Source organism: Frigoribacterium sp. Leaf172, from assembly GCF_001424285.1.
Classification (GTDB): domain Bacteria; phylum Actinomycetota; class Actinomycetes; order Actinomycetales; family Microbacteriaceae; genus Frigoribacterium.
Window position 1 is genome coordinate 1088097 of sequence record NZ_LMPB01000002.1, and the last position, 55092, is coordinate 1143188.

59 protein-coding genes, 1 pseudogene and 1 riboswitch (2 of these 61 running past the window's edge) are annotated in these 55092 nt (G+C 71.9%); of the genes and pseudogenes, 24 read left to right on the top strand and 36 right to left on the bottom strand.

Annotated elements, in window-relative coordinates; translation table 11 throughout:
• Both menD and ASF89_RS11315 read right to left on the bottom strand, forming a co-directional pair.
• A protein-coding gene (gene menD / locus ASF89_RS11310; protein WP_055814584.1) for a 2-succinyl-5-enolpyruvyl-6-hydroxy-3-cyclohexene-1-carboxylic-acid synthase crosses the window boundary here: on the bottom strand, window positions 1–188 show its beginning. Its footprint begins 1630 nt before the window's first position; 188 of the gene's 1818 nt are visible here — the first part of the coding sequence; it begins with the start codon at window positions 186–188; its stop codon lies beyond the left edge, outside the window.
• A 6-nt stretch (window positions 189–194) separates the two neighbouring features.
• On the bottom strand, window positions 195–554 hold the full coding sequence (locus ASF89_RS11315; RefSeq protein ID WP_055795756.1) for a PLD nuclease N-terminal domain-containing protein: 360 nt from the start codon (window positions 552–554) through the stop codon (window positions 195–197).
• Between the two features lie 109 nt (window positions 555–663).
• Between ASF89_RS11315 and ASF89_RS11320 the strand changes: the two genes are divergently transcribed.
• Window positions 664–948 (top strand): DUF4229 domain-containing protein, encoded by a 285-nt coding sequence (locus ASF89_RS11320; protein ID WP_055814587.1) that lies wholly within the window; start codon window positions 664–666, stop codon window positions 946–948.
• Here the strand turns inward: ASF89_RS11320 and ASF89_RS11325 are convergent.
• Genes ASF89_RS11325 through ASF89_RS11340 form a run of 4 tightly spaced genes read right to left on the bottom strand, consistent with a single transcriptional unit; the run spans window position 945 to window position 4479 of the window.
• Window positions 945–1889 carry a 1,4-dihydroxy-2-naphthoate polyprenyltransferase gene (locus ASF89_RS11325; protein WP_235476367.1) on the bottom strand — a complete coding sequence of 315 codons (945 nt, stop codon included), beginning with the start codon at window positions 1887–1889 and terminating at the stop codon, window positions 945–947. The two genes, ASF89_RS11320 and ASF89_RS11325, sit on opposite strands and share 4 nt — an antisense overlap.
• Before the next feature lie 10 nt (window positions 1890–1899).
• Window positions 1900–3105, bottom strand: a complete 1206-nt coding sequence (locus ASF89_RS11330; protein WP_055814589.1) for an AMP-binding protein — start codon at window positions 3103–3105, stop codon at window positions 1900–1902.
• Between the two features lie 49 nt (window positions 3106–3154).
• On the bottom strand, window positions 3155–4063 hold the full coding sequence (locus tag ASF89_RS11335) for a 1,4-dihydroxy-2-naphthoyl-CoA synthase (RefSeq protein ID WP_055814594.1): 909 nt from the start codon (window positions 4061–4063) through the stop codon (window positions 3155–3157).
• 41 nt (window positions 4064–4104) lie between these two features.
• Window positions 4105–4479 carry a hypothetical protein gene (locus tag ASF89_RS11340; protein ID WP_055814597.1) on the bottom strand — a complete coding sequence of 125 codons (375 nt, stop codon included), beginning with the start codon at window positions 4477–4479 and terminating at the stop codon, window positions 4105–4107.
• An 87-nt stretch (window positions 4480–4566) separates the two neighbouring features.
• Here ASF89_RS11340 and ASF89_RS11345 point away from each other — a divergent pair, with 87 nt between their 5' ends.
• Window positions 4567–5598, top strand: coding sequence for an o-succinylbenzoate synthase (locus ASF89_RS11345; RefSeq protein WP_235484083.1), 1032 nt, complete (start codon window positions 4567–4569; stop codon window positions 5596–5598).
• A gap of 26 nt (window positions 5599–5624) precedes the next feature.
• Here ASF89_RS11345 and ccsB read toward each other — a convergent pair whose 3' ends face one another.
• Genes ccsB through ASF89_RS11370 form a run of 5 tightly spaced genes read right to left on the bottom strand, consistent with a single transcriptional unit; the run spans window position 5625 to window position 10477 of the window.
• On the bottom strand, window positions 5625–6635 hold the full coding sequence (gene ccsB, locus ASF89_RS11350) for a c-type cytochrome biogenesis protein CcsB (protein ID WP_369814552.1): 1011 nt from the start codon (window positions 6633–6635) through the stop codon (window positions 5625–5627).
• Complete coding sequence (locus ASF89_RS11355) at window positions 6632–8413, bottom strand: cytochrome c biogenesis protein ResB (RefSeq protein ID WP_082489940.1); 1782 nt, start codon at window positions 8411–8413, stop codon at window positions 6632–6634. Before ASF89_RS11355 ends, ccsB begins: the two co-directional genes overlap by 4 nt.
• Window positions 8397–9200, bottom strand: a complete 804-nt coding sequence (locus tag ASF89_RS11360) for a cytochrome c biogenesis CcdA family protein (protein ID WP_055814600.1) — start codon at window positions 9198–9200, stop codon at window positions 8397–8399. The genes ASF89_RS11355 and ASF89_RS11360 overlap by 17 nt, the downstream gene beginning before the upstream one ends.
• A complete protein-coding gene (locus ASF89_RS11365; RefSeq protein WP_326934167.1) occupies window positions 9201–9833 on the bottom strand; it encodes a TlpA disulfide reductase family protein in 633 nt (210 codons plus the stop codon).
• A complete protein-coding gene (locus tag ASF89_RS11370; RefSeq protein WP_055795739.1) occupies window positions 9830–10477 on the bottom strand; it encodes a histidine phosphatase family protein in 648 nt (215 codons plus the stop codon). The genes ASF89_RS11365 and ASF89_RS11370 overlap by 4 nt, the downstream gene beginning before the upstream one ends.
• 82 nt (window positions 10478–10559) lie before the next feature.
• Here ASF89_RS11370 and aspS point away from each other — a divergent pair, with 82 nt between their 5' ends.
• From aspS to ASF89_RS11390, 4 genes are all read left to right on the top strand, one after another.
• On the top strand, window positions 10560–11894 hold the full coding sequence (gene aspS, locus ASF89_RS11375) for an aspartate--tRNA(Asn) ligase (protein WP_055814602.1): 1335 nt from the start codon (window positions 10560–10562) through the stop codon (window positions 11892–11894).
• Between the two features lie 192 nt (window positions 11895–12086).
• Window positions 12087–12551 carry a DUF4383 domain-containing protein gene (locus tag ASF89_RS11380; RefSeq protein WP_055814606.1) on the top strand — a complete coding sequence of 155 codons (465 nt, stop codon included), beginning with the start codon at window positions 12087–12089 and terminating at the stop codon, window positions 12549–12551.
• Between the two features lie 138 nt (window positions 12552–12689).
• Window positions 12690–13250, top strand: a complete 561-nt coding sequence (locus ASF89_RS11385) for a TetR/AcrR family transcriptional regulator (protein ID WP_055814608.1) — start codon at window positions 12690–12692, stop codon at window positions 13248–13250.
• A 60-nt stretch (window positions 13251–13310) separates the two neighbouring features.
• Complete coding sequence (locus tag ASF89_RS11390; protein WP_162240693.1) at window positions 13311–14264, top strand: helix-turn-helix transcriptional regulator; 954 nt, start codon at window positions 13311–13313, stop codon at window positions 14262–14264.
• Between the two features lie 32 nt (window positions 14265–14296).
• Here ASF89_RS11390 and ASF89_RS11395 read toward each other — a convergent pair whose 3' ends face one another.
• The 4 genes from ASF89_RS11395 to ASF89_RS11405 all read right to left on the bottom strand — a co-directional run bounded on the left by ASF89_RS11395 (window position 14297) and on the right by ASF89_RS11405 (window position 15682).
• Window positions 14297–14578 carry a glutaredoxin family protein gene (locus ASF89_RS11395; RefSeq protein WP_055795731.1) on the bottom strand — a complete coding sequence of 94 codons (282 nt, stop codon included), beginning with the start codon at window positions 14576–14578 and terminating at the stop codon, window positions 14297–14299.
• Window positions 14579–14656: 78 nt separating this feature from the next.
• On the bottom strand, window positions 14657–14755 hold the full coding sequence (locus tag ASF89_RS15425; protein ID WP_003792170.1) for a 30S ribosomal protein bS22: 99 nt from the start codon (window positions 14753–14755) through the stop codon (window positions 14657–14659).
• A 105-nt stretch (window positions 14756–14860) separates the two neighbouring features.
• A complete protein-coding gene (locus tag ASF89_RS11400; RefSeq protein WP_055795730.1) occupies window positions 14861–15055 on the bottom strand; it encodes a helix-turn-helix domain-containing protein in 195 nt (64 codons plus the stop codon).
• Window positions 15056–15160: 105 nt separating this feature from the next.
• Window positions 15161–15682 (bottom strand): helix-turn-helix transcriptional regulator, encoded by a 522-nt coding sequence (locus ASF89_RS11405; protein ID WP_082475057.1) that lies wholly within the window; start codon window positions 15680–15682, stop codon window positions 15161–15163.
• Window positions 15683–15814: 132 nt separating this feature from the next.
• Between ASF89_RS11405 and ASF89_RS11410 the strand changes: the two genes are divergently transcribed.
• Window positions 15815–17197, top strand: coding sequence for a TrkH family potassium uptake protein (locus ASF89_RS11410; RefSeq protein ID WP_055798139.1), 1383 nt, complete (start codon window positions 15815–15817; stop codon window positions 17195–17197).
• Window positions 17190–17861 (top strand): TrkA family potassium uptake protein, encoded by a 672-nt coding sequence (locus ASF89_RS11415; protein WP_055795729.1) that lies wholly within the window; start codon window positions 17190–17192, stop codon window positions 17859–17861. The genes ASF89_RS11410 and ASF89_RS11415 overlap by 8 nt, the downstream gene beginning before the upstream one ends.
• An 82-nt stretch (window positions 17862–17943) precedes the next feature.
• Here the strand turns inward: ASF89_RS11415 and proC are convergent, their stop codons facing one another.
• A complete protein-coding gene (gene proC / locus ASF89_RS11420) occupies window positions 17944–18795 on the bottom strand; it encodes a pyrroline-5-carboxylate reductase (RefSeq protein ID WP_055814611.1) in 852 nt (283 codons plus the stop codon).
• Window positions 18796–18840: 45 nt separating this feature from the next.
• Between proC and ASF89_RS11425 the strand changes: the two genes are divergently transcribed.
• Window positions 18841–19803 (top strand): cation diffusion facilitator family transporter, encoded by a 963-nt coding sequence (locus tag ASF89_RS11425; protein ID WP_055814614.1) that lies wholly within the window; start codon window positions 18841–18843, stop codon window positions 19801–19803.
• A gap of 42 nt (window positions 19804–19845) precedes the next feature.
• Here ASF89_RS11425 and ASF89_RS11430 read toward each other — a convergent pair whose 3' ends face one another.
• On the bottom strand, window positions 19846–20277 hold the full coding sequence (locus tag ASF89_RS11430) for a nucleoside deaminase (protein WP_055798136.1): 432 nt from the start codon (window positions 20275–20277) through the stop codon (window positions 19846–19848).
• A gap of 91 nt (window positions 20278–20368) precedes the next feature.
• On the opposite strand from ASF89_RS11430, the gene upp reads away from it, so the two are divergent.
• From upp to ASF89_RS11455, 5 genes are all read left to right on the top strand, one after another.
• On the top strand, window positions 20369–21001 hold the full coding sequence (gene upp, locus ASF89_RS11435) for a uracil phosphoribosyltransferase (protein WP_055814617.1): 633 nt from the start codon (window positions 20369–20371) through the stop codon (window positions 20999–21001).
• A gap of 501 nt (window positions 21002–21502) precedes the next feature.
• Complete coding sequence (locus tag ASF89_RS11440; protein ID WP_082489942.1) at window positions 21503–22255, top strand: winged helix-turn-helix domain-containing protein; 753 nt, start codon at window positions 21503–21505, stop codon at window positions 22253–22255.
• Between the two features lie 292 nt (window positions 22256–22547).
• Window positions 22548–23018, top strand: a complete 471-nt coding sequence (locus ASF89_RS11445) for a MarR family winged helix-turn-helix transcriptional regulator (protein WP_055798130.1) — start codon at window positions 22548–22550, stop codon at window positions 23016–23018.
• Entirely contained in the window at window positions 23015–24397 is a 1383-nt protein-coding gene (locus ASF89_RS11450; RefSeq protein ID WP_055814620.1) for a deoxyribodipyrimidine photo-lyase, read from the top strand. The genes ASF89_RS11445 and ASF89_RS11450 overlap by 4 nt, the downstream gene beginning before the upstream one ends.
• Window positions 24394–25848 (top strand): serine hydrolase, encoded by a 1455-nt coding sequence (locus ASF89_RS11455; RefSeq protein ID WP_055814624.1) that lies wholly within the window; start codon window positions 24394–24396, stop codon window positions 25846–25848. Before ASF89_RS11450 ends, ASF89_RS11455 begins: the two co-directional genes overlap by 4 nt.
• 44 nt (window positions 25849–25892) lie before the next feature.
• Here ASF89_RS11455 and ASF89_RS11460 read toward each other — a convergent pair whose 3' ends face one another.
• Window positions 25893–26945: a carbohydrate kinase family protein gene (locus ASF89_RS11460; RefSeq protein ID WP_082489944.1), complete on the bottom strand. Its 1053-nt coding sequence runs from the start codon at window positions 26943–26945 to the stop codon at window positions 25893–25895.
• A gap of 196 nt (window positions 26946–27141) precedes the next feature.
• Here ASF89_RS11460 and ASF89_RS11465 point away from each other — a divergent pair, with 196 nt between their 5' ends.
• The 3 genes from ASF89_RS11465 to ASF89_RS11475 all read left to right on the top strand — a co-directional run bounded on the left by ASF89_RS11465 (window position 27142) and on the right by ASF89_RS11475 (window position 29083).
• Window positions 27142–27597, top strand: a complete 456-nt coding sequence (locus ASF89_RS11465; RefSeq protein WP_235484086.1) for a GNAT family N-acetyltransferase — start codon at window positions 27142–27144, stop codon at window positions 27595–27597.
• Window positions 27598–27685: 88 nt separating this feature from the next.
• Window positions 27686–28243 (top strand): TetR family transcriptional regulator, encoded by a 558-nt coding sequence (locus tag ASF89_RS11470; RefSeq protein WP_055795719.1) that lies wholly within the window; start codon window positions 27686–27688, stop codon window positions 28241–28243.
• A gap of 21 nt (window positions 28244–28264) precedes the next feature.
• Window positions 28265–29083 (top strand): dienelactone hydrolase family protein, encoded by an 819-nt coding sequence (locus ASF89_RS11475; RefSeq protein WP_055795717.1) that lies wholly within the window; start codon window positions 28265–28267, stop codon window positions 29081–29083.
• An 88-nt stretch (window positions 29084–29171) separates the two neighbouring features.
• Here the strand turns inward: ASF89_RS11475 and ribH are convergent, their stop codons facing one another.
• The 7 genes and pseudogenes from ribH to ASF89_RS11505 all read right to left on the bottom strand — a co-directional run bounded on the left by ribH (window position 29172) and on the right by ASF89_RS11505 (window position 34277).
• Window positions 29172–29654, bottom strand: coding sequence for a 6,7-dimethyl-8-ribityllumazine synthase (gene ribH, locus ASF89_RS11480; RefSeq protein ID WP_055814627.1), 483 nt, complete (start codon window positions 29652–29654; stop codon window positions 29172–29174).
• Between the two features lie 86 nt (window positions 29655–29740).
• Window positions 29741–30382: pseudogene (gene ribB / locus ASF89_RS11485) on the bottom strand (3,4-dihydroxy-2-butanone-4-phosphate synthase); the annotation flags it as partial.
• A 47-nt stretch (window positions 30383–30429) separates the two neighbouring features.
• Window positions 30430–31059, bottom strand: coding sequence for a riboflavin synthase (locus ASF89_RS11490; RefSeq protein WP_055814630.1), 630 nt, complete (start codon window positions 31057–31059; stop codon window positions 30430–30432).
• Between the two features lies 1 nt (window position 31060).
• Window positions 31061–31189, bottom strand: a complete 129-nt coding sequence (locus ASF89_RS16195) for a hypothetical protein (RefSeq protein WP_255354987.1) — start codon at window positions 31187–31189, stop codon at window positions 31061–31063.
• A gap of 82 nt (window positions 31190–31271) precedes the next feature.
• Window positions 31272–31409: riboswitch (FMN riboswitch) on the bottom strand.
• Between the two features lie 86 nt (window positions 31410–31495).
• Window positions 31496–32191, bottom strand: a complete 696-nt coding sequence (locus ASF89_RS11495) for a pentapeptide repeat-containing protein (protein ID WP_082489945.1) — start codon at window positions 32189–32191, stop codon at window positions 31496–31498.
• 59 nt (window positions 32192–32250) lie between these two features.
• Window positions 32251–33678 carry an L-serine ammonia-lyase gene (locus ASF89_RS11500; protein ID WP_055814633.1) on the bottom strand — a complete coding sequence of 476 codons (1428 nt, stop codon included), beginning with the start codon at window positions 33676–33678 and terminating at the stop codon, window positions 32251–32253.
• A 65-nt stretch (window positions 33679–33743) separates the two neighbouring features.
• Complete coding sequence (locus tag ASF89_RS11505; protein ID WP_055814635.1) at window positions 33744–34277, bottom strand: MarR family winged helix-turn-helix transcriptional regulator; 534 nt, start codon at window positions 34275–34277, stop codon at window positions 33744–33746.
• Window positions 34278–34366: 89 nt separating this feature from the next.
• Between ASF89_RS11505 and ASF89_RS11510 the strand changes: the two genes are divergently transcribed.
• The gene (locus ASF89_RS11510) at window positions 34367–36526 is read left to right on the top strand and encodes an MMPL family transporter (RefSeq protein WP_055814637.1); all 2160 of its coding nucleotides are present in this window, start codon (window positions 34367–34369) and stop codon (window positions 36524–36526) included.
• A 33-nt stretch (window positions 36527–36559) separates the two neighbouring features.
• Here the strand turns inward: ASF89_RS11510 and ASF89_RS11515 are convergent, their stop codons facing one another.
• Together ASF89_RS11515 and ASF89_RS11520 are read right to left on the bottom strand one after the other, a co-directional pair.
• On the bottom strand, window positions 36560–37150 hold the full coding sequence (locus ASF89_RS11515) for a thermonuclease family protein (protein WP_055814640.1): 591 nt from the start codon (window positions 37148–37150) through the stop codon (window positions 36560–36562).
• On the bottom strand, window positions 37147–38529 hold the full coding sequence (locus ASF89_RS11520; protein WP_055814965.1) for an MFS transporter: 1383 nt from the start codon (window positions 38527–38529) through the stop codon (window positions 37147–37149). The genes ASF89_RS11515 and ASF89_RS11520 overlap by 4 nt, the downstream gene beginning before the upstream one ends.
• Before the next feature lie 191 nt (window positions 38530–38720).
• Here ASF89_RS11520 and ASF89_RS15965 point away from each other — a divergent pair, with 191 nt between their 5' ends.
• Entirely contained in the window at window positions 38721–38858 is a 138-nt protein-coding gene (locus ASF89_RS15965) for a hypothetical protein (RefSeq protein ID WP_200913432.1), read from the top strand.
• A gap of 138 nt (window positions 38859–38996) precedes the next feature.
• On the opposite strand, the gene ASF89_RS11530 is transcribed toward ASF89_RS15965, so the two are convergent.
• Window positions 38997–40196 (bottom strand): GAF domain-containing protein, encoded by a 1200-nt coding sequence (locus ASF89_RS11530; protein WP_156463374.1) that lies wholly within the window; start codon window positions 40194–40196, stop codon window positions 38997–38999.
• Between the two features lie 226 nt (window positions 40197–40422).
• Window positions 40423–41046 carry a DUF6518 family protein gene (locus ASF89_RS11535; RefSeq protein ID WP_156463375.1) on the bottom strand — a complete coding sequence of 208 codons (624 nt, stop codon included), beginning with the start codon at window positions 41044–41046 and terminating at the stop codon, window positions 40423–40425.
• A 168-nt stretch (window positions 41047–41214) separates the two neighbouring features.
• Between ASF89_RS11535 and ASF89_RS11540 the strand changes: the two genes are divergently transcribed.
• The 3 genes from ASF89_RS11540 to ASF89_RS11550 all read left to right on the top strand — a co-directional run bounded on the left by ASF89_RS11540 (window position 41215) and on the right by ASF89_RS11550 (window position 45128).
• Window positions 41215–43185, top strand: coding sequence for a BCCT family transporter (locus ASF89_RS11540; protein WP_055814651.1), 1971 nt, complete (start codon window positions 41215–41217; stop codon window positions 43183–43185).
• Between the two features lie 129 nt (window positions 43186–43314).
• Window positions 43315–43836: a helix-turn-helix domain-containing protein gene (locus tag ASF89_RS11545; RefSeq protein ID WP_055795695.1), complete on the top strand. Its 522-nt coding sequence runs from the start codon at window positions 43315–43317 to the stop codon at window positions 43834–43836.
• The gene (locus ASF89_RS11550; protein ID WP_055814656.1) at window positions 43833–45128 is read left to right on the top strand and encodes an MFS transporter; all 1296 of its coding nucleotides are present in this window, start codon (window positions 43833–43835) and stop codon (window positions 45126–45128) included. The genes ASF89_RS11545 and ASF89_RS11550 overlap by 4 nt, the downstream gene beginning before the upstream one ends.
• A 195-nt stretch (window positions 45129–45323) precedes the next feature.
• Here the strand turns inward: ASF89_RS11550 and ASF89_RS11555 are convergent, their stop codons facing one another.
• From ASF89_RS11555 to ASF89_RS11565, 3 genes are all read right to left on the bottom strand, one after another.
• Window positions 45324–46355 carry an SDR family oxidoreductase gene (locus ASF89_RS11555; RefSeq protein WP_055814659.1) on the bottom strand — a complete coding sequence of 344 codons (1032 nt, stop codon included), beginning with the start codon at window positions 46353–46355 and terminating at the stop codon, window positions 45324–45326.
• 71 nt (window positions 46356–46426) lie between these two features.
• Window positions 46427–48328: an ABC transporter ATP-binding protein gene (locus ASF89_RS11560; RefSeq protein WP_055814662.1), complete on the bottom strand. Its 1902-nt coding sequence runs from the start codon at window positions 48326–48328 to the stop codon at window positions 46427–46429.
• A gap of 89 nt (window positions 48329–48417) precedes the next feature.
• Window positions 48418–48801, bottom strand: a complete 384-nt coding sequence (locus tag ASF89_RS11565) for a MerR family transcriptional regulator (RefSeq protein WP_055795686.1) — start codon at window positions 48799–48801, stop codon at window positions 48418–48420.
• A gap of 203 nt (window positions 48802–49004) precedes the next feature.
• Between ASF89_RS11565 and ASF89_RS11570 the strand changes: the two genes are divergently transcribed.
• Window positions 49005–50528: a SulP family inorganic anion transporter gene (locus ASF89_RS11570; protein WP_055814665.1), complete on the top strand. Its 1524-nt coding sequence runs from the start codon at window positions 49005–49007 to the stop codon at window positions 50526–50528.
• A 77-nt stretch (window positions 50529–50605) separates the two neighbouring features.
• Here ASF89_RS11570 and ASF89_RS11575 read toward each other — a convergent pair whose 3' ends face one another.
• Window positions 50606–51019, bottom strand: a complete 414-nt coding sequence (locus ASF89_RS11575; protein WP_055814667.1) for a hypothetical protein — start codon at window positions 51017–51019, stop codon at window positions 50606–50608.
• A gap of 662 nt (window positions 51020–51681) precedes the next feature.
• Between ASF89_RS11575 and ASF89_RS11585 the strand changes: the two genes are divergently transcribed.
• Entirely contained in the window at window positions 51682–52068 is a 387-nt protein-coding gene (locus tag ASF89_RS11585) for a hypothetical protein (protein WP_156357304.1), read from the top strand.
• Between the two features lie 501 nt (window positions 52069–52569).
• Here the strand turns inward: ASF89_RS11585 and ASF89_RS11590 are convergent.
• The 3 genes from ASF89_RS11590 to ASF89_RS11600 form a co-directional block, all read right to left on the bottom strand.
• Window positions 52570–53133, bottom strand: coding sequence for a hypothetical protein (locus ASF89_RS11590; protein ID WP_055814675.1), 564 nt, complete (start codon window positions 53131–53133; stop codon window positions 52570–52572).
• A 50-nt stretch (window positions 53134–53183) separates the two neighbouring features.
• Window positions 53184–53891: a DUF4232 domain-containing protein gene (locus tag ASF89_RS11595; protein WP_055814677.1), complete on the bottom strand. Its 708-nt coding sequence runs from the start codon at window positions 53889–53891 to the stop codon at window positions 53184–53186.
• A gap of 179 nt (window positions 53892–54070) precedes the next feature.
• Window positions 54071–55092, bottom strand: partial view of an RtcB family protein gene (locus ASF89_RS11600; RefSeq protein ID WP_055814680.1) — the 3' portion only. The gene runs 145 nt beyond the window's last position; the window shows 1022 of its 1167 coding nt (coding positions 146–1167); the start codon falls outside the window, past its right edge; the stop codon is at window positions 54071–54073.

A 55092-nucleotide genomic window follows, 5' to 3' on the forward strand; every position in this document is an offset into this window, starting at 1 on the left:
ATGCGCACGCGCAGGCGGACCCTGCCGGCGCGCTCGAGGTCGGCGGCGACCAGCGCGAGGGCCTGCGAACGGGACCCGGGGCTGAGCACGATCTCGCGCACGCCAGCGTCGATCAGCGCCGACAGCAGCTCGACGGCGTAGTCGGTGGCCGGACTGCCGCTCGTGGGATCGTCGGTTCCGTACGACACGGCCGGTTACGCCGTGCCGGTCTTGCCGTCGTCGTCGAGCTCGGAGAGCTCCTGCTCGAGGCGCCGGATGCGCTCGTCGGTCGTCTCGCGGTCGAGATCGCTGATCGTCGACGCCGAGCGACCCGAGAACTCGGGATCGTCGTCGGGTGCCACGAAGCGGCGGCGCTCGGGCTGCCCGTTCTTGCGGGTCTTGCCGAGCAGGAACCACAGCACCGCGCCGATGACCGGCAGCACCACGATGATGACGGCCCAGAGGGGCTTGTTCAGCGCCCGGAATCGCGAGGCGTCGGCGAACAGGCAGTCGACCAGCGCGTAGATGATGAAGGCAGCGGCGATCACGATGCCGACGACGTACAACCTCACCATGCGTCGACTATATGCGTCGTCCCGGTGGGGTTCCTGACCGTCGGCCGTTCCGTGTCCGACCTGTGATGCGCCCGGCGATCGCACGGCTCGGCCTGCGTAGAATCGCCGCGTGAATCCCTGGGTCAAGTACACGTTCATCCGTCTGGGCATCTTCGCGGTGGCGTTGGCCGTGCTGCTCGTGATCCGCATCGACCCCTTCATCGCGACCGTCGTCGCGGCGGTCGTCGGCCTCTGCGTCTCGTACATCTTCTTCGCGCCGCTCCGTCGCCGTGTCGCCCTCGATCTGGCCGCGCGACGGGCGAAGCCCGAGACCCGGCACGGCGACGACATCGCCGAGGACGAGGAGATCCGCCGGTCCGGCTCGGACCCCGACGGCGATCAGACCGTCCGCTAGAAGTACAGGACCGCCGAGAGGGCCAGGGCCCACAGCAGCGACGTCAGCGACGACAGCTGCAGCGCGAGGATGAGCTCGCGCGGCGTGCGCCCGGTGACGCCGATGATCGCGGCGGGGATGGCGGCCAGCAGGGTGAAGTAGACGTACGGGGCGTCGAAGTACAGGAAGCCGAAGTACGCCAGGATCAGGAACGGCAGCAGCAGGAACAGCGCGTACAGGGCCCGGGCCACCGGATCGCCGACCACGACGGCGAGGGTCCGCTTGCCGGCGGCCGTGTCCTGCGGGATGTCGCGGATGTTGTTGACCATCAGCACGGCGCAGGCGAACAGGCCCGCGGCGACGCCGGCGATCCACGCGTCGGCCGGGAACCGACCGAGCTGCACGAACGTCGTGCCCACCGTCGCCACGAGGCCGAAGAAGACGAAGACGAAGACCTCGCCGAGGGCGTTGTAGCCGTAGGGGCGCTTTCCGCCGGTGTAGAACCAGGCGGCGACGACGGCCGCGGCCCCGACCGCCAGGAGCCACCAGTGACCGGACAGCACGACGACGGCCAGACCGGCCACGGCGGCGACGGCGAACGAGACGAGCGCGACGCGCAGGACCGTGCGGGGGCGGACACCGCCCGACGCCGTCAGTCGCGACGGGCCGACCCGGAACGCGTCGGTGCCCCGGATGCCGTCGGAGTAGTCGTTGGCGAAGTTGACGCCGATCTGCAGGAAGACCGCGACGACGAGGCAGAGCACGGCCAGCAGGAGGTCGCTCGACCCGTTGGCCTCGGCGACGCCGGTGCCGAGAGCGACGGGTGCGACGGCCAGAGGCAGGGTCCGCAGACGCGCTCCGCCGATCCAGTCGCGCGCGGTGACCCGTCGGACGGGCTGTCTGCCGGGACGCCCACCGGGTCGTCCGCCGCGTCGGGCCTTGGTTGTCTTCGTCTTCGCCACGGCCTCGATCCTAGTTCGCCGAGCCGTCCGCGACCGCGCGGGTCAGCGCGACGCGGTCCGGCTTCCCGCTCGGCAGCAGCGGCAGCTCGTCGACGACCACGATGCGATCGGGAGCCGCAGCGCGTCCGGCCCGCTCGACGAGCGCCCGCCGGAGGTCCGTCAGATCGGGCGCCTCCTCCGTCGTCACCACGACGGGCACCTCGCCCCACCGCGGATGCTCCGCCCGCACGACGACCGCCGTCTCGAGACCCGGTCGCTCGCGCACATGTCGCTCGACGACGCCGAGCGACACCTTCTCGCCGCCGGAGATGATCACGTCGTCGAGGCGCCCGACGACGCTCAGCACCCCGTCGTCGGACAGGACGCCGCCGTCTCCGGTCCGGTACCAGCGGAGGCCGTCACGCGTCGTCACCGCCTCGGCCGTCCGGTCGGGGTCGTCGAGGTACTCGTCGAACAGCGACGGTCCGCTGATCTCGATCTGGCCGTCGACCACCTCGACGCGGGTGCGACCGACCGGGACCCCGTCGTACACGCAGCCCCCGCTCGTCTCGCTCGCCCCGTACGTCCGCACGACCCTGACGCCGAGGAGGCGCGCTCGGGAGATCAGGGACGCCGGCGTCGCCTGCCCGCCCACGAGCACGGCCGCGAAGCCGCGGAGGGTCTCGGCCACACCGGGCCGGGCCACCCGCCCGACCGCGACGTCGCCGACGGCCTGGACGCCGGCGGCGTGCGCGCGGCCCTCGGCGTCGGCGGCGTCGAGGAGCGTCGCGAGCTGGGCCGGCACGAGCGACACGTACCGCACCGGGTGGTCGAGGCGAGCGGCCGCCCGGACGAAGTCCTCCGGATCGAAGCGACCCGGCCCGAGGATCACCGGCTGCGTCTCGGCTGTGATCGACCGCACGAGGACGTTCAGCCCCGCGATGTAGTGCGCCGGCAGGGCGAGCAGCCACCGCCCCGGACCGGAGAGCGCCTGGTCGGCCGCCGCCGCGCCGGCGAGGACGGCGTCCGCCGAGAGCGCGACGCGCTTGGCGCGACCGGTCGAGCCGCTCGTCTCGACCACGAGCGCCACGGCGACGGGCACGGCCCCCGGCAGATCGATCGGCACGCTGCCGTCGAAGCGCGGGGCGACGGCCGGACCGCCGGCCAGGGCGACGCGGAGCGCCTCGAGCACCGCGGCCGGGTCGCGGGCGTCGACCGGTCGGAGGGGGCGGGTCATGCGCCGCGCCTCCCCGGCCGGCGCCGCCCGAGGGACGCCAGGACCGGCATCAGTACTGCCAGGGGAACGGCGACCAGTCGGGCTCGCGCTTCTCGAGGAAGGAGTCCCGACCCTCGACCGCCTCGTCGGTGCCGTAGGCCAGGCGGGTCGCCTCGCCTGCGAACACCTGCTGACCGACGATGCCGTCGTCGGTCGCGTTGAAGGCGAACTTGAGCATGCGGATGGCCGTCGGCGACTTCGTCAGGATGGTCCGCGCCATCGCGAGGGCCTCGCGCTCGAGATCGGCGTGGGCGACGACGCGGTTGACGGCGCCCATCTCGTGCGCGCGGTCGGCGCTGTACTCCTCGGCCAGGAAGAACACCTCACGGGCCAGCTTCTGACCGATCTGCTTCGCGAAGTAGGCGCTGCCGTAGCCGGCGTCGAACGAGCCGACGTCGGCGTCGGTCTGCTTGAAGCGACCGTGCTCGCGGCTGGCGACCGTCAGATCGCAGACGACGTGCAGCGAGTGACCGCCACCGGCCGCCCACCCCGGCACGACGGCGATGACGACCTTCGGCATGAAGCGGATGAGCCGCTGCACCTCGAGGATGTGGAGGCGCCCGGCCGAGGCGTGGTCCGCGACGTCGGCCTGGTCGCCCTCGGCCTTGTAGCCGTCGCGACCGCGGATGCGCTGGTCTCCGCCGCTGCAGAACGCCCAGCCGCCGTCTTTCGCGCTCGGGCCGTTGCCGGTCAGCAGGACCACGCCGATGCGGCTGTTCATCCGGGCATGGTCGAGGGCCCGGTAGAGCTCGTCGACGGTGTGCGGTCGGAAGGCGTTCCGCACCTCGGGGCGATCGATGGCGACCCTCGCGACCCGCCCGTCGACGCTGTGGTGGTACGTGACGTCGGTGAGGCCGTCGAAGCCCTCGACCTCTCGCCACTCGGTCGGATCGAACAGGTCGGAGACGGCGTCGCTCATCCCCTCAGCCTACGACCGGGCGCCGGAGAGCGTGCCCCGGCTCAGAATCCGGGCAGCACCCGGGCGAGCAGGAACACGAGGACGAACGGGTTCGACAGCACGCTGAGCAGCACGGCGGCCACGGCGGGCACGCGACCGCGCCGGAGCACGACCGCGACGAGCGCGATCACCCCGACCACGATCGACGCGAGCATCGTCACGAGGGCGATGGTCGCCGCCGGGGTCACCAGGTCGGCGGCGAGGAGCGCGACGGCGATCCCGTCGAGGAGGAGCAGGCCCAGGGACAGCAGGAGGGTCACGAGGCCGAGGCGACGGGAACCGGTGGGACGGTCGGAGACCTCGACGCCCGAGTTCTCGTCGGCCAGGATGTCGAGCCCCTCGGGGCGGGCGGTCGGGTCGTTCTCGGAGGCGGCCATGGCCCACGACCCTACCGAACCCGTCGCGCCCGCCCGAGGGAACCCGTCGGCGGGCCGGAGGACCGACGCTGGTGGGAGACTGACCGCGTGCCGAACAGCAGCCCCCACCCGCTCGCCGCCCCGACTCCCCCGCTGCCCCCGCTCGCCGATCTGATCGACGGAGCGCACGTGGTCCGGCTCCCCCTCCGCACCCGGTTCCGCGGGCTCGACGCGCGCGAGGCGCTGCTCGTCGAGGGCCCGAACGGCTGGACCGAGTTCAGCCCCTTCGTCGAGTACGGGCCCTCCGAGGCGAGCGCCTGGCTCGCGGCGACCATCGATTTCGGCTGGGGCGCCGAGCACGCGACCCGCACCTCCCGGGTGGCCGTCAACGCGACCCTCCCGATCGTCGCGCCCGACCAGGTGGGGGCCGTGCTCGACCGGTACCCCGGGTGCCGCACCGTCAAGGTGAAGGTCGCCGACCCGGGCGAGGGCCTCGCCGACGACGTCGCCCGCGTCGCCGCGGCTCGCGACCACGTCGGCGACGCGGGACGGGTCCGCATCGACGCCAACGGCGCGTGGTCCGTCGACGAGGCCGAGGAGGCGCTGCTCGCCCTGGCGCCGTACGGCCTGGAGTACGTCGAGCAGCCCTGCGCCAGCGTGCCCGAGCTGGCGGAGCTGCGGCGCCGCACCGCCGGCCTCGGCGTGCCCGTCGCCGCGGACGAGAGCGTCCGCAAGGCCGCCGACCCCCTCGCGGTCGCCCGTGCCGGTGCGGCCGACCTGCTGGTGATCAAGGCCCAGCCGCTCGGCGGCGTGTCGGCCGCGCTCCGCATCGTCGCGGACGCGGGCCTGCCCGTCGTCGTCTCGAGCGCCCTCGACACGTCCGTGGGCCTCAGCATGGGGGCGCACCTCGCCGCCGCCGTGCCGGAGCTGCGGCACGACTGCGGGCTCGGCACCGCCGCCCTGCTGACGGCGGATGTGACCCGGGCGCCGCTCCTGCCGGTCGACGGAGCCGTGGATGTGCGACGGATCGACGTCGATGTCGATCTCCTCCGTCGCCACGCGGCGGACGACGACCGACGGAGGGTCTGGATCGAGCGGCTCCGCGCCTCCTACGAGCTGCTGGGCGACCGCGGACTCTGACGCACCGGCTGTGCGGCGTCAGCGGGTCAGAGACCCGAGTACGCGTGCAGGCCCTTGAAGAAGACGTTGACGACCGAGAAGTTGAACATGACGGCCGCGAAGCCGATGATCGACAGCCACGACGACCGGGATCCCCGCCAGCCGCGCGTGGCGCGAGCGTGGATGTAGCCGGCGTAGAGCACCCAGATGATGAAGGTCCAGACCTCTTTGGTGTCCCAGCCCCAGTAGCGGCCCCAGGCCCGCTCGGCCCAGACGGCGCCGGCGATGAGCGTGAAGGTCCAGAGCACGAAGCCCACGAGGGCGACGCGGTAGGCGAGATCCTCGAGACGGTCGGCGCCGGGGAGCGTCTGCATGAAGCCGAGACCGGCGAGCTTCGCCTGCTCGCGCCGCGTCTGGATGAGCTGGACGATCGACAGACCCGCCGCGATGGCGAAGAAGCCGGTGCCGAGGATGGCGACGAGCACGTGGATGACCAGCCACGCGGACTGCAGCGCCGGCTGGAGCGGGACGACCGCCACGTAGTAGTTCACCGTGCCGATGGCGAGCAGGATGAGGTTCAGGCCCATCACGTACGCACCGAGGAACGAGATGTCGACGAACTGCTTCACCAGCAGGTAGACGCCGACGATGATCGCCGTGCCCGTCAGCGAGAACTCGAACATGTTGGCCCACGGCACCCGCTCGGCGGCGACGCCCCGCATGACGACGGAGGCGACGTGCACCAGCAGGCCGAGCACCATCAGCGAGGTGGCCACCCGCTCGAACCGCGACGGCCGACGGCGCCCCGACGCATCGGCGCCGTCGCGACCGGGGGTCGTGACGGGACGATCGAGCACCACGGTCGAGGAGCCCCTCGAGGCCGTGGCGGAGGCGGAGGCGGCAGCACGGCCGTCGAGACGCGCGGCGTCGGTGGCGGCGAGCTGAGCGTCGCCCGACCGCTTCGCCAGATCGAGCGCGTAGGCCACGAACGAGATCGTGTAGATGGCCATCGCCGAGTAGACGGCGACGAGCGAGTAGTAGGCGAGGTCGGCGGTCACGAGGAGAGCTTACGTCCGTCGACGGCGGACGAGGAGTCGGCGTCTCTCGACGTCGAAGCGGTTGCCTCGCCCGAGGCGACGGCCTTGGCCGCCTGTTCGGGCACGCCGAGCCCCGTCAGATGGGTGCGCGTGATGTCGCCGACGGCCCGTTCGAGCGTCGGGTCCTCACCGCGGGCGAGACCGGCGTACTCGAGCACGAGACCGGATCCCGTGTCGCGGGCCTTCACCCAGACCCGACGACGCGGGACGAACAGCGCGGTCAGGAGCCCCGCGAAGCTGAGGCCGGCGAAGAGGAGGACCCACAGCTGCGAGGGGTCGTGGTGCACGTCGAACGAGGCGAACCGCTTGACGCCGTCGAACGTGACCGTGCCGAGACCGTTCGGCAGATCGGCCGTCTCGCCCGGGGTGACGCGGATCGCACTGGTGTCGGCGTCGGCGCCCGCGACCTCCGTGAGCCCGACGGTGTCGAGCGCGTAGACGGACCGCGGCACGCCGTCGTCGAGACCGAGGTCGCCCGTGTAGACGTTGAGGCTCAGCACGGGGTTCAGGGTGTCGGGGTAGCTGGACGCCAGCATGCCCGACTCGGTGTCGACCGCCGACGGGTAGAAGAAGCCGATCATGCCCAGCTGCTCGGGCACCGCGTCGGGCACCTTGATGACGCCCTGGGACATGAGGTTGGTGTTCTGAGGCAGGAACGGCACCGTGTCGCGGAACGCCACGTCGCCGTCGCCGTCGCGCACCGTCACGTCGACGGCGTAGCCGTTGCCGAGCAGGTAGACGTTCGAGTCGCCGATGGCCAGGGGGCTGTTGACCTTGATCTGACGCTTCTCGTCGTCGTCGCCGCCCCGCGTCCGGGTCGTCACGTCGGCGGTGTAGTCGGTCGCCTGCCCGAGGGCGTCCTTGTTCTGCTCCTCGTAGTCCGTCGTGAACCGGTCGAGCGTGATGCTGAACGGCGAGAGCTGCGAATCGTCGAACCACCGACCGGGGTTGAACGAGTCGTACGAGCCGAGCACGTTCGTGAAGGTCTGCCCCTCGACCACCACGCGCTGCCCGGCGTACCCGAACCCGCCCCCGACGCCGACCGTCAGGAGCACGCCGACCAGGGCGGCGTGGAACACCAGGTTGCCCGTCTCGCGCAGATACCCGCGTTCGGCGCTGACCGAGTCGCCGAAGACCTCGGTGCGGTAGCCGGCGCGCTGCAACTGGGCTCGGGCCGCCTCGACCGCGGCGGCGGCGGTGACGGAGGGCCGATCCGCGCCTCCTCCGCCCTGTTCGATCGTCACCGTGCGGTAGCCGGCGAGACGCGACAGGCGAGCCGGCGTCTTGGGCGGACGCGCCCGCAGCGCCTCGAAGTGGTGCTTCGTCCGCGGGATGATGCAGCCGATCAGCGAGATGAACAGCAGCAGGTAGACGGCCGAGAACCACGGCGACGAATAGGTGTCGAACACCCCGAGCTTGTCGAGGATCGGGAACAGGTCGGGGTTGTCGGTGCGGTACTGCACGACGCCGTTCGGATCGGACGTGCGCTGAGGCACGAGCGAGCCCGGGATGGCCGCGACGGCGAGCAGCATGAGCAGGAACAGCGCGGTCTTCATGCTGGTCAGCTGGCGCCAGAAGAACCGCAGGTAGCCGATCGGTCCGAGACGCGGCTGGGCGACGCCGCCGCCCGATGCCGGCGCCGCGACGGAGTCGACGTGGTCGCTCGGTCTCAGCGGGTCGGCGGAGGCGTCGGTCTCGTCAGCCGAGGTGAGGGGCTCGCGGTCAGACGATCGTGCCATAGCTCGCGATCACCGACCCCAGTCGTGACATCAGATCGGACCAGAGGCCCGTGACCATGAGCAGGCCGATGACGATCAGGATGGAACCTCCGACGATGTTGACGGCGCGCATGTGCCGCTTGACGAACGAGATCGAGCGCGAGGCCCAGCCGAAGCCGAGGGCGACGAGCAGGAAGGGCACGCCGAGACCGACGCAGTAGAAGAGGCCGAGCAGGACGGCCTGGCCGAGCGACGCCGAATCGAGCGACATCGCCGTGATGGCGGCGAGGGTCGGACCGATGCACGGGGTCCAGCCGATGCCGAAGACGATGCCGAGCAGCGGCGCGCCCGCGAGACCCGTGGCGGGTGTGACCGGCAGCTTCAGCGTCCGCTGGAACAACTCCAGCCGCCCGATGAAGACGAGCCCCAGCACGATCACCACGACTCCCATGAGCCGCACGATCAGATCGCGCCACTGGATCAGCCAGAAGCCCGCCGCCGCGAAGGCGAGGTTCGCGCCGACGAAGACGACCGTGAAGCCTCCGACGAAGAGCAGGACCCCGAGCACGACCCGTCGGCGATCGCGGCGCGCGGCCGCGGCGACCGCGTCGGCGGTCGGGGCGAGGCCGCCTCGGGCCACCGGCGCCGATCGGCCGGTCAGCCCGCCGACGTAGCCGAGGTACCCCGGCACCAGCGGGAGGACGCACGGCGACAGGAACGAGATGAGACCGGCCAGCAGGGCGACGGGCAGGGCGACGAGCAGCTGACCGCCCGTCACCGCCTCGAAGAAGGGATTGCCCTGGTACACCTAGGCCTTCTCGGCGAGGGTGTCGGAGACCAGGGTGTCGAGGATGCTCGGTCCGTCGAGGCCTCCGAGGATGCGCGCGGCGATGCGGCCCTGCCGGTCGAGGACGATCGTGGTCGGCACGGAGTTCGGGGCGATCGTCCCCGCGAGGGCCAGCTGGACGGCCCCGTCGTTCGTGTCGACGACGGAGGGGTAGCCGACGTCGAACGTGCGCGCGAAGGCCTGCGACGTGGCCGCCTGGTCGCGGACGTTGACCCCGAGGAACCGGACGCCCTGGTCGGCGTAGTCGTCGTGGACCTGCTCGAGATCCGGTGCCTCGGCGCGGCACGGCGGGCAGCCGGCGTACCAGAAGTTCAGGACGACGACGTCGCCGTCGTAGTCGGAGCGCGACACCGCGTCGCCCGTGTCGGTCTCGCTCGTGAACTGCACGGGCTCGCCCCGATCGTCGGGGGCGATCTCGGTGACCGTGCCGCTGCCCGAGATGTAGTTCTCGGTGGTGCCGTCGCCGAAGTTCGCGGCGAGGTCGTCGTTCTGCGAGGTGCAGCCCGTCAGAGCGAGGGCCACGACGGCGGCGCCCGCGAGCGCACGACCCATCGGCGACGACCGGCGGGGGATGGAGGTCTTACGGGTGGTCACACTGCTCCCAGGTCGACGGCGGAATCCAGCAAGTCTCGCGCGGGATCCTGATAGCCCACCTCGACGAAGCGGTCGCCCCGCCGCGCGAGCGTCGTGACGCTCGACAGCGAGCATCGACGTCGACGCGGATCGTGGAAGAGCCGGGCGCCCGTGACGCTGCGGTGCACCATCCAGATCGGCAGCTGGTGGCTGACGAGGACGACGTCGCCGCCGTCGACCGACGACCAGGCGTCCTCGACCGCCGCGAGCATGCGCGCGGCGATGCTGACGTAGGCCTCGCCCCAGCTGGGCTTCAGGGGGTTGACGATCCACGGCCACTCGGCGGGGACGGCGAGCTGCTTCGCGACCGTGAAGTCCGATCGCCGCCCTTCGTACTTGTTGGTCGGCTCGATGAGACGGTCGTCCACGCCGGCCGTCAGCCCGAACCGCTCGGCCCAGGGGGCGGCGGACTCGCGCGTGCGCTGCAGGGGACTCGACCGCACGGCGACGACGGGGGCGCCCTGCTCGTGGAGCATGGCGGCCGACGAGGCGGCCATCCGATGCCCGAGGTCGCTGAGACCGAAGCCGTCGAGTCGGCCGTAGAGGACGTGCTCGGGGTTGTGCACCTCACCGTGCCGGACGAGGTGGATGTGCTGCGCGGGCATGCCGCCCAGTCTAGGTCGGGGGCTCGCACTCACCTCCCTCTCGGGAACCGCGGAGGCGCGCTCGGCCTGTAAAGTCGGCCTCGTGATCGAACGCACCCCCATCAAGGACCTCTCCCCCCTCCCCGACGGCACCGTGACGGTGGCGGGTTGGGTCGATACCGTCCGCGATCAGAAGAAGGTGCAGTTCGTCGTCCTCCGCGACGAGTCGGGCGCCGTGCAGCTGGTCCGCCCGCGGACGGCCGCCGACGTCCTCGAGGCGAACGGCGAGGTCGACGAGATCGCCGACGCGATCTCCGGTCTCGCCCAGGGCAGCTTCGTGACCGTGACCGGGGCGCTCAAGCACGACGAGCGCGTCAAGCTCGGCGGCATCGAGGTGCGGATCGAGACCCTCGTGGTCGACTCGGCGGCCGACCCCGAGACGCCGATCGCCGCCGACAGCGGCATCGACAAGCGCATGGACTGGCGGTTCCTCGATCTGCGGGTGCCGCGCAACGCGTTGATCTTCCGCGTTCAGACCACCCTCGAGCACGCGATGCGCACCTACTGGGTGGAGCGCGACTACATCGAGATCCACACCCCCAAGATCATGGCGTCGGCGAGCGAGTCGAACGCCGAGCTGTTCAAGATCGACTACTTCGAGGGCAGCGCGTTCCTCGCGCAGAGCCCTCAGTTCTTCAAGCAGATGGCTCAGAGCGCCGGCTTCGGGAGGATCTTCGAGATCGCGCCCGTGTTCCGCGCCGACCCGTCGTTCACCTCGCGTCACGCGACCGAGTACACCAGCGTCGACGCCGAGATCAGCTACATCGAGAGCCATGAAGACGTCATGGCCATGCAGGAGGAGCTGCTCGTCGCCGCCTTCACCGCGGTCGTCGAGAAGCACGGGGCCGAGATCAAGGAGCTCTTCGACGTCGACCTCGTCGTGCCCTCGAGGCCGTTCCCCCGCATCCCGCTCGCCGAGGCGAAGCGGATCGTCGCCGAACGCGGCTACGTCGTCCCCCGGGCCGACGCCGACATGGACCCCGAGGGCGAGCGGCAGATCGCGGCCTACGTCAAGGAGATCCACGACCACGACTTCGTGTTCCTCACGGACTACGACGCTTCGATCCGGCCGTTCTACCACATGCGTCACGAGGACGACCCGCAGCTGACCAAGAGCTACGACCTCATCTACAACGGCACCGAGATCACGACCGGCGCGCAGCGCGAGCACCGCGTGGACGTGCTCGAGGCGCAGATCCGCGAGAAGGGCATGAAGCCGGAGGAGCTCGGCGGCTATCTCGACTTCTTCCGGTACGGGGCCCCGTCGCACGGCGGTTTCGGCATGGGCCTCGCCCGCGTGCTGATGCTCATGCTGCACCAGCCCAATCTCCGCGAGGTGACCTACCTGTTCCGCGGACCCACCCGCCTGACGCCGTAGACGACGCCTCGAGCAGACGCTCCACGAGAGAGAGCCCGCGCATCCCGGATGCGCGGGCTCTCTCTCGTCCGGGCCGTCTCACTACCGCGCCCAGACGAGTCGTGCAACCCCCGGATCCGCCTCCGATCGCCGCCTACCGTCGGCCGGAGCAAGGAGAACCGCCCTGCGAACGTCAACTCGAAGGAGTCCCTGATGACCAGTTCACCCTCCGACGCCCGCGACCGTCGCCCCGTCGCCGAGACGCCCGTGCAGAAGGCGTCGCTGATCGTCGGCGTGGTGTTCCTGGTGGTGGGGGTCGCCGGGTTCGTCCCCGGCCTCACCACCGACGTGGGGGACCTGCACGGCGCCGGACACGGCTCCGGCGCGATGCTGCTGGGTCTGTTCCAGGTCTCGGTGCTCCACAACATCGTGCACCTCCTGTTCGGCATCGCCGGTGTCGCGCTCGCGCGCACGGTCAAGGCGTCGAAGCTCTACCTGATCGTCGGCGGGATCGTCTACGCGGTGCTCTGGATCTACGGCCTCGTCATCGACAAGGACAGCCAGGCGAACTTTGTGCCGCTGAACACGGCCGACGACTGGCTGCACTTCGTCCTCGCCGTGGGGATGATCGGTCTCGGCGTCATCCTGGGCCGTCGCCGGTCTCCGCGGACCGTCTGAGACTCCGGGGCGGGGGCGCATTCGGGACAGCGCGGCTCGGTGACCACCGAACGGGGATACACGACGGGCGTGGTCCGACGCGGACACCTACAGTGGATGGCGACGCAACTCTCCACGAGTGACCATGAATGAGCCCCCTTGCCCCACCTCAGCACCGCCTCCGCCGATCGGGACGCTGTGCTGACCGCGGCCGAGGAGATGGTCGGAACGGGATCCTTCACGCGGCTCACCCCGGCGTCGGTCGCCCGCAGCGCCGGGCTCTCCCTCGACCGGTTGCGCAGCGTCTTCGCCACGCGCAGCGACCTCGTGCAGGCGGTGTGCGAGGCGAGACACCAGGCCTGGTTCCGCGATCTCCTCGCTTCGCTGACCGCGGAGGCGGACCCCCGCGATCAGATCCTCGAGGTGTTCCTCTACATCGAGCACGATCAGGCGGGCTGCTGCCCGTGTCTCACGGGTGTCGGCACCGGGCAGAACGTCGCCACGGCCCTCGCCTCGGGTCATCTGGTCGAGGTGGAGCACCTCATGACCTCCCTCTGCGCCCGAGCCGGATATCCGGTGTTCATGAGCGACGCCCTCGTGCTGCTGCTCGAGGGGGCCGCCCTGACGGTGCGGGCGAAGGAGTCGCCGGCCCCCGTCCGGACGGCCCGGACGGCTGCGGCCATGCTCCTGTCGGTCTACGAGTCGTCCGACACGTTCTAGGCGCCCTCCGCGGACATTCGGACCACCGGGGAGCCACCCCGCATGCCAGAATGGGCCTCGGTGAACGATGACAAGCCTGAGCGCATACGGATAGACGAACGAGGCACGGACCTCGACGTCGCCAGAGACGTCCTCGCCGCGGCCTACGCCGGTGTGGAGTGGCGCGCAGACCGTACCGAGAACGACTTCTCGTTCCATTATCAGGCGGCGGGCGACGGCGCCATGACCCTGCGGAACGTCCAGTTCGAGGGCCTGCTCATCGGCGAGATGGCCGCCGGCGACGACATCGTCATCCAATGGATCACCAAGGGGCAGGGGGTCCTCGACGTCGGCCGAGACGAGATCTCGCTCGTGCCGGGTCAGGCCAGGATGTGGCCGCAGCAGGCGTTCCGATTCCGGTTCCAGGACTACGACCAGCGACTGGTCCAGATGAACCGCCGCCTTGTCGAGCAGCTGGCTGAAGAGCAGGGCATCCCCGCTCGGTCGTTGACCTTCGACCACCGGGCCGATCCGGGCCCGCAGGCCATGCGACTGTGGCGGAACAGCGTCAGCCTGATCTCCCGCAGCGTCCTGGATCTGAACGCCAGCCCCCTCCTTCAGGCCGAGATGGGGCGCCTGGCCGGTCTGTCGCTTCTGGAGCTCTACCCCCAGGACGAGACGCGCCTCCCGCCGGAGCTGCTGCTGCCGAAGAACGCACGGATCCGCACGGCCGTCGAGTTCGTCCACGAGAACGCGCACCTGCCGTTGACTCCGGTCGAGGTGGCGCGTGCCGCCGACCTGAGCGCGAGAGGACTCCAGCAGGCGTTCCAGCGCCTGTTCGAGACGACCCCGCACGGCTACATCCGACAGGTGAGGCTGCAGAAGGTCCGAGAGGAGCTCCTGCGCTCGAACCCCGACATCACGCACATCGCCGACGTCGCGTCGGCCTGGGGCTTCGGCCACGCGGGGCGCTTCTCGGCGGCCTATGCCGCGGAGTTCGGCGAGTACCCCCGCGAGACCCTCCGCCGCCCCTGACCCGGCGGCGAGTCCGTCGCCCGGCTCCGCGACTAGGCCAGGCGGGCCCCCGGGATGGCACGGCGCAGCGCCGCGCGCAGCCGCTCGGGCTCGACTCGCCAGATCGTGTGCACGCGGTCGTCGATGAGCACGACGGGGATCTCCTCGGCATACGCGTCGCGCAGGGCGGCGTCGGTGAGGATGTTCTCTTCTCGGTAGCCGAGGGAGGCCGCCGCGAACTCGCTCTCGGCGAGCACCCCGTCGAGGACGCCGCGCGCCTCGTCGCAGAGATGGCAGCCGGGCTTGGTGAGCAGGGTGATTCTCGGTGCGGTCACGGACCCACGTTAGCAAGGGGCGGACGCGTCGATGCCCCCGCAGGCACTGGGCCTGCGGGGGCATCGACGGTGGTGCGACTACTTCTTGTTGCGTCGCTGGTGACGAGTCTTGCGAAGCAGCTTGCGGTGCTTCTTCTTCGCCATGCGCTTACGACGCTTCTTGATGACAGAACCCATAGAGACCTCACTGATTTCTGGATTGGACCGACCGGGTCCGAAACAGAACCGCGGAAAAATACCTCGGGGCAGTCTACTAGGGCCGCCGCCGAAAGTCGAAGCGAGTCAGCCGACGTCGGCGACGCCGATGCGGAGCACTGCCGCCACCGCCGACTCGGGAACACGGAACGAGCGTCCGAACCGGATCGCGGGGAGCTCGCCCGAGTGGACCATCCGGTAGACCGTCATGCGCGACACGCGCATCATGTCGGCCACCTCGGCCACCGTGAGGAACCTCACGTCCGACAGGTCGTCCGCCATGTCTCCCCCTCGTCTCGGCCCGGGGACCCCCGAGCGCGCAGGCGCGCCCATGTGACTGGTGCGCCTGGTGGTCACTCTAGGGGCGCGCGAGGCGTCGTGCAACGGTCAGGCGCCGCGGCCCAGCCGCTTGCGGACCGGCACGATCACGCGCTCGTCGAGCACGTTCGTGGCGTCGTGCAGGGCCGAGGAGGCGCGGTGCTGCGCATCGGCGACCGCGCGTCCCAGCGAGCTCCCCACGTCGCCCGCGTCGGGGATGCTCTCGGCGGCCCGGCGGATGGGGGCGGGCACGCCGGCTCCCGCCCAGGCCGCGAACGCCCCGGCCACCGAGGCGTCGACCTCCACCTCGGCCCCGAGGAACGGGATGAGCCAGTCCTCGATCGCCTCGAGGGGTTCGGTGTCGATGCCGTAGAAGCGGTGCTGCCCGCCCTCGCGCACGTGCACGAGCCCCGCGTCGCGCAGCACGCGCAGGTGCTTCGAGACCGTGGGCTGGCTGATGCCGAGGCGGGTGACCAGCTCGCCGACCGAGACGTCGCCGGTGGCCGACTCGCCTGCGGCTCGGGCCTCGAGCAGCACCGCCAGGAGGTCTCGGCGGGTCCCGTCGGCGATCACGGCGAAGAGGTCAGGCATGCTGCCACAGTAACGACGACCACCCCGGAGTACCATCTTCACGTGACGCGCGCCTCCTCCGCCTCCCGGCGCATCCCCCGAGCGATCCGACAGGGTCCCGTCCGTTCCTCGGGCCGCGGCCCGGTCCGCCGCATCACCGACTACGTCGACGACATCGGGCGGCACTCGCCCGCGCGTTTCGCGATCATGATCTTCACCGGTCTGATCCTCGTCTTCACGGCGATCTTCTCGTTGCCCGTCGCCGCCGCCGACGGTCGCGCGACGCCCCTCGCCGACTCGCTCTTCACGGCCGTGTCGGTCATCTGCGTCACGGGTCTGGCCACCGTCGACATGGCGACGCACTGGTCGCTCTTCGGGCACGTGGTCATCTTCGTGGGCGTGCAGATCGGCGCCATCGGCGTCCTGACGCTCGCGTCGATCATGGGTCTCGTCGTGTCGCGCAAGCTGGGCCTGCGCGCCCGTCTGATGGCCGCCTCCGACAGCAACCCCCTGCGCGTGCACGCGGGTCCGGTGCCCGAGGGGCAGGCCGTGCGGCTCGGCGAGGTCGGCGGGCTGCTCGCCACCGTCGCGCTGAGCTCGGCGGTCATCCAGACCGTGATCGCGCTGCTGCTGATCCCCCGTCTCGTGATCGACGGCATCCCGCTCGGCGACTCCGTGCTCGACAGCTTCTACTACTCGGCGATGGCCTTCACGAACACGGGCTTCTCGCCGAACGCCGAGGGTCTCGCCCCGTTCGAGAACGACTACTGGTTCCTGACGCTGATCATGATCGGCGTGTTCCTCGGCAGCATCGGGTTCCCCGTCATCTACGCCCTGGCCCGGAACCCCTGGCATCCCCGCCGCTGGTCGGTGCACGTGAAGCTGACCCTCGTCACGAGCTTCGTCCTGCTCTTCGCGGGGGCCCTGCTGTTCATCGTGCTCGAGTTCGACAACCCCGACACCTTCGGCGGCATCGCCGCCTTCCCGACGATCTTCCAGTCGCTGTTCCTCAGTCAGATGACCCGTTCCGGCGGGTTCTCGACGATCGACATCGGCGACCTGAACGGATCCTCCCTGCTCGTCACCGACATGCTGATGTTCATCGGCGGCGGCTCGGCCTCGACGGCCGGAGGCATCAAGGTGACCACCCTCGCCGTGCTGTTCCTGGCCGCGTTCGCCGAGGCCCGCGGCAACCGCTCGATGGAGGCCTTCGGCCGGCGGATCCCGAGCGACGTGCTGCGTCTGTCGGTCAGCGTCGTGCTCTGGGGCGCCACCATCGTGGCCGTCGCGAGCATCCTCATCATGCACATCACGAAGGAGCCCCTCGAGCACGTGCTGTTCGAGGTGATCTCCGCCTTCGCGACGTCGGGCCTGTCGACCGGCCTGACGACCGAGCTGCCCGACTCGTGCAAGTACATCCTCGCGACCACGATGTGGATGGGCCGCGTTGGTACAGTGACACTCTCCGTCGCCCTGGCAGCCAGCCAGCGACGCCAGCTGTTCACGCGACCCGAGGAGCGACCGATCGTTGGTTGACAAGATCAAGCACGACGCCCCCGTCCTCGTCATCGGCCTCGGCCGGTTCGGCGCGGCGACCGCGGGCCAGCTCGAGCGACAGGACCGCGACGTGCTCGCCGTCGACACCAGCGCCGGTCTCGTGCAGAAGTGGGCCGACCGCGTCACGCACGCCGTGCAGGCCGACGCGCGCAGCATCGACGCCCTGAAGCAGATCGGCGCGCAGGACTTCTCGATCGCCGTCGTGGCCGTCGGCTCGTCGATCGAGGCGAGCGTCCTGATCACCGCGAACCTCGTCGACCTCAAGGTGCCGCAGATCTGGGCGAAGGCCATCAGCCAGTCGCACGGCAAGATCCTCGCGCGCATCGGCGCGAACCACGTCATCTACCCCGAACGCGAGGCCGGCGAGCGCGTCGCGCACCTGGTCTCGGGTCGTCTGCTCGACTACATCGAGTTCGACGACGCCTTCGCCATCGTCAAGATGTACCCGCCGAAGCCCGTCCGCGGGTCGACCCTCGCGGCCTCGAACATCCGCAAGAAGTACGGCGTCACCATCGTGGGCGTCAAGAGCCCCGGCGGCGCATTCAGCGAGGCCACCCCCGACACCGTGATCAGCAACCACGATCTGATCATCGTCTCGGGCGACAGCGCGGCCATCGAGCGGTTCGCCGCTCTCGAGGGCTGACACCGCCGCGACCCGCTGAGATCCCTCCCGATCCGCGGAGACCCCTCTCGACCCGCAGCCGAGGAGGCGCGGGTCGACGAGCTCAGCGGCCCTCGGCGATCTCCCGGTTGCGCTCGAGCGCCGCGGCGGTCGCCCGGTCGAACAGGTCGGCGAGCCCGGCGTCGTCGAGCACGGCGACGGCGCGCTCGGTCGTGCCGCCCGGGCTCGTCACGCGGCGCCGGAGCTCGGCGGGGGCGTCGTGGGCGGGCAGCAGGTCGCTCGTCGCGAGCAGTTCGCTCGCACCTCGGAAGGTGCCCTGGACCATCGTGGCGGCCTGCGCGGGGGTGAAGCCGAGGCCGACCGCCGCCTCCTGCAGCCTCTCGATGAGCAGGAACACGTAGGCGGGGCCGGAGCCCGAGATCGTGCTGAGAGCGTCGATGCGGTCCTCGTCGACCACGACGACCTCGCCGACGACCTCGAAGAGCGACCGGGCGAGCGCCAGGTCGTCGTCGCTGGACCGCGAGCCCGCGCTGAGGCCCGTGACCCCGAGCCCGACGACCGACGGGGTGTTGGGCATCGAGCGCAGGACCGAGACGGTCGGAGGGAGGGCCGCCTCCATCGTGGCCGTGGTGACGCCGGCGGCCAGGCTGACCACGACCGCCCCCGGGTCGAGCACCGGTCCGATCTCGGTCAGGAGGTCGACGACCATGTGCGGCTTCACGCCGATCAGCACGAGCCGGGCGCCGACGACGGCCGACGCGTTGGCGCGCGGGTCGCTCTCGGTCGCCAGCGAGGTGACCGGGCCGTGCCGCAGCGCGACGGCCTTCGCCTCGGTGCGGTTGGTGACCCGGACGCCGCCGTCGACCTCGACCCCCGGTCGCAGCAGACCGGACAGGATCGCGCCTCCCATGGAGCCGGCGCCGAGAATCGCTGTCGTGGGGAGCGTGGTGACCATCAGGCCATCCTAAGATCGACGCGGACACACGAGGGGATCGACGACATGAGCACTTCCGGCGGCAACAAGGCGATCATCGCGGCGCTCGGCGCGAATCTGGGCATCGCCGTCACGAAGTTCGTCGCCTGGGCCTTCTCGGGCTCGTCGTCGATGCTCGCCGAGGGGGTCCATTCGCTGGCCGACTCCGGCAACCAGGTGCTCCTGCTGCTCGGCGGTCGGAAGGCCAAGAAGGCGGCCGACGCCGAGCACCCGTTCGGCTACGGGCGCGAGCGGTACGTCTACGCGTTCGTGGTCTCGATCATCCTGTTCAGCGTCGGCGGGGTGTTCTCGCTCTACGAGGGCGTCGAGAAGCTGCGCGAGCCCCACCCGCTCGAGGTGCCCTGGCTGCCCGTCCTCGTGCTCGCCGTCTCGCTCGCCCTCGAGGGCTTCTCGCTCCGCACCGCCGTGCGCGAGTCGCGACCGAGCAAGGGCCAGCAGAGCTGGGTCTCGTTCGTCCGCCGCGCGAAGGCGCCCGAGCTGCCCGTCGTGCTGCTCGAGGACGCCGCCGCACTGCTCGGACTGTCGTTCGCGATGATCGGCGTCGTCCTGACCTGGATCACCGGCGACGGCGTCTTCGACGCCATCGGCACGCTAGCGATCGGCGTCCTGCTCGTGGCCGTCGCGGTCATCCTCGGCATCGAGACGAAGAGCCTGCTCGTCGGCGAGGGCGCCTCGGCGGACGACGTCGCGAAGATCCGCGCCGCCATCACCGACGGACCCGAGGTCGAGACGATCATCCACATGAAGACCCTCTACCTCGGCCCCGACGAGCTGCTCGTCGGCGTCAAGGTCGCCATGCCGGGACGCACCGTCCTGGCCGACGTCTCGAGCGCCATCAACGCCGTCGAGACGCGCATCCGCGCCGCCGTGCCGATCGCCCGCGTCATCTACGTCGAGCCCGACGTGTGGGTCCGGCCCGGTCGCGTCGACCCGCCCACGGACGCGATCGTCATCCGCGCCGCGGACTGACACCGCGCCTCCTCGGCTGTCGCGCCCGACGCCGTACCGGGATCAGCGGCGGGCGGCGAAGAAGTCGTCGAGACGGGCGCGGCACTCGGGCTCGCGGACGCCGGCGACGACCTCCGACCGATGCGGCAGACGACGGTCGCGGGCGATGTCGTACACGCTGCCCGCCGCACCGGCCTTGTCGTCCCAGGCGCCGAACACGACCCTCGGCACGCGCGCGGCCAGGATCGCCCCGGCGCACATCGGGCACGGTTCGAGGGTCACGACCAGGGTCACGTCCGTGAGCTGCCAGTCGCCGGTCGCGCGGGCGGCCTCGCGCAGAGCGAGCACCTCGGCGTGCGCCGTCGGGTCGCGCCGCAGCTCGCGCTCGTTCCGCCCCGTGGCGATCACGACGCCCGACGCGTCGACGACGACGGCGCCGACGGGGACGTCGTCCGACACGCGGCACGCATCGGCCTCGGCGAGCGCCAGGCCCATCCAGTCGTCGAACACGGGGGGATGCGCGATCACGCCTCGGCGGCCTCTCTGACGGCGGTGCGGGCCGGTCGACTCCGCTAGCGTTGAGCCTATGCGAGTGCACGTAGCGGACCATCCCCTGATCACCCACAAGCTGACCGTGCTCCGTGACGAGAACACGCCGTCACCGACCTTCCGGGCCCTGACCGAAGAGCTCGTCACCCTCCTGGCCTACGAGGCCACGCGCGACGTGCGGACGACGCCCGTCGACATCGTCACCCCGGTCGGTCCCACCACCGGTCTCGAGATCAGCCAGCCGCGTCCGCTCGTCGTCCCGATCCTGCGCGCGGGCCTCGGCATGCTCGAGGGCATGACGAAGCTCGTCCCGACCGCCGAGGTCGGGTTCCTGGGCATGGTGCGCGACGAGGAGACGCTCGAGCCCACGACCTACGCCGAGCGCCTGCCCGACGATCTCTCGAACCGCCAGTGCTTCGTGCTCGACCCGATGCTCGCCACCGGCGGCTCGCTCATCGCTGCCATCGACTACCTGCTCGACCGCGGCGCCGTGGACGTCACCGCCGTCTGCATCCTCGCCGCACCCGAGGGCCTCGCCGCCGTCGAGAAGGCCATGGCCGGACGCGACGTGCACGTCGTGCTCGGCGCCGTCGACGAGCGCCTCGACGAGAACGGCTACATCGTCCCCGGGCTCGGAGACGCGGGCGACCGCCTCTACGGGCTCGCCTGACCCGCGCCCGCCGACCCGCGCCTCCTGCGGGTGCTCCTCGACCGCGCCCCCGATCCCGGGGGCGCGGTTCGTCGTCCCGGGCCGCTAGGCCTCATACCGCGTGGCGCTTGACAGCGCGACGCACGCTGTAACACAATCAAGCCCATGACTGACAGCGTGTTCATCCCGACCTCCGTTGAGGCCCCCGGGAGCACCGGCATGATGATGCCGATGCACGCCGTCCTGTGTCGAATGTGCGCCTGATCCGGCCACACCTCGCCGAGTCGCCGCTGCTTCCGCAGCACGCTGAGCTCGCAGCCCCACCCCGCTGCTGAGCCGCCGACTCCCGGATGAACCCGCGTCACCACTCCGACGCGCATCCCCTCGATCCTCCGGGATCGACCGCCCGCGACCTGCCCGACCGGCAGCGGGCACCGACACGAACCGAGCGGCACCCCCGACGAACGATGGCGTCACCGTCGGCGGCGTACCCCTCACCCGCACGCAAGGATCCGCGTACCCATGTCCCTCACCCTCGACCGTCCCGTCACCGCCGCCCGCAGCATCCCGCCCGTCCGTCGTCTGAGCGCCGCCCCGTCCCTCGACGAGGCCTCCCCCTTCCCGACCGCCGCGACTCCCCCGGCGTCGCCTCGACGCCGGGCCGTGCCCGAGGGCACCGAGGCCCGCGGGTTCGTGCTCTACGTCGGGATCGACGAGCTCAAGGCCGCCGCCGACGGCACGGACCTCGGCGCCATCGTCTCGCAGCTGAAGGCGCTCGTGAGCTCGATCGCCCCCTCGGCGGAGACCCACGCCGCCGTGGCCCTGGCTCCGAGCGACTCGGGTGGCCGCGACGTCGACGTGGTGCGGCTGGCCCTGCACGACCCCTCGGCCCTCGCCGCGCGCCGTCAGGAGGTCGAGGAGGACGACGAGCCCGGCGCCCGCGGCGGCGTGGTCGTCGACATCTCCCGCAAGCGACTGCTGCTCGACGGGGACGTCGCTCCTCTGACCTACAAGGAGTTCGAGCTGCTGCAGTACCTCGTCCTGCGCGAGGGCCGCACCATCGAGCGGGCCGAGCTCATCTCGAGCCTGTGGGCCGACGGCGACGACGAGGTTCCCAACGAGCGCACCATCGACGTGCATGTGCGACGCCTCCGGTCGAAGCTCGGCGCGTTCGAGGACATCGTCCGCACCGTGCGCGGCGCCGGTTACCGGTTCGACCGCCACGCCGACGTGTCGATCCGACACGCCTCCACCCCGTCGCCCGACGTCTTCTGAGACCGGACGGTCCGCCGCGGCGCCTCCCCGAGGAGGCGCGGCGACGGTTCCCAGCGAATCCTTGGCTTGAGGACTAGACCCCCGTTACCGATTCGTTATAGGTTGTGCGAACCGAAGTCGTTTGCTGTGGCGGCGGAGGTGGAACGAGAACGCAGGACACTCTTGGTGCAAGGGAAGAGGGCCGGTCGCCGTCAGGCGACCGGCCCTCTGTCGTCCCGCGCATCGACCGGCGCGTGGCGGGACGGCGCCCCTCTGCCTTCGTAGACTCGACGGAAACGAATGCGAGGTGGAGATGAGCGAGACATCCGTGGCCGTCGGGGCCTGGGAGGCCCTCTTCCGCGCGCAGGTGAGCGTGATGCGCGAGCTCAACGACTGCTTCCCGACTCAGGAGATCTCGTTCAACGAGTACGACGTGCTCTTCAACCTGTCGAACCAGCCCGAGCGCCGGGCGCGCATCCGCGATCTGACCCGCCACCTGCTGCTCACGCAGCCGAGCATCAGCCGCATGGTCGACCGCCTGACCGCCCGAGGCATCGTCGAGAAGCTCAACGACCCGGCCGACGCGCGCGGCATCATCGTCGCCCTGACCGACCACGGCTACGAGCTCTACCGGCGGACCGCCGTCGCCCACGCCGCCACCATCCGCCGCCGTGTGGGCGGCAGCCTCCCCCACGACGATCTCGTCGCCCTGACCGACCTCTGCACCCGGCTGCTCGCCGGCGGCGGTCCGGCACCCCTCACCGACCAGGAGAATCCCGCGTGAGCGCACCCTCGATCGTCTGGCTCCGCGACGACCTCCGCGTGGCCGACAACCCCGCCCTGCACGCTGCGATGGAGCGAGGCGAGCCGGTCGTGGTCGTCTACGTGCTCGACGACGAGTCCGAGGGGGTCCGGCCCCTCGGCGGTGCGTCGCGATGGTGGCTGCACCACAGCCTCGCGGCCCTCGACGAGTCACTCCGCGCGATCGGCGTGACGTTGACGCTGCGACGGGGCGCCGCCGCCGCCGCGATCACCCAGCTGGTCGCCGACGTGGGCGCCGGCGCCGTCTTCTGGAACCGTCGGTACGGTCACGGGCCCCGTCAGGTCGACGCCGGTCTCAAGGCGGGACTGCGCGACGGCGGAGTCGTCGCGGACAGCTTCCAGGCCAACCTGCTGTTCGAGCCCTGGACGATCCAGACCGGCCAGGGTCAGCCCTTCAAGGTGTTCACCCCGTTCTACCGAGCCTGCCTCGATCGCCCCGAGCCACGTCAGCCGCTCGACGAGCCCCGGTCGCTGACCGCACCGGCGGCGTCGGTGGCGAGCGACGCCCTCGACGACTGGGGTCTGCTCCCCACCCGCCCCGACTGGGCCGCTGGCCTCCGCGAGACCTGGACCCCGGGCGAGGCCGCCGCCCTCGACACCCTCGAGGACTTCGCGACCGGGGCCCTGGCCGACTACGGCGACCGCGACTTCCCGGCGCAGGAGGCGACGAGTCGGCTGTCGCCGCGCCTCCGGTTCGGCGAGATCAGCCCGTTCCAGATCTGGCACCGGATGCGCGGGGCCCTGCCGGACGCCTCGCGCGAACGCGCCCAGTCGTTCCTCCGCGAGGTCGTCTGGCGCGAGTTCAACCACACCATCCTCTTCACGTCGCCCGATCTCGCGACCGTCAGCTACCGACCCGAGTTCGAGAGCTTCCCCTGGGCCGACGTGCCCGAGAGCGAGATCGACGCCTGGCGGCACGGCCGCACCGGCGTGCCGCTCGTCGACGCCGGCATGCGGCAGCTCTGGCTGACCGGCTGGATGCACAACCGCGTCAGAATGGTGACGGCGAGTTTCCTGATCAAGAACATGCTCGTGGACTGGAGGGTCGGCGAGGCCTGGTTCTGGGACACCCTGGTCGACGCCGACGAGGCCAACAACCCCGCGAACTGGCAGTGGACGGCCGGATCGGGCGCCGACGCCGCACCGTACTTCCGGGTCTTCAACCCGGTGCTGCAGGCGAGCAAGTTCGATCAGCATCGCGACTACATCCGTCGGTGGGTGCCCGAGGTCGACGACGACGACTACCCCGAGCCCCTCGTGGACCTCAAGGCCTCGCGCCGGGCAGCGCTCGACGCGTACGAGACCATGCGACGGACGCCCGTCGAGACCGAGCAGCCGTGACCGGCTCGACCCGCGCCTCCGGCATCGACGCGGTCTTCGCCGCCCGCGAGACCGAGCGGAAGGCCCCGAGCGCCGTCTGGGCCACCTTCGACCGCGACGGCGTGACCCACCGCGGCGCATCGGGCACGCTCGACGGACGCAGGCCCGGCCCCGACACGGCGTACCGGATCGCGTCGTGCACGAAGAGCTTCACGGCGACCGCGCTGCTCGCCCTCCGCGACGCCGGCGAGGTCGATCTCGACGCGCCCGTCACCGACTGGGTCCCGGCGTTCCGCGAGGTCGCGCTGCCCACCGCCGATTCGCCGGTGCCCACCATCCGCATGCTCGCGACGATGTCGGCCGGGTTCCCCACCGACGACCCGTGGGGCGACCGGCAGGAGTCGCTGACGGACGCCGGTCTCGACGCCGTCCTCCGGCGGGGCCTGACCTTCGACAGCGTGCCCGGCACGACCTTCGCCTACTCGAACCTCGGATACGCCCTGCTCGGCCGCGTGATCGCCGAGGCCGCGGGGCGGGCGTACCGCGAGGTGATCGAGCGCGACGTCCTCGAACCGCTCGGACTCGCCTCGACCGGCTTCACGACCGACGTCGACGCCGCCGGCGGCCTCGCGGTCGGACACCGACGCGTCGGCGACGGATGGGAGCCCCTGCCGTTCTCGGGTCCGGGCGCGTTCTCGTCGATCGGCGGGCTCTTCAGCACGACCGACGACCTCGCGCGCTGGGCGCGCTGGCTCGGCTCGGCGTTCGACCCCGAGGCGGAGGGCGACCACGAGGGCGTCCTCTCACGCGCCTCCCGCCGGGAGATGCAGCAGATCCAGCGGTTCGTCCCCGGCCTCGGCGCGCACCCCGGCGGGTACGGCCTCGGTCTCTTCGTCGAGCACCACCCGGATCACGGCGCGATCGTCTCGCACTCGGGCGGGTACCCCGGCTTCTCGGCCCACATGCGGTGGCACGCCGCCACGGGCGTCGGCGCGATCGGCTTCGAGAACGCCACCTACGCGCAGGTGTCGGTGCCCGTCACCCTCGCCCTCGACGGGCTGCTGGCCGAGACGGCCTCGTCGCGCGTCGCGACGGCCCCGTGGCCCGAGACGCTCGCCGCCCGCGACGCCGTCGAGGGGCTGGTGCTCGGCGACGACGAGCCGGGCGACTGGCTCGCCGAGAACATCGAGCTCGACGTGCCCCTCGGACGACGCCGTCGGCAGTGGGCGGAGGCCGTCGCCGCGGTGGGCGGCATCGCCCGGATCGACGCCGCAGGGGACGCCCCGGCGGAGGACCGAGGAGGCGCGCGCGGCACGGTCGCGGACGCCCCCGTCGACGAGTCCAAGGCCCCGTCGCATCTGGTCTGGCGCCGCGCGGGCCGCCGCGGGCTGCTCCGCTTCGAGATCCGGCTGACGCCGGAGTCCCCGCCCCGCGTGCAGACGCTGACCGTCCGGGCCGAGACCGCTCACTGAGGCCCGGCCGGAGGCGCGCGCGTCTCAGGCGCGGGCGACGCTCCTCAGGCGGGCGGGCGACCGCCGGTGACGGCGAACGCGCGGGCCGCGGCACGGGCGCCCCGGCGGGCGGCCACGCCGGGCTTGCGGTTCGTGCGCCACGAGTCGATGAAGCCGGCGACGAACGCGTCTCCGGCACCCACCGGGTCGACCATCCGCGTGGCGAGGGTCGCCACGTCGACGACGGGACGGCCGTGACGGGCGAGCACCGCGCCTCCGTCGTCCCGGACGACGCAGACGACCCCGAACCGACCGGCGAGGGACTCGGCGATCTCGTGCTCGGTGTCGAGGCCCGTCAACAGACGCCCCTCGGCGGGACTCGGGAAGAGCAGATCGGCGCCCTGGACCGTCTCGAGGAACGCCTCGGCGCCGAACCGGTCGATGAACCCGCTGCTGCCCGGATCGACCGAGACGGCGACGCCGGCGTCGCGCGCGCGGGCCAGGAGACGGCGGAGCGGGACCGGCGTCCGCGAGTGGACGACCGAGTAGCCGGTGACGTGCAGGACGGCCGCCGAGCGCAGCAGCTCGTCGGGCACCTCGTCGGGGTCGAGGGTCGCGCTCGCCCCGCGGTCGGTGTACATCGACGACTCGTCGCCGTCGACGGTGATGACGACCGTCCCGGTCGGATGATGGGCGTCGTAGGTCAGGCGCGGTGCCACCCCGGCGTCCGCGAGCAGCTGCGCGTGCCGATGCCGGTCGGCGATCCCGACCCGTCCGACGAAGTCGACCTCGGTGCCGAGCGAGCCGAGCCACGCCGCGGTGTTCGCGGCCGCGCCGCCGGCCCGGTGCCGGATCAGCGCGTCGGTGTCCGTGCCGCGGACCATCGGGGTCGTCGCGGTGACGATGATGTCGTCGAGCACGTCGCCGAAGACGACGACGCGGCTGCGGAACCCGCCCGCCGGTCTCGGAGCGTCCAGCGGATCCCTGACGTCGATGGGGTCGGTGGGGTCGACCACGGCGAGAGGATCGGTGCCGTCGGGCGACGCGCTCGCGACGCCGGCGCCGGCGTCGACGTCGGGGGAATCGGGGCTGTTCGGTCGGGGGTGGGCGGTGGTCATCGGTCTTCCGGGAGGCGCGAACGCGGACGCGCGGGGGTCGGTCGGTCGGGGCGGACGGGGATGCCGTGTCGGGCACGACACCCCAGACCATCACACCGTCGCGCTCGACGGGGTCATCAGGGGGGCAGAATCACCCGTCTACCCCCGCCAGCTTCACCCGTTCGGCCGTGTCGGAGGCCGCCGATACCCTGATCCCGTGAACGTCACCCACCACACCGCCCGCCTCGCCGCGATGCCACCCGCCACCCTCTACTCGCTCATGCGCCTCCGCGTCGACGTCTTCGTCGTCGAGCAGCGATGCGCCTACCCCGAGCTCGACGGGCGCGACCTCGAGCCCGACGCCCTGCAGATGTGGTCCGAGAGCGACGACGCAGTTCTCGCCACCCTCCGCGTGCTGCACGACGGCGACGACCGCCGGATCGGCCGCGTCGCCACCGCCGCGACGGCCCGTGGCCGAGGGCTCGCCGCCCAGCTCATGCGTCGAGCCGTCGACGAGTGCGAGGGGCGGCTGATCCGTCTCGACGCCCAGGCCCACCTCGCCGACTGGTACGCGCGCTTCGGGTTCGTCGTCGACGGTGACGAGTTCATCGAAGACGCCATCCCCCATGTGCCGATGGCACGGGCCGCCGACGTGACCGGCGGGGGTCGCTGACACCGCGCCTCCTCGATGCGGACGGCGTGGTCGGGGCGGCCCGCGCATCGACGCGCGGGCCGAGCCTCGCCGCACCTATGATCTGGGGATGCCCCGACGCCCCACACCACCGCGCGAGCGCCTCCTCGATGCCGCGCGAGCGGAGTTCGCCGCCCGCGGACTCGCCGGAGCGCGCATCGACACCATCGCGCGCGAGGCCGAGGCCAGCAAGGAGCGCCTCTACGCGCACTTCAGCACCAAGCGCGTGCTCTTCGACGCGACGCTCGGCGAGAGCATCGACCGGTGGCTGGCCGCGATCCCGTTCGACGCGCACGACCTGCCGCGATGGGCCTCGCGCCTGTACGACCACCTGGCGACGAACCCCGACGACGCACGGCTGCTGCTCTGGGGTCAGATCGAGGGCGCCTCGCTGCCCAGCCCGGGAGTCGTCGACCACGACCAGCTGGAGGCACGTCGCGAGGCGGTGCGCGAAGCGCAGCAGGCCGGCGCGATCCCCTCCGAGTGGGACGCCGACGAGCTGCTGACGATGGTCTTCGGCCTCGTCCTCGCCTGGTTCGTGACCCCCGACGCCTCGAACCTGCACACCGGCCCGCACGAACGACGCTGCGTGGTCGTCCGCCAGGCGGTCACCCGGCTCGTCGGCTGAGCTCGGGAGTACCGTGACGGCGTGACCGACACCGACTCCCCCCAGACCCTCTCCCCCGACCTCGAACGACTGCTCGCCACCGTGCCCGACCCGGGTGGCGTCGAGGCCGGCGACGTCGTCTACCGCGACGGGACCACCGATCTCGAGGGGTTCCTCGCCAGGCCGGCCCGTGCCTCCTCGGGGCCGTCGGAGACGTCGACGTCCGAGCTGCGGCCCGGCGTCCTGGTGATCCACGACTGGTTCGGCGTCGTCGACCACGTCAAGGTGCGGGCTCGGATGCTCGCCCGCCTCGGGTACGTCGCGCTGGCCGGCGACGTCTACGGGAAGGGCGTCCGGCCCGGACCCGAGGGTGCGGCCGCCGAGGCCGGTCGCTGGTACGGCGACGTCGAGGCGTTCCGCGCCCGCCTGCTCGCGAGCCTCGAGCGCCTGCGGGCCGAGCCGGGGGTCGACCCCGAGCGCATCGCCGTCATGGGGTACTGCTTCGGAGGCTCGGCGGCCCTCGAGCTCGCTCGCTCCGGGGCCCCCGTGGCGGCGGTCGCCTCGTTCCACGGCGGGCTGTCGACCGGTGCGCCCGCGCTGCCCGGCGCCGTGACCGCGCCGATCCTGGTCATGACGGGCTCTGCCGACCCGGTCGTGCCCGACGACGCGGTCGTCGCCTTCGAGGACGAGCTGCGGAACGCCGGAGCGCCCGACTGGCAGATCGTCACGTACAGCGGCGCCATGCACGCGTTCGCCGTGCCCGAGGTCGACTCGCCCGAGCACGGCGCCCAGTACCAGGCCGTCGCCGACCGACGCTCGTGGGCGCAGATGCGGGCGTTCTTCGACGAGGTCCTGGCGTAGCGGCCGACCTCCGCCGGTCGCGTCGCCCGGCGGGCCGGACCCGCCCCACCGGGCGCGGGGCCGGCCGGCGCGGTTCAGGAGGCGCGGGTCAGGCGCGCGGGGCGGCGAGGGTTCTCAGCTGCACCGCCGTGGCGATGGCGGCGTGGGTGGCCTCGGCGCCCTTGTCCTCCTTGGAGCCGGGCAGACCGGCGCGGTCGAGTCCCTGCTGCTCGTCGTCGAGGGTGAGCACGCCGAAGCCGACGGGCTTGCCCGTGTCGAGACTCACCCGCAGCAGCCCGGACGTCGCGGCGTCCGACACGTACTCGAAGTGCGGGGTGCCTCCGCGGATGATGACGCCGAGGGCCACGACGGCATCGGCGCCGTTCTCGAGCGCCGCCTTCGCGACGACGGGCAGTTCGAAGCTGCCCGGGACGCGCAGCACGGTCGCCGTCGCTCCGAGACGCTCGGCCGCGGCGAGCGCTCCGGCCAGCAGGCCGTCGCTGATGGTCTGGTGCCAGGTGCCCGCGACGATGGTGACGCGCACCCCCGTGCCGTCGACCTCGAGTTCGGTGGGTGAGCCTTCGCCGCTCATGCGCGGTCTCCTTCGCTGGTGGTGTCGTCGGGGGTGATGGTGCTGTCGGGGGTGCCGGTGTCGTCGGGGGTGCCGAGATCGTCGAGATCCCGGTCGCCGAGCCAGCGGATCAGCTCGGCGATGGTCACGACCGGGACCCCGTCGCGGGCGCCGAGCTCGAGCAGACCCGCCAGGCGCATCATCTCGCCGTCGTCGGCGACGATCTCGCTGATGGCCGCGACGGGGCGCAGACCCGCCGCCCGCATCAGGTCGACCGACGCCTCGGTGTGACCGTCGCGCTCGCGCACCCCGCCGTCGCGGGCGCGCAGCGGGATGACGTGACCCGGGCGGTGGAGATCGTCGCGGACGCTCGACGCCGAGGCCAGCGCACGCAGGGTCGTGGCCCGGTCGGAGGCGCTGATCCCGGTGGTCACGCCGGACGCCGCGTCGACGCTCACCGTGTAGGCCGTGCCGCGGTCGTCCTCGTTGCGCACGACCATCGGGGGCAGATCGAGGCGGTCGGCCTCGGCGTTCGTCATCGGGGCGCAGATGAAGCCGGATGACACCCGGACGGTCCACGCCAGCCACTCCTGCGTGGCCAGCTCGGCGGAGAGGACGACGTCGCCCTCGTTCTCGCGCGACTCGTCGTCGACGACGATGACGGGGCGACCGCGCCGGAGGTGCCGGAGCGCGGTCTCGATCGAGGCGAGGGCCGGAGTCCGGTCGACCCGCGCCTCCTCGGGGTCCATCGGCGGAGCGGGGGCGGTCGCGGTCGGAACGCTCTCGACGGGGCCGGTCACGGGCGCGCCTCGGCGGAGATCGCGTCGAGACGCAGCATGCGCCTCACATGACGGGCCAGGACGTCGGTCTCGACGTTGACCGCGTCGCCGACCGTCTTGGCGCCGAGGGTCGTGACGGCGAGGGTCTCGGGGATGAGGCTCACCTCGAACCAGCCCTGCTCGGCGCCGGGCTCGCTGATGGCGCTGACCGTGAGGCTGACGCCGTCGAGCGTCACCGAGCCCTTGTCGACCAGCAGCGGAGCGAGATCGGCGGAGAGGTCGAAGCGCACGCGCCGCCAGGCGTCGCCGTCTTCGATCTCGACGACGCGGGCCGTGCCGTCGATGTGCCCCTGCACGATGTGCCCGCCGAGACGGTCGCCGACACGCGCCGCGCGCTCGAGGTTCACGGCGTCGCCGGGGCCGAAGGAGCCGATCGTGCTCATGACGAGGGTCTGCCGCATGACGTCGGCGGTGAAGGTCTCGGCGTCGTGCTCGACGACCGTGAGGCAGACGCCGCTGACCGAGATGGAGTCCCCGTGATCGGCGTCGGCGACCGCGAGGGGGCCGCGGACGGTCAACTGCACGCTGTCGCCCTGATCGTCGACGCGGACGACGCTGCCGAGCTCTTCGACGAGTCCGGTGAACACGTCAGACCACCGCCCCGCGCGTGCGCCCGACGACGTCGCGATCCGCCGACGGCGAGGCCTCCGCGGCAGCCGACGCGGCGGCGGGATCGGCAGCGCGCGCGGTGCGGGCTGTGGCGGTGGGGTGGGTCATGGCGTCCTCCGGTCGGCGTGGTGCTCTCCGGGGACGCGACGCGGGGTCGCCTCGGCCCGCGGCTCGCGAACGAGTCGTCGGGCCCGCGCTGCCTCTCATCCGGACTATGACCGTCGGTACCGGGATTCCACCGGTTCAACCTCGGCCCCTCGGTGACGAGAGGCCTCGGGTCGCGGACTGTGACCGCCGGTTCAGATTTGCACTGACCCCGGAGCGCGTTGCTCTGGCTGCGACGATAGCACCGGCGACCCCCGCGCAGCACCTGTGTTCGACGTGGGCGTAGCACGGCGTCGCACGGCGACGCCCTCAGTCGACGACCAGCCCCAGATGGGCGGCCATGACGGGGGCGAGCAGCGACAGCTGGAGGTCGTCGATGGTGGCGCCGGAGAGCCCCGCCAGACCGTCGATGCGCGAGAAGTCGGTGGTGCGGAGATCGGTGTGGGTCAGGGAGGCGCGGGTCACGTCGAGCGCACCCACCCGGCAGTCGACCAGGGCCACCCGCATCGTCGTCGCGCCGCTCAGGTCGAGCTCGCCGATGCTGCACCCCTCGATGACGACGTCGGTGAGCCGAGCGCCCCGCAGGTTGAGGTAATCGATCTTGCCGCCCACGAGGCGGACCGACCGCAGATCGGCGTCGAACAGTTCGGCCGAACCCCACCGGGGGCGCTCGACGCGGACGTCGCGCCAGGTGCTCCGGGCGGCCGCGAGCTCGGGGGCGAACGAGTCGCTGAGCACCGACTCGACGAACCGGGCGCCGCGCAGGCGGGTCGCCCCGAGCCGCGGTGACTCGAACACGCAGTCGCTGAACGACGTGCCCTCGAGGTCGCGGTCGGTGAGGTCGGCGTCGATGTAGCGCTCGAGCTCGCGGGAGTCGTGGGCCCCGAGCAGATCGGTGCCGAGGTCGACGAGCCCCCGGGGGTCGACCGGGTCGAGTCGCGGTGCGTCCGTGCCGTGCTCGACCGATGCGACGGAGCGGGTGGCGGGTCGGCGAGGCGGGGTCATGCGTCGAGGCTAACGGCGGCCGCCGTCATCGCCGGCCGAGCCGCCGGGCCGGCCGCCCCTCAGCACTCGATGACGTTGACGGCGAGACCGGCGCGGCTGGTCTCCTTGTAGCTGTCCTTCATGTCGCGCCCGGTCTGCCGCATGGTCTCGATCACGGTGTCGAGACTGACGACGTGGCTGCCGTCACCCAGCAGCGCCATCCGGGCGGCGGCGACGGCCGTGCCGGCCGCGATGGCGTTCCGCTCGATGCACGGCACCTGGACGAATCCGCCGACCGGGTCGCAGGTGAGGCCGAGGTGGTGCTCCATCGCGATCTCGGCGGCGTTCTCGACCTGCCGGGGCGTGCCTCCCAGGAGGGCCGTCAACGCGCCGGCCGCCATCGAGGAGGCCGACCCGACCTCGCCCTGGCAGCCGGCCTCGGCACCCGAGATCGACGCGTTGCGCTTGTAGAGGGATCCGATCGCCGCCGCCGTCAGCAGGTACGTGCGGGCGAGCTCGTCGACCGTCGCCCCGTGGAACCGCATCGCGTAGTAGCCGACGGCCGGGATGATGCCCGCGGCGCCGTTGGTCGGAGCCGTGACGACCCGGCCGCCGCCCGCGTTCTCCTCGTTGACGGCCATGGCGTAGGCCTGCAGCCACTGCGCGGGCAGGTCCGAGACGAGCAGCGAGGAGGCGCGGCCCTGCTCGAGCGCGGAGCCGCCGAGGGCGTAGCCGGTCGCCCGCTGCTCGTGCTGCCGCAGCATCGTCGCGAACTGGCGGGCGCGGCGCGGGACCTTCATCCAGCCGGGCAGGACGCCCGTCGCCTCGAGGCCCGCGTCGACGCACGCCTGCATGGCCGCCCAGCGCGAGGCCAGACCGGCCGCGGCGCCCTCGGCTCCGTGCAGGGCGACCTCGTTGCGCCAGGCGAGTTCGGCGATCGTGGCCCCCTCGGCGTCGCACAGCCGCAGGAGGTCGTCGGCGTCGACGAACGCGAAGGGCGCCTCGGCCGTCGGGACGGCGTGCTCGTCGTCGTCGCCGTCTCGCACGACGAAACCGCCGCCGACCGAGAAGTAGACCTCGCGCGCGACGGTCGCACCGGCCTGGTCGAAGGCCTCGACGCTCAGGGCGTTCGGGTGCCGGGGCATGCGCGTGAGCGGCGCCATGCGGAGGTCGTTCGGCGCGAAGGCGATCTGGTGCCGCCCGAGAAGGCGCAGACCGCCGCCGTGCTCGACCGAGCTCTGCATCCCGGTGACGACGTCGGGGTCGCACGACTCCGGCTCCATCCCGGCGAGACCCGCGAGGACTGCCGAGGGAGTGCCGTGCCCCGCGCCGGTGGCGGCGAGCGAGCCGTACAGGACGGCCTCGACCCTCGCGACGTCGGCGAGTCGGCCGTCGGCCTCGACCGCCAGCAGGAACTGCCGGGCGGCCCGCATGGGTCCGACGGTGTGCGAGCTCGACGGGCCGATGCCGATCGAGAAGAGGTCGAGCGCCGAGACGTGGTCGGTCACGTGCCACCTGCCTTCCGAGTACCCGCACGAGGTTACCCGCTGCCGCCGAGGAGGCGCGGGTCGGCTCAGGCGGAGCGCCCCACCTCGCGCGCCCGCTCGGCCATCGCGGCCGACATGCCGTCGAGGAATCGGCGGACGGTGCGGAGCTCCGCCTCGTCGAATCCCGACATGACCTCGTCGCTCATCACGCCGAGGGGGCCGAAGAAGGCGCCGGCCACGGCGCGGGCCCGGTCGGAGTAGCGGACGAGGACCCGGCGGCGGTCGGCGTCGTCGCGACTGCGCTGCACGTGGCCGACCCGCTCGAGACGATCGATGACCCCGGTCGCCGCACCCGAGGTGACGCCGAGCAGCTCGCCGAGGCGGCCGGCCGTGACGGGGTCGCCGCCCCGCTCGGCCTGCATGACGTGCAGCAGAGCCTCGAGGTCGATGTGCCCGAGGCCCTGCTGCGTCGCGAAGGCCTGGGCGACCTTCTGCGACTCGGTGGTCAGCCGCTGCATGGACGCGACGATGTCGTCCGCGAGCGGCGAGCGGGTCGAGTCGATCGGTCGGGTCTGGTGGGTCGGGTCTGTCGGGTGGGTCGGGTGGGTCGGGTCGGGCATCGGGCCTCCTGCCCCTCGATTCTTGCGCACCGACCCGGGGATGGGCAATAGTCTTAGCAGCTAAGACATTCACCGAACGAAGGATTACCGTGCGCACCCTCGCCCGATTCGTGAGCGGCCCCCGTGCCGCCTGGGCCGTGCTCGCGGCCACCGCCGTGGCCGTCGCCCTCCTCTTCGCCTTCCTGCCCTCGAGCGAAGGCGACGCCGCACCCCCCTCCGGCGTGCCGGCCTCGAGCCAGTCGGCCGAGGTGACGGCCCTGCTCGAGCGCTTCCCGAGCGCCGACACGACCGTGGGGATCCTCGTGTTCAGCCACGGCGGCGACACCCTCGACGCGGACGACCTCGCCGCGATCGACGAGCGCGCCGGCGCGCTCGCGGACCTGTCGACGACGCCGCAGGCCGTGCGCCCGCAGATCAGCGACGACGGGACGGCCGCGCTCGTGGCCGTGCCCCTCGACGCCGACGAGGCCGACGCCGACGTGGCGGCGACCGCGACGTCCCTCCGCGACGCCGCGGGGGCCGATCTGCCGAAGGGTCTGGAGGCCTCTCTGACGGGCCCGATCGGGTTCCAGGACGACATCGCGAACGCGTTCGCCGGCGCCGACTTCCGACTGCTCCTCGTCACCGTGATCGTGGTCGCCGTGCTGCTCATCGTCACGTACCGCAGCCCCGTCCTCTGGATCGTCCCGCTCGCCGTCGTCGGAACCGCCGACGCCCTCGCCGGGCGCGTCGCCGCCGCTCTGGCCGCGCCGCTCGGCATCACCATCGATGCGTCGATCTCGGGGATCCTCTCCGTCCTGGTCTTCGGCGCCGGCACGAACTACGCGCTGCTGCTCGTGGCCCGCTATCGCGAGGAGCTGCTGCGCGAGCCCGATCGGCACCGTGCCATGCGCACCGCGGTCACGAGCGCGGGCCCGGCCATCGCGGCCAGCGGCGGCACCGTCGCGCTGAGCCTCCTCACCCTGCTGCTCGCCTCGCTCTCGGGCAACCGGGCGCTGGGCTTCGCCTGCGCCGTCGGAGTCGTCATCGCCATCGTCTTCGCGCTGGTGGCGCTGCCGGCGGCCCTCGTGGTCTGCGGTCGCGGGCTCTTCTGGCCCTTCGTGCCCCGCGCCTCCTCGGTGGGCCCGGTCGACCCGGCCGACGTCTCGCGCGACGCCGTCGAGAGCGCAGGAGGCGCGACCCGCCGCACGGCCCCCCGACGCGGGTTCTGGGACCGTCTCGGTCGGGGCGTCTCGCGCCGTCCGGCCGTCGTGGCGGTGTCGGCCGTCGCCGGCATCGCGGTGCTCTGCCTGGGGCTGAGCGGATACGCCGTCGGACTCTCGCAGACCGATCAGCTGCTCGGCGACCCCGAGTCGGTCACCGCGCAGAAGATCGTCGACGACTCGTTCTCGGCCGGTCTGACGAGTCGGACGACCGTGCTCGTGCCGTCGGCCGCGAGCGACCGGGCGACCGCGATCGCGGCCGGGACGGACGGGGTCGACACGGCGACGGCCGCCGAGACGTCGGGCGGACTCACCCGCGTCGACCTGCAGCTGACCGCCGAGCCGGAGAGCGACGCCGCCTTCGCCACGATCGAGCGCCTGCGCACCGCGTACGCCGAGGACGGCGGCGAGACGGCGGAGGCGCTGGTCGGCGGAAGCGACGCGACGGCCTACGACACGAAGACCGCCGCGCAGGCCGACATCGACCTCATCGCGCCGATCATCCTCGCGATCGTCTTCGCCATCCTCGCGGTGCTGCTGCGCTCGCTCGTCGCTCCGGTCCTGCTCATCGCGTCGGTGCTGGCGACGTTCTTCGCCAGCCTCGGGGCGTCGACGTGGCTGTTCCAGAACGTGCTCGGGTTCCCGGCGCTCGACACGGCGGTGACGCTCTACGCGTTCCTGTTCCTGGTGGCCCTGGGAGTCGACTACAACATCTTCCTCACCACCCGGGCCCGCGAGGAGGCTCTGGTCCACGGCACCCGCGAGGGCATGATCCGGGCGCTCGCATCGACCGGGGCCGTCATCACGAGTGCCGGGATCCTGCTCGCGGCGGTGTTCGCCGTGCTCGGAGTGCTGCCCGTGGTGGCGCTGACCCAGGTCGGCGTGATCGTCTGCATCGGCGTGCTGCTCGACACCCTCGTGGTGCGGACGGTGCTCGTCCCGGCCCTGGTGTTCGTGCTCGGCGACCGGTTCTGGTGGCCCGGCCTCCGCAGGGCGACGACGTCCGGCGCCGGCTCGCCCGCGTCGGCCGCGGCCGGTCCGCGCTGACGCCACCGAGGGCACGGCGACCCGCCGCGGGCCCTATCGGCAGGCGCCCCAGAGGCCGAGGTCGGCGCGCTCGGCCTCGGCCTCGGCCGCCACGAACCGGTCGCGGTAGCGGTAGGGGTCGTCGTAGGTGTCCTCGCGACCGAAGCCGTCGGCGATCAGATGCTCGTTGAGCATCGTGCCGTCGGGAGCCCACACGTAGCGCAGCAGCCGGTCGTAGCGGTCGGCGTCGCCCTGCGAGGCGTCGGACTCGAGCCAGACCGTCGACCCCCCGGGCAGCAGGCCGGTGGTCTCGTCGCTCGCCTCGGGTCCGAAGCAGTCGACGGGCGCGTCGGGCTTCACCGTCTCGGGGGTGTCCACCCCGATCAGCCGGATTCGCTCCCGCTCGCCCTGCACGCGGACCACCACGGTGTCGCCGTCGACGACCCGCTCGACCACGGCCTCGGCCGTCTCGGTCGGGACGCTCGTCGGCACGGCTCCCCCGCCGGGGCCGTCGCCCGATCCCCCGCCGGCGCCCCCGTCGAGGAGGCGCGGGAACGCCACGAGGACGACCCCGGCCAGCAGCACGACGGCCAGCCCGACGGCGCGACGACGGGTCAGGGGTCGGCGACGCCTGCGCGGGCTCATCGGGCGAGCCTCGTGCCGCGCAGCTCGGGGAGCCGGGTCGCGGCGACGGCCCCGATCACGAACACGGCGCCGAAGACCACGAACAGGGTCGGCGGACCGCCGAGGGCCAGCACGGGCGGTACCGAGAGCGGCGCTGCGATCGAGGCGAGGCGGCCGACGCCGGCGGCCCACCCGGCCCCGGTGCCGCGCAGGGCGGTCGGGTAGAGCTCGGGGGTCACGGCGTAGAGGGCGCCCCACGCGCCGAGGTTGAAGAACGACAGGAGCATCCCGGACACCAGGATCTGCGTCACGCTGCCGCTGACCGCGCCGAAGCCGAAGAACCCGGCCGCGATCGCCGAGCCGAGCAGGAACGACGCCAGCGTGCCCCGACGCCCCCATCTCTCGATCAACCAGGCCGAGGCCGCGTAGCCGGGCAGCTGCGCCAGGGTGATGATCAGGACGTACTCGAACGAGCGCACGAGCGGGAATCCCTGCGCCACGAGCAGCGTCGGCAGCCAGACGAAGGCGCCGTAGTACGAGAAGTTGGTCATGAACCAGACGATCCAGATCGGCACCGTACGGCGCGCCATCCCGGCGCCGAAGAGCTCGGCGACCGAGGTGCGGGGCGATGAGGCGACGACCCGCGCCTCCTCCGATGGCATCGTCGCCGGGGCGGCCACGCCCGCGGCCTCCTCGAAGTCGCGGACCGTGCGCTCGGCCTCGGCGTGACGCCCCCGCGATTCGAGGTAGCGCACCGACTCGGGCATGCGGAGGCGGACGAACACGGCGTAGAGGGCGGGCGCCGCCCCGATCAGCAGAGCCCAGCGCCAGCCGTCGTCGCTGGTCGGGATGACCAGGAAGCCCACGAGGGCGGCCCCGATCGAGCCGACGGCCCAGAACGCCTCGAGCAGCACGACGACGCGACCGCGGATGCGGCGCGGCGAGAACTCGCTGACGAGCGTCGAGGCGACGGGGAGCTCCGACCCGAGACCCAGCCCGACGACGAACCGGAGCACCAGCAGGACGCCGACCGACCACGAGAGGGCCGAGAGGCCGGTCGCCAGCCCGTAGAGTAGCAGGGTCAGCGCGAAGACGGTCTTGCGGCCGAGCCGATCGGCCAGCGAACCGCCGACCGCGGCTCCGATCGCCATCCCCGCGAAGCCGGCGGAGGCGACCCAGGCCAGCTGACCGGCCTGATCGCTCCACACCACCGCGAGCTGGGCGATGACGAACGACAGCAGACCGACGTCGAGGGCGTCGAGGGCCCAGCCGACGCCCGAGCCGACGAGGAGGCGGCGGTGCTTCGACGTGAAGGGGAGGTCGTCGAGACGGTCGCTGCGGGAGGGCGCCGCGGCCGGTGAGGGCGGAGTCGGGGGGCGGTCGGCGAGGTCGTCGCTCATGTCGGTCACCTGGGTCTCGGGGCGGGCGGGGCGCGCGGGTCGGAGGCGGGTGCGCGGGGACCACGGTAGCGTCCGGCACCGACACGGCCGGGCCCGAAGCTGCCAACCCGCCTGCGGGGGCGTGCGGCGGGGCCCGTTGCGCCTAGGCTCCAGCGACCGGACCATCGAGGTCCAGGTACGGAGGCACCACCATGGCAGAGAAATCAGCGAAAAAGGGAACAGCCAAGACGGCGGTCCGCTCACTCAAGGAGAAGCGCGCCGACAAGAAGGACAAGCGGGAGGGCGTCAGCCACTCCGAGGACGCCGTGTCGAACGTGAAGAAGCGCTGACACCGCCCCAGATCGACGTCTGACGACGAGCGGCATCGTGCGCCTCGCCACCCCTGCGGGTGCGGGAGCACGGTGCCGCGTCGTCGTCCCGGGGCGAGGCGGCACCCGTCCGACCGCACCGGCGCACGCCGCGACCGGTCAGTCCCGGTCGCGCCAGAGGTGCGCCTGGACCCCCTCGGCCATGCTGCGGAGCAGCGCGGCGTCGTGGGGTGTGAACCTCCGCGGCTCGGTGTCCATGATGCAGAGCGCCCCCACGCGGTGTCCGTCCGGCGACTCGATCGGGTATCCCGCATAGAATCGGACGCCCGGATCGCCGGCCACGATCGAGTAGTCGGCGTATCGGGAGTCGAGACTCGCGTCCTCGACGACGAAGTGCGAGGCGCGCCGGATCGTGAGGTCGCAGAACGCCTCGTCCCGGGGCAGGACCACCGGGTCGATGCCCCGAGCCGCGCGCATGACCTGAACGTCGCTCTCGACGAGCGTCACCGCGGCGATCGACGTGCCGAACGCCTGCCGGGCCCTCTCGGCGAGAGCGTCGAGCCCGGCGTCCTCCTCCGTGACGGGGCGGCGATCGGCGAGGGCGAGGAGCGCCTCCTGCCGTCTCCGCTCGTCGTCCTCCTCCGTGCTGCGCGCAGCCGCCCGGGCCGGATCGAGGGAGGCGCTGACGCGCACCGCGATCGCCTCGGCCCAGCGGCGGTACGCGGAGGACCCCTCGGGCTCTGAGGCTGCCGACGCGTCGACGGGGACGACCTCGACCCCGGGGAGGCGCGCCACGAGCGCCGACGTCGCCTCGTTCATCGTCCGGACGTGCCGATCCACCACGCGCGCCAGTGATCGCGGGAATCCCGGCACGGCCCCGAAGGAGGCGATCGGGAGGACGAGGATGCGCGTGGCCGCCGGCGACCGCCCGGCGACGTCGTCGAGCAGGGTGCCCAGGGCCTCCTCCCACGCCGGGACCGGTGTCAGGGCGAGCGCCTCGTTCGCGCCGACCATCAGGACGACGACGTCGAAGCGCTCGAGATCGACGTCGGCCAGAGCGGACAGACAGCTGTCCGCGGTCATGTCGCCCGTGACGACGGCGTCGACGTCGGTCGCCCGACCCGTGCGCCCGGTGAGCGCCCGCGCGAGGGATGCGGGCAGCCCGAGGTCGCGGGTGAGCACGGCGCGGCCGGTCGCCGCTCCATCCCCCGCGAGGAGGACGCGGTCGGGGTCGGCTCCTCGTGCGTTGACGTGCGGGGAGTCGGCGGGCATGTCGTGGCGACGCCACGATGCGGCGCTCGTCGAGAGCCACCAGCCGATGAGCGGCCGGGCGATGAGATGACGGGGGGAGACGATCATGCGGACCTCGTGCGCATCGGGTCCGCGGAGCACCGGCCCCGAGACGACGACCGTCGAGCGGCGGTCGCCGTCGACGGACTCGGCAGGGTCTGATCCGAGGCACGATCCGCGGCCATCCGCGGCGTGCTCGGCCACAGTACTCCGCGTTCCTCCCGGACGCCGCGCCTCCGGTGGGGTCCGCTTCCGCTCCGCGAGGGAACGGCCCGTCACGGATCGTTCCGGCCGGTCAGACGGCGCTGAAGAGCACCACGAACAGGGCGGCGCCCACGATCGTCAGGCCGACCGCGAGCCCCCGGTCGCGCCGGGCCACGAGGAGGCGGCTCGCCGTCCAGGCGAGGAAGCCGAGGCCGACGGCGATGCTCAGCACCCAGTAGAGCCACCCCGTCGTCTCGACGACCCGGAGGAGCCCCCAGGCGCCGTCGCCGATCATGACCGCCGCGAACACCGCGGCCCCCACCGCCCGCCGCACGCCCGAGGCGGAACGCCACCAGAGCCCCGCCAGCCCGATGACCGGGCCCGCGAGCGACGCCACGACGAAGAAGAAGTCGCCGGGCCCGTAGGAGTCCGGGAAGCCGCGGAGGGTCGACACGATCGCATAGCCCTGGAGGAGAGCATGGAAGACGACGAGTCCGACGCCCGCGGCGACCCACCAGGGGCGGGCGCTCGACCACCGCGTAGAGACCACGACCACGGCGAAGGCCAGCAGCGTCCACCCGCTGTTCGAGTTCGCGAACGAGCGGAGCCCGTCGGGCAGGTGCTGCTGCGCGAACGAGGTCGCTCCCCCGAGGAGCAGACCGACGGCCGCGGCGAGCGACCACCAGACGAGGGCGTGGCCGAGGCGTCGTGTCATGTCACCAGGATCGCGGGAGAGCGTCCTGATCGCGTCGGTCTCGAGGACCACCGGCCCGCCGGGAGGATGACATCGGGGCGGATCCCGGTCGCTTTTCAGGGCTCGCCGCCGGTCCGCTCGGCCACCTCGATTAGACGTTTCCCTTCGCATCACGGACAATTTCATCTCATGCAAGGAAACGAGCAGGCCCCGAAACCGACCGATCCGACCGGCGCGAACCCGCATGAACGCACCGCCGGAGGCGCCCGACGCCTCGTCCGTGACCTCACCGAACCACCGCCCGTCGGCGTCCACCCGGCCCTCATACCCGGTCTCGGCGTCGAGCAGACCGGTCGCGTGTTCCGCACCGATCGGGTCGTCTTCGGCGTCGCGATCCTCTTCACGGTCGCGTTCCTCGCCTGGGGCGTCCTCGGCGGCGACAGCCTCGCCTCGACGGCGACGGCCGTGCTCGGCTGGATCATCGAGTACACCGGATGGTTCTTCACCTCGATCGCGACCGTGATCCTCGTCTTCATGCTCTGGGTCGGCTTCGGCCGCTTCGGTCGCATCCGCCTCGGCCGCGACGACGAGGCCCCCGAGTTCTCGATGTTCTCGTGGATCTCGATGCTGTTCGCCGCCGGGATGGGCATCGGCCTCGTCTTCTGGGGCGCCGCCGAGCCGCTGACGTTCTTCGAGAGCCCGCCGCCGGGCACCGACGAGGCCGAGACCGTCGAGGCGATGCACACGGCCCTGACGCAGGTCCTGTACCACTGGGGTCCGCAGGCGTGGTCGTTCTACGCCCTGATCGGCGGGGCGATCGCCTACGGCGCCTACCGTCGTGGCCGGACGCCGCTGATCTCCTCGATCTTCGCCTCGCTGCTCGGCGAGGACCGCACCCAGGGCCCCATCGGCAAGACCATCGACATCTTCGCGATCATCGTGACGCTCTTCGGCACGGCGGCCTCGCTCGGTCTCGGCGCCCTCCAGATCGGCCACGGAGTCGAGCTGATCAGCGGCATAGGCCAGGCCGGCAACGCCCTGCTCGTCGGGGTCATCACCGTGCTCACGATCGCGTTCATCATCTCCGCCGTCTCGGGCGTCTCGCGGGGCATCCAGGCGCTGTCGAACATCAACACCGTCGTCGCGCTCCTGCTGGCGCTGTTCGTCTTCTTCGTCGGACCGTCGATGCTGATCCTCAACGTCATCCCGTCGGTCGCCGCGCAGTTCGTCGGCGATCTGCCGATGATGATCGGCCGCTCCGGTTCGCAGGGCGAGGAGGCGCAGGCGTTCCTCTCCAGCTGGACGATCTTCTACTGGGCCTGGTGGATCTCGTGGTCCCCCTTCGTCGGCATGTTCATCGCCAAGATCTCGCGCGGCCGCACCCTGCGCCAGTTCGTCTCGGTCGTCGTGGTCGTCCCGTCGATCGTGTCGTTCATCTGGTTCGCCATCTTCGGCGTCACCGCCATCGATCAGCGGATGAACGACGCGCCGCTGCCCAGCAGCCCTCCGGAGGAGGTCCTGTTCGGCATGCTCGGCAGCCTGCCGCTGGCCGGTGTCACGACGGTGATCGCCGCGGTGCTCGTCGCCATCTTCTTCATCACCGGAGCCGACTCGGCCTCGCTGGTCATGGGCACCCTGTCGCAGCAGGGCCGCCCCGAGCCGTCGCGCTGGGTGACGGTGACCTGGGGTGTCCTCGTCGGGGCCATCGCGGCGGTGCTGCTCGTCGCGGGAGGTGAGGACGGGGCGGGTCTCAGCGCGCTGCAGAACGTCACGATCATCGCGGCTCTGCCGTTCGCGATCATCATGGCGTTCATCATGATCGCGTTCACGAAGGACCTCCGTCGTGACCCGCTCATCCTCCGCGACGAGTACGCCGAACGCGTCGTGCGGCACAGCGTCCGCAACGGCCTCGAGGAGTACGGCGACGACTTCGCGCTCGTCCCCGCCGCCTACGACCACTCGCAGGACGATCTGGCCTGGGTCGAGCACGAGCCCGACGAGGCGCTCAGCGCGTCGTACGCCGCGGCCGAGGCCGAGGCGACAACCGACGCGGACGCGACGGCCGAGTCCGAGTCCGAATCCGAGTCCGACGCGACCGTGGCCGAGGGGGCCGCACCCGGCAGCAGCGCGGACGACAGGACAGGCCGCGACCGCACCTGATCCGTTCGCACCGCCGCACCATCCCCCGAGGCGCCCCGCTCGACATCCGAGCGGGGCGCCTCCTCGTCTCCCACCACGACCCCCAAAGAGACATTTGACGGTCGGCCGGCGAGCGCCCACGATTACCGCATGTCCGACCTCGACGAACTGCGCGCCACCGCTCACCCGATCCGCCTCCGCCTCCTCTCGCTCCTGACGGGGGCGGCCATGAGCGCCGCCGAGTCCGGACGCGAGCTGGGGGTTTCGCAGGCGACCGCGAGCTACCACCTGCGCGTCCTCGAGCGCGTCGGGCTCGTGACCGTCGTCGACGTGGTGCGGATCCGGGGCGGCGACGCGAAGCGCTACCGGCATCTGTCGTCGGCGCGGCCGTTCCCGCCCGAGCCGACTCCGGCCGTCGCGGGCGACGACCTGCGTGCCGAATACGTCGAGGCTCTCGTCGACGAGCTCCGTCGGCGCTCGCGCCTCAGGACCGGAGGGCACCAGATCTCGACCGACGCCGAGCTGTGGGTCGACCCCGAGACCTGGCGTCGCGTCGTCCATCACGTGGGCCAGGCGTCGTCCCTCCTGCACGCGGCGGCGCAGCCCCCGCGCACGCCGGGCACGCGGCCCGTGTCGATGACGGCGGCGCTGTTCCCGATGAGGCGACGATGACCGGAGACCGAGGAGGCGCCTCCTCGACTCCCGGAACCGCCGGCGCGCGAGGCGGTCCCCTCGCGCATCGCGCCTTCCGGTGGCTGCTCGCCGCGCGGACGACCAGCATCCTCGGCAACTCCGTCGCACCCATCGCGCTGGCCTTCGCCGTGCTCGACCTCACGGGCTCGGCGGCCGACCTGGGCCTCGTCGTCGCCGCCCGGTCGATCGCGAACGTGGCGGTGCTGCTGCTCGGCGGCGTGATCGCCGACCGGCTGCCGCGCGACGTCGTGCTCGTGGGAGCCTCCCTGGCGGCCGCGGCGACCCAGGCCGTGGTCGCCGCGCTCGTCATCACCGGGGCGGCGACGATCCCGCTGCTCGTGGTGTTGAGCGTGCTGAACGGAGCGGTCGCCGCCGTCAGCCTGCCGGCGGCCGCGGCGCTGGTGCCCGAGACGGTTCCGTCGGCGCTGCTGCGACCGGCGAACGCGCTCCTCCGGCTGGGACTGAGCACGGGCGGCATCCTCGGCGCCTCCGCCGGAGCCGGTCTCGTCGCCGTCGTCGGACCGGGGTGGGGGCTCGCCGTCGACGCGGCGGGCTTCGCCGTGGCCGGCGCCCTCTTCGCGCGACTGCGACTGCCCGCGGCGGCTCGCCCGGTCTCGGAGGGCGGAGGGCCGACGACGGTGCTCGCCGACCTGCGCGAGGGCTGGCACGAGTTCACCCGCCGCTCGTGGGTGTGGATCGTGGTCGCGCAGTTCGCCGTCCTCAACGCCGCCTTCGTCGGAGCGACGACGGTGCTCGGCCCCGTCGTCGCCGACGAGTCGTTCGGGCGCGCCGCCTGGGGCCTCGTCGTCGCGGCCCAGACCGTCGGCCTGGCCGTCGGGGCGCTCGTGGCCCTCCGCTGGCGCCCGCGGCGGGCACTGGCCGTCGGGGTGGGGCTCATGGCCGTGACCGCGGTGCCGGTCGCGACCCTCGGGCTGGCTCCCGCCCTGCCGGTGCTCGTCGCGGCCTTCCTGCTCGGGGGCGTCGCCCTCGAGATCTTCGCCATCTCGTGGGATCAGTCGCTGCAGACCCGCATCCCCCGGGAGGCGCTGGCCCGGGTGTACTCGTACGACATGGTCGGCTCGTTCGTCGCCATCCCCCTCGGCGAGATCCTCGTGGGCCCGGCCGCGCACGTGTTCGGCGCGCGGTCGACGCTCGTCGCGTGCGCACTCGTCATCGTCCTGGCGACCACGGCAGCGCTCTCGGCACCGAGCGTGCGGCGCCTCCGCGCCGATGTGCCGGACGCCGCGGTCCGAGAGGCATCCGCGGCGTGATGAGCGGGTTCCGTAGACGCCTCTGTACGAATTGCGAGGGACGTTCACGGCCACGTCGACAACCCGAGGTCCATGCGTTGTAATCATCCAGGGAGGCGCGCGGTTCACGCGCCGGAACGGCCTCGGTTTCGGGACCGACCGTCCACCCCGACCGGCCACCGCGACGGCTCTGATCCCCGTCGCGTCGGCCGTGTCTCACTCGCCGGTCCCGAGGGGGTCCTCTCCCTGTCCGCCGAAGCCGCGAGCGCCCGCGAGGAGGCGGTCGAAGGCCCGTTCCGCCGCCGGGTCGGTCTCGCGACGTGACGAGTCGTCGTCGAACCACTCGATGATCTCGCGAGCGCCCGTGGCCCACGACGTCGTCGCCTGCCAGCCGGGGACGAACGCCTTGACCTTCGAGTTGTCGAACACGACCGAGTGCGCCTTGTCGCCGAGGAGCCCCGGGCCCCACTCGGGCTCGACGACGGCGACGCTCTCGCTCGCCACGTGGACGAGCCTCGGGTCGTCGACCCCGGCCGCGGCGGCGAGGGTCGTGTAGATCTGGTCCCACGGCAGGGCCTCATCGGAGGTGATGTGGAACACGTCGCCGACCGCGGCCGGGAGTCCCAGCAGTCCGACGAACGCCCGTGCGAAGTCGACGTGATGCGTGAGGGTCCAGAGCGACGTCCCGTCGCCCGGGACGACGACCTCGAGGCCGCGGCGCATCCGGTCGACGACGGTCCAGCCGCCGGTGACGGGGAGGGAGGTGCGGTCGTAGGTGTGCGAGGGCCGGATGATCGTGACCGGGAAGCCCTGATCGCGGTAGGCGCCGACGAGGAGGTCCTCGCAGGCGATCTTGTCGCGGGAGTACTGCCAGAACGGGTTGCGCAGCGGCGACGACTCGCGGATCGGCAGCGCGGCGACCGGCTTCTGATAGGCCGACGCCGAACTGATGAACACGTACTGGCCGGTGCGACCGGTGAAGAGGTCGATGTCGGCCTGCACCTGGTCGGGGGTGAAGGCGACGAAGTCGACGACGACGTCGAACGACCGGTCGCCGAGGGCCCGGCGGATCGAAGCCGGATCCGCGACGTCGCCGGTCAGCACCTCGACCCCGGGAGGCGCGGGTCGGAGCGAGGACGACCCCCGATTGAGCAGGGTGACTCGGTGACCGAGCTCGACGGCTCGGACGGCGGCCGCCGAGCTGATGATGCCGGTGCCGCCGATGAACAGGACTGTCAGCGCTGACATGGTCTTCTTTCTTCGAGGAGGATCAGCCCAGTCTGCTCGCTCCCCGCCGCGGCGGGGCTCGGGGCTCGGGGCTACGACCCGCTCCGCGCCTCCTCGTCGGCCGCGACGTTCTTCTGCACGGCGAACTGGGTCCGGTGCAGCTCCTCGTAGCGCCCCTCCGCGGCGAGCAGCTCCTCGTGCGTGCCGCGCTCGACGATCGAGCCGTCCTCGATCACGAGGATCTGATCGGCGCTGCGGATGGTGGAGAGACGGTGCGCGATCACCATCGCCGTCCGGCCCTCGAGCGCCTCGCTGAGCGCGGCCTGCACGGCGGCCTCCGACGTCGAGTCGAGCGCGGCGGTCGCCTCGTCGAGGATGACGACCCGCGGCTGGGCGAGCAGGAGCCTCGCGATGGTCATCCGCTGGCGCTCTCCCCCGGACAGCCGGTAGCCGCGCTCGCCCACCATGGTGTCCAGCTGATCGGGCAGCGACCGGATGAGCGGTTCGAGGCGGGCGCGGCGGACGGCGTCCCAGACCTCGTCCTCGGACGCCTCGGGCCTCGCGAGGCGCAGGTTGGACAGGATGGTCTCGTGGAACAGGTGGCCGTCCTGCGTCACCATCCCGAGGGTGTGGCGCATCGAGGCGAAGGTCACGTCGCGCACGTCCGTCCCCGCGAGCCGCACCGCGCCGCCGTCGACGTCGTACAGGCGCGAGAGCAGCTGCGCGATCGTCGACTTGCCGGCACCGGACGTGCCGACGAGGGCGACGGTCTGCCCCGGCTCGATGCGGAACGACACGCCGTGCAGCACCTCCTCACCGCCGCGGGTGTCGAGCGTCGCGACCTCCTCGAGCGAGGCGAGCGACACCTTGTCGGCGGACGGGTACGCGAAGCGGACGTCGTCGAACTCGACGCTCACCGGGCCCTCGGGCACGGAGGCGGCGTCGGGCTTCTCGCGGATGAGCGGCTCCAGGTCGAGCACCTCGAAGACGCGCTCGAAGCTGACCACGGCGCTCATGATCTCCACCCGCGCGTTCGCGAGACCGGTGAGGGGCACGTACAGGCGGGTGAGGAGGAGAGCCAGGGTGACCACCTCGCCCGTGTCGAGCTGGTCGGCGAGCGCGAGGGCACCGCCGAGCCCGTAGACGAGCGCCAGGGCGAGGGCGGAGACGAGGGTCAACGCGGTGACGAAGACGAACTGCAGGAGCGCGGTCCGGACCCCGATGTCGCGGACGCGGGCGGCGCGGACGCGGAACTCCGCCGACTCCTCGTCCGGGCGGCCGAAGAGCTTGACGAGGGTGGCTCCGGGCGCCGAGAAGCGCTCGGTCATCTGGGTGCTCATGGCGGAGTTGTGATCGGCGGCCTCGCGGCGCAGGGCGGCGAGACGGCTGCCCATGCGGCGCGCGGGCACGAGGAAGATCGGGAGCATGACGACCGCGAGCACCGTCACGAGCCAGGACGTGCTGAGCATGACGCTCAAGGTGAGGACCAGCGCCACGAGGTTCGTGACCACCCCCGACAGCGTGCCGCTGAAGGCCTGCTGCGCACCGATCACGTCGTTGTTGAGACGGCTCACGAGGGCGCCCGTCCGCGTGCGCGTGAAGAACGCGATCGGCATCTTCTGCACGTGGTCGAACACGGCGGTGCGGAGGTCGAGGATCACGCCCTCGCCGATCCGTGCCGAGTACCAGCGCGTCACGAGCGACACTGCGGCGTCGGCCACGGCCACGAGGGCGATGACGACCGCGAGCCGGACGATCGTGGAGACCGCGCCGCGGGCGACGATCACGTCGACCACCCGACCGGCGAGGACCGGCGTCGCGACCGCGAGGAACGCGCCCACGACGGAGAGGATGATGAAGACCACCAGCTTGGAGCGGTACGGCACGGCGAACGTCATGATCCGGCGGACGGACTCGCGGGAGAAGCCGTGATCGCCGTCTCGGGCGGTCGAGATCTTGTAGAGCGAGCTCCAGGCCGCGCCTTCCATGCTCATGGCGGTTCCTTCCGTGGGTGCCCCGGGCCCAACCTAGACCGTGCTCCCAGGACATCCGCCGCCAGGACCAGGTGACGCCCGGCCGAGCGTCAGCGGGTGCGGAGGAGCTCCACGAATTCGTCGGCCATGTCGAGCTGACGGCGCAGCTTCTCCCGCCGCTCGACCGCCTGCTCGATGAAGCCGGTCAGTCCGGCCCGCAGCTCCGATCGATCGGTGCCGTCGGGGTCCTCCTCGAGTGCGTCGATGATGCGCAGGAGGTCGGCCATCTCGTCGAGACTGAAGCCGAGAGGCTTCATCCGCCGGATCAGGATGAGCCGGTCGTAGTCGGTCTCGGTGTAGAGGCGGAACCCGCCCTCGGTCCGGCCGGAGGCGGACACGAGGCCGATCTCGTCGTAGTGCCGCAGACTCCGCAGCGACATCCCGGACCGCTCGGCGAGTTCGCCGATGTGCATCATGCTGCGCCCGGAGACCATCGGACACCGCCTCTCCAAATCGACCCTTACGTTAGGGTAGAGTTCTGGTCACCGGCTGGACAGCCGGTCGACGTGACCTCCTCCGCCATTCTCCCGCGCTCTCCGGTGCGGTCGAGCAGGCGACGTGCGCGATGACGCGCCCGACCCCCGACATCATCCGATCGGCTCCCACGACGAGAGCCCCGTCTCCGTCAGGAGCCCCCATGACCATCTCCCCCGAAGCGCCCGTCTCGGCCCGGTCTCGCGCCGAGCCCTCGGTGCTGACCGCCCTGCGCAGCCCGAGGATCCTCAGCCGGGAGGTGCTCGCCGGCCTGGTCGTCGCGTTGGCCCTCATCCCCGAGGCGATCTCGTTCTCGATCATCGCCGGCGTCGATCCGCGGGTCGGCCTGTTCTCCTCCTTCGTCATGGCGGTGTCGATCGCGTTCCTCGGAGGCCGGCCGGCGATGATCACCGCGGCGACCGGTGCGATCGCGCTCGTCATCGCCCCGGTCGCGCGCGAGCACGGGGTCGACTACTTCATCGCGACGGTCATCCTCGGCGGGGTCCTCCAGGTCGCGCTGGGCCTGCTCGGCGTGGCGAAGCTCATGCGCTTCATCCCGCGCAGCGTCATGGTCGGCTTCGTCAACGCGCTCGCGATCCTCATCTTCACGGCACAGCTGCCGAACCTCGTCGACGTGCCCTGGATCGTCTACCCGATGGTGGCGGTCGGCATCGGCATCATGGTGTTCGTGCCGCGCCTGACCAGGGTCGTCCCGGCACCGCTGGTGGCGATCGTGCTGCTCACGGCGGCGACCGTGACCGCTGCGATCGCCGTCCCGACCGTCGGCGATCAGGGCGAGCTGCCCGACAGCCTGCCGTCGCTGCTCCTCCCGTCGGTGCCGCTCACCCTCGAGACGTTCACGATCATCGCCCCCTACGCCGTCGCACTGGCGCTCGTCGGGATCCTCGAGTCGCTCATGACCGCCAAGCTCGTCGACGACATCACCGACACCCGCTCCGGCAAGACCCGCGAGACCCTCGGCCAGGGCGGGGCGAACATCCTCTCCGGCCTCTTCGGGGGGATGGGCGGCTGCGCGATGATCGGCCAGACGATGATCAACGTCAAGGCCTCCGGCGCCCGCACCCGCATCTCGACCTTCATGGCGGGCGTCTTCCTGCTGATCCTCGTCGTCGGCCTGGGCGACGTCGTGGCGATGATCCCCATGGCGGCCCTCGTGGCGGTCATGATGATGGTCTCCGTGGGCACCTTCGACTGGCACAGCATCCGGCCGTCGACACTCCGGCGGATGCCGCTCGGCGAGACGATCGTCATGGCGCTCACGGTCGCCGTGGTCGTGATCACGCACAACCTCGCGATCGGCGTCGTGCTCGGCGTCGTGGCCGCGATGATCGTCTTCGCCCACCGGGTGGCGCACCTCGCGACGGTCGAGCGGACGCTCGCGACGAACGACGAGGGCGACGGCCGAGCCCGCTACACGGTCACCGGCGCGCTGTTCTTCGCCTCGAGCAACGACCTCACCACCCGGTTCGAGTACGCCGACGACCCGGAGGACGTCGTCATCGACCTCTCCGGCTCGCACATCTGGGACGCCTCCACCGTGGCAGCGCTCGATGCGATCACGACCAGGTACGACCGGCACGGCAAACGCGCCGTCATCGAGGGCATGAACGAGGCCTCCCGCGGGATGCACGCCCGCCTCGCCGGCGAGCTCGGCGCCGGGCACTGAGCCCGGTCACCTCGTCCCTGACGAGGTCCGCGGACCCGTCCGGCATCGCGCTCGACACGGGGCGGGGGCGGGACCGCCTATCGGGCGGACGGGAAGCGCGTCTCGAGCAGCAGCGCCAGCCTGTCGAGGTCGCCGCGGACGGTGTCGGCGTCGGCCTGGAACTCGGCCTCGGACATGCCGTCGCGGCGGAACAGGGTGAAGATCGCCTCACTGCCGTCATCGTTGGCGACGACCCGGAAGGCGTTCCGCACGACCGTCCCATCCGGCAGGGTCACGTCGTGATCGAGGATCCCCGACGCGACCGGGCCGGTGAAGGCCACCTCGACGACGCCCATGGGCGAGTCCGTGAACCATCGCCCGTCCTCCTCTCGGATGCCGGCGCTGAGACCGGCCGCCCAGAGGGGGAGATCCTCCGGATGCCCGGCGACCCCGGACACCGTCTCGACGTCATGGTCGAAGGGTCGCGAGATGTGCACGGCGGGCCAGGTCATGGCGGGAAGCTAGCACCCGGCACCCGGAAGCGCAGGGTCGTGCAGGCACTCGCCCGACGACACCGATCCAGTGTCGTGATCGAGCGGACGATGCTCGGACTGATGGTGCCGTTGATGATGTCGACCCTGTTCACCGTTTGACATGCGCCTCATGAGGGAGTTCTCTGATGTGCATGGACTCCGAGGGCCGGGACCCAGGCTCGGACATCGTCATCCGGCCGCTGCGACTCGCCAGACGGATGGGTCTCGGGGCGGCCCTGTTCCTGATCGTCGCCGGAGGGGTCTCGATCTGGCAGGGCACCTGGGTCTCCCCGGGCTGGCCTCAGACCGTCACGGGAGCCTCAGCAGCAGTCATCGGAGTCGTGGCGGCGATTCGCAACCACCGGGTGCGGATCGTCCTCCGTCGCGACGAGATGGTCGTCTACGGCCAGCTGTGGTCACGGAGCGTGCCTCGCGCCTCCATCACATCGACAACGCCCTGGCCGTCCGTGAAGTGGACTGATTCTCGCGGGCGAGAACGTTCGACACCGGTCACCCCGCTCTTCACCGGCCGGGATGCCGCCCCGGAACTCGCCGAGCACGCGCTCAGAGGACGGAAGACATTGCACGAGTGGGCAGGGCTAGTGACCTGATCTCATCGTGTGACGATCAGATTCCGGCTGGTGACTCCTGTATTCGCTGCGGCGCTGGTGCTCGCATCCGCTTCGTGCACGAGCGACTCGGCGCCCCCGCCCACTACCCCCTCGGCTTCGGCCACTCCGCAGAGCGCGACTGACGCGCTTCCGACGCCTGCACCGACGGCCGCGTCCATCGTCGATCGAGGCGAGAGGGAAGGTGCTGCCGGAGTCGTCCGCGAGACTCCGGGCGGCACGCTCGAGTACGTCGCCGTCGCCGGCGACGCCACCAGCGCCGTCTGCGACCGCTTCGACCGGCGCTGGTGGCAGATCTCGCGACCCGCCACCGCCGGCCCCTTCGACTGCAACACCGAGGTCGTGGTGGGCGACGTGCTCGTCCCGACGGACGAACCGCAGAACGGACGCCCCGACTAGCGGAAGGCCAGACCCAGCCGAAGACGCCGACTCCCGACACGACGGGAAGTCCGGACGCGGATCGTCACGGCCGGACGATCACCCCGCGGTCCCCTCGAGGGCGAGTTCGAGACCTGAAGGGAGGGCGGGAACGGCTGACGCCTGAACAGCCCGAGGGAGCGCGACACGCCACATCGCGCAGACCCTGAGGACAGAGGCGGCGGGGCCGGCATCACGTACCCGACGTGGTGGCCCCGCCCGTCGGCCGAGGACCCGAATCCCCGATCGACGCTCCCAAACTACGCGCGACAGGTGTCGCCTAGCTGGCAATGCGAGGGGTACAGGGGGTGGCGTCCCTCGTGGTTCGGGCCACGAGGGACGCCTGCCGCGTCGCACGGTGCCGGGCCGACCGTGCGGTGAGTCCGAAGCGCTAGGTGCATCGGGCGACAGCAGTGGACGCTACGCCGCGCGGCGGTGCGCCGCCCATCGGCGTGCGGCCCGGCCGGACCCGGGGGCGACCGATCAGTCCGTCACGGGCGCGACGGCCACGGCGTAGACGGTCGGATCGCCGACGAGGCCGAGGCTGAGGCGAGGCGCATCGGGGCTGCTGTCGTACTCGAAGCTGATCGTCTCATCAGAGCAGGTCGCGTCGGGGGCGTCCGGAGAGGCGGCGTCCTCGGGCTCCGTCAGGTGGACGGTGACGGTCCCGGCGCCGAGGCACGCCACGTCGACGGCGTATCGACCCGCGGGCGCCTCCGGCGCGGACACGGTGAGCCGAGTCGACGTGCCGGGGCCGAGCCCCCCGCTCTGAGCGATCACGCGAGGCGCCGCGCCCTGCGGAGGGAGGGCCGTCGCCGCCCAGTCGGGTATCTCGTCGCGAGGGAGGGGCAGCGCGTCCGAGTCGGCCTCCGCGCCTCCTGAGGGGGTCTCCGATTCCGCCGTCGGCGACGCGGCGACGGAGGGACCGGCGCCGGGCGAGTGCCCGTCGGCGTCTCCGGGCACGCCCGTGCACCCGGAGGCCGCGCCCGCCACGACGACACCGATGACGAGCACGGCGAGGACCCGGGATCGCGATCTGGCGGGCATGGCGGTTCCTCTCGATGGTGCTCGGATCGGGCCGGACGGCGGACCGGCGGTCAGGGGCCGGGCTCGATCGCCCCGACCGAGAGCTGCTGCACGTCAGGGGAGGTGCAGGCCGTGAAGAGCCGTCCCCCGGCCTCGATGTACAGCGACGCCGTCGATCCGGGCGGGTAGACGCGGAATCCCTCGCTCTGCTGGGGCTCGCACTCGGCGTCGTCGTAGTTCCCCGCCTGCACCATCGTCAGGATGGCCTGGGCGTAGCCGCCGGGGGCGATCTCGACGGTCGGATGCGCCGTGGAGCGGTCCAGTGTCGCGGAGGCTCCGAGCTGGGTGCCGTCGCCGCCGCCGACGAACGAGACGCCGGGCCACCCCTGCAGCTCGCAGGTGCGGTCGCCGACGTTCGTGAGGATGAGTGCGACTCCGACGCTGCCGGCGGCACCACCGCCTCCGTCGTCGATGCCGCCCTGCAGCTCGTCGACGGTGCAGCGGTCGCCCACGGAGCCTGCCGTCCCGTCGCCGAGGTCTCCCCCGCCTCCGGAGGCCCCGTCAGGGCCGGGCGTCGACGTCACCGGGGCGCTGGGAGCGGGCGCCGGGGCTGCGGTTCCGGATGCCGTGGGCGCCGGTGTCGGTGTCGGTGTCACGGTCTCCGTCGCCGTGACGGTCTCGGTGGGCGGCGCCGCGCCCTCGGAGGTGCAGCCGGCGAGACCGACGACCAGGAGGGCGGCTGACGCGGTGGCGACGAGGGGGCTCAGACGAACACGCATGCCCCTCACCCTGGCACCGGGCCCTGGATCGTCGCTCACCGCACGGGGAATATCCCTCGCACGACGGAGACCGCGCGACCTCCTGTGGGGCCGACCCCGGTTCGCAGGTGTCGGATCATCTCGGTCTCCCAGCCGGAAGAATCCTCGTCCGAGATGACCCGCACCTCCTGCGCGCCCGGCTAGTCGCCCTTGACGTTGACGATCTGGCGCAGCGTGTGTCGGATCGTCACGAGCTCGGCCGCGTCGGCCATGACCTGGTCGATGGGCTTGTACGCCGCGGGGATCTCATCGAGGAACGCGTCGGTGTCGCGGTACTCGATGCCCTCCATCGCGGTGCGGAGCTCGTCGTGCGTGAACTTCCGGCGTGCGGCGCTCCGCGAGTACGCCCGCCCGGCGCCGTGCGGTGACGACTCGAGGGCGACGGGATGACCCTTGCCCTCGACGACGTAGGAGGCGGTGCCCATGCTGCCGGGGATCAGCCCGGCCTGCCCCGCTCGCGCCGAGATGGCGCCCTTGCGGCTGAGCCACACGTCCTTGCCGAAGTGCCGCTCCCGCTGCGTGAAGTTGTGGTGGCAGTTGATCCGCTCCTGCTCCTCCACCGGCGAGCCGACCCAGTCGGTGAACTGGCGCACGACCCGGTCCATCATCTCCTCGCGGTTCAGCAGGGCGAAGCGCTGAGCCCAGCCGAGCTCGGCGATGTACCGGTCGAACTCCGCGGTGCCCTCGACCAGGTAGGCGAGGTCGGGGTCGGGCAGCGTGATCCACCAGCGCTTCATGGCCGCCTGGGCGATCCTGATGTGCGCCTGCGCGATCCTGTTGCCGACGCCCCGGCTGCCCGAGTGCAGGAACAGCCACACCGCATCCGTCTCGTCGAGGCTGACCTCGATGAAGTGGTTGCCGCTGCCCAGCGTGCCGAGCTGCAGCTGCCAGTTGCGGGCGTACGACGCCGGGTCGAAGCCGGACTCGGCGGCCAGCGCCACGAGCTCCGCGACGCGTGGCTCGGCGGTCGCGACGACCTTGCGGTTGTAGGCGCCGGCCGAGGTCGGCACCGCCCGCTCGATCTGCTCACGCAGGGGCCTGCGGTCGGACGGCAGGTCGTCCGCCGTGAACTGCGTGCGCACGGCGATCATGCCGCAGCCGATGTCGACGCCGACGGCGGCCGGCATGACGGCGCCGAGCGTCGGGATCACCGACCCGACGG

Coding starts and splice junctions, on each gene's coding strand:
- ASF89_RS11315 (WP_055795756.1), bottom strand. CDS start 554: ATGGTGAGGTTGTACGTCGTCGGCATCGTGATCGCCGCTGCCTTCATC.
- ASF89_RS11330 (WP_055814589.1), bottom strand. CDS start 3,105: ATGACCCGCCCCCTCCGACCGGTCGACGCCCGCGACCCGGCCGCGGTG.
- ASF89_RS11335 (WP_055814594.1), bottom strand. CDS start 4,063: ATGAGCGACGCCGTCTCCGACCTGTTCGATCCGACCGAGTGGCGAGAG.
- ASF89_RS11340 (WP_055814597.1), bottom strand. CDS start 4,479: ATGGCCGCCTCCGAGAACGACCCGACCGCCCGCCCCGAGGGGCTCGAC.
- ASF89_RS11355 (WP_082489940.1), bottom strand. CDS start 8,413: ATGGCACGATCGTCTGACCGCGAGCCCCTCACCTCGGCTGACGAGACC.
- ASF89_RS11370 (WP_055795739.1), bottom strand. CDS start 10,477: ATGCCCGCGCAGCACATCCACCTCGTCCGGCACGGTGAGGTGCACAAC.
- ASF89_RS11380 (WP_055814606.1), top strand. CDS start 12,087: ATGACCAGTTCACCCTCCGACGCCCGCGACCGTCGCCCCGTCGCCGAG.
- ASF89_RS15425 (WP_003792170.1), bottom strand. CDS start 14,755: ATGGGTTCTGTCATCAAGAAGCGTCGTAAGCGCATGGCGAAGAAGAAG.
- ASF89_RS11400 (WP_055795730.1), bottom strand. CDS start 15,055: ATGGCGGACGACCTGTCGGACGTGAGGTTCCTCACGGTGGCCGAGGTG.
- ASF89_RS11405 (WP_082475057.1), bottom strand. CDS start 15,682: ATGCCTGACCTCTTCGCCGTGATCGCCGACGGGACCCGCCGAGACCTC.
- proC (WP_055814611.1), bottom strand. CDS start 18,795: ATGGTCACCACGCTCCCCACGACAGCGATTCTCGGCGCCGGCTCCATG.
- ASF89_RS11425 (WP_055814614.1), top strand. CDS start 18,841: ATGAGCACTTCCGGCGGCAACAAGGCGATCATCGCGGCGCTCGGCGCG.
- ASF89_RS11430 (WP_055798136.1), bottom strand. CDS start 20,277: ATGGGCCTGGCGCTCGCCGAGGCCGATGCGTGCCGCGTGTCGGACGAC.
- upp (WP_055814617.1), top strand. CDS start 20,369: ATGCGAGTGCACGTAGCGGACCATCCCCTGATCACCCACAAGCTGACC.
- ASF89_RS11440 (WP_082489942.1), top strand. CDS start 21,503: ATGTCCCTCACCCTCGACCGTCCCGTCACCGCCGCCCGCAGCATCCCG.
- ASF89_RS11445 (WP_055798130.1), top strand. CDS start 22,548: ATGAGCGAGACATCCGTGGCCGTCGGGGCCTGGGAGGCCCTCTTCCGC.
- ASF89_RS11460 (WP_082489944.1), bottom strand. CDS start 26,945: ATGACCACCGCCCACCCCCGACCGAACAGCCCCGATTCCCCCGACGTC.
- ASF89_RS11470 (WP_055795719.1), top strand. CDS start 27,686: ATGCCCCGACGCCCCACACCACCGCGCGAGCGCCTCCTCGATGCCGCG.
- ribH (WP_055814627.1), bottom strand. CDS start 29,654: ATGAGCGGCGAAGGCTCACCCACCGAACTCGAGGTCGACGGCACGGGG.
- ASF89_RS16195 (WP_255354987.1), bottom strand. CDS start 31,189: ATGACCCACCCCACCGCCACAGCCCGCACCGCGCGCGCTGCCGATCCC.
- ASF89_RS11495 (WP_082489945.1), bottom strand. CDS start 32,191: ATGACCCCGCCTCGCCGACCCGCCACCCGCTCCGTCGCATCGGTCGAG.
- ASF89_RS11505 (WP_055814635.1), bottom strand. CDS start 34,277: ATGCCCGACCCGACCCACCCGACCCACCCGACAGACCCGACCCACCAG.
- ASF89_RS11515 (WP_055814640.1), bottom strand. CDS start 37,150: ATGAGCCCGCGCAGGCGTCGCCGACCCCTGACCCGTCGTCGCGCCGTC.
- ASF89_RS11520 (WP_055814965.1), bottom strand. CDS start 38,529: ATGAGCGACGACCTCGCCGACCGCCCCCCGACTCCGCCCTCACCGGCC.
- ASF89_RS15965 (WP_200913432.1), top strand. CDS start 38,721: ATGGCAGAGAAATCAGCGAAAAAGGGAACAGCCAAGACGGCGGTCCGC.
- ASF89_RS11530 (WP_156463374.1), bottom strand. CDS start 40,196: ATGATCGTCTCCCCCCGTCATCTCATCGCCCGGCCGCTCATCGGCTGG.
- ASF89_RS11535 (WP_156463375.1), bottom strand. CDS start 41,046: ATGACACGACGCCTCGGCCACGCCCTCGTCTGGTGGTCGCTCGCCGCG.
- ASF89_RS11540 (WP_055814651.1), top strand. CDS start 41,215: ATGCAAGGAAACGAGCAGGCCCCGAAACCGACCGATCCGACCGGCGCG.
- ASF89_RS11545 (WP_055795695.1), top strand. CDS start 43,315: ATGTCCGACCTCGACGAACTGCGCGCCACCGCTCACCCGATCCGCCTC.
- ASF89_RS11550 (WP_055814656.1), top strand. CDS start 43,833: ATGACCGGAGACCGAGGAGGCGCCTCCTCGACTCCCGGAACCGCCGGC.
- ASF89_RS11555 (WP_055814659.1), bottom strand. CDS start 46,355: ATGTCAGCGCTGACAGTCCTGTTCATCGGCGGCACCGGCATCATCAGC.
- ASF89_RS11560 (WP_055814662.1), bottom strand. CDS start 48,328: ATGAGCATGGAAGGCGCGGCCTGGAGCTCGCTCTACAAGATCTCGACC.
- ASF89_RS11565 (WP_055795686.1), bottom strand. CDS start 48,801: ATGGTCTCCGGGCGCAGCATGATGCACATCGGCGAACTCGCCGAGCGG.
- ASF89_RS11570 (WP_055814665.1), top strand. CDS start 49,005: ATGACCATCTCCCCCGAAGCGCCCGTCTCGGCCCGGTCTCGCGCCGAG.
- ASF89_RS11575 (WP_055814667.1), bottom strand. CDS start 51,019: ATGACCTGGCCCGCCGTGCACATCTCGCGACCCTTCGACCATGACGTC.
- ASF89_RS11590 (WP_055814675.1), bottom strand. CDS start 53,133: ATGCCCGCCAGATCGCGATCCCGGGTCCTCGCCGTGCTCGTCATCGGT.
- ASF89_RS11595 (WP_055814677.1), bottom strand. CDS start 53,891: ATGCGTGTTCGTCTGAGCCCCCTCGTCGCCACCGCGTCAGCCGCCCTC.